Consider the following 56154-nt stretch of genomic DNA (forward strand, 5'->3'; position numbering starts at 1 on the left):
CCGGAGACGGGGGCCTCGGTGGTGGCCGGCACCGTCCCGGTCCGGGTCACCGGTGAACTGGGCCTGGTCGGGCTGGCCCTGGCCCCGGACTTCGACCGCACCGGGCACCTCTACCTGCACTTCTCCCGACCGGACTGGGACACCTCCTTCACCTCCCGGGTGTCCCGCTTCACGCTGACCGACGAGAACACGCTCGACCCGGCGACCGAGCGGCTGATCATCGACGTCCCGCACCCGGACGGCGTCCGGGGCGGTCACAGCGCGGGCGATCTCCTCATGACCGACGACGGGCAGCTGTTCATCGCCACCGGTGACAACACCAACTGCTGCGCCTCACAGGGCTTCGCCCCCACCGACGAGCGGCCGGGCCACGCCGACGGCGACGCCCAGCGGACCTCGGCCAACACCAACGACCTCAACGGCAAGATCCTCCGCATCGTGCCGAAGCGGAACGGCGGCTACCGCGTTCCCCAGGGGAACCTCTTCCCCGAGCGCCTCGACCGGCACGACAGGACCAGGCCCGAGATCTACGCCATGGGCTTCCGCAACCCGTTCACCCTCGGCGACTACGACGAGGAGACCGGCGCCCTCTGGATGGCCGACTACGGCCCCGACGCCATCCTTCCCGATCCGGAGCGCGGCCCCGCCGGGCACGTCAGGACGCTGCTGATCAACGGTCCTGGCAACTACGGCTGGCCGTACTGCACGATGGACAACCAGCCCTACAACGACTGGGACTACGAGGAGAACCGGCCGGGCGACTGGTTCGACTGCGAGCGCCCGGTCAACGACTCGCCCCACAACACGGGGCTGGTGAACCTGCCGCCGATCGAGCCAGCCACCATCTACTACACCTACGACCGGCAGGAGTACTTCCCCGAGCTGTACGGCGGCGGCGCGATGGCCGGGCCGATGTACCGCTACGACGAGGCGGCCGACGACTCGCCCACCAGGTTCCCCGAGTGGTTCGACGGGCGGCGCTTCCTCTACGACTGGACCACCGACTGGATCCAGACCACCCGGTTCGACCGGCGGCTGACCACCCCGCGCGACATGCGGGAGTTCCTGCCGGGGATGGACTTCGTCAAGCCGATGGACATGGAGTTCGGGCCGGACGGCTCGCTCTACGTGCTCGAGTACGGCAACGGCTGGGGATCGAGCAACGACGACGCCGGCCTGTACCGGATCGACTACGTCGAGGGCAACAGGACCCCGCTCGCCGTGGCGACCGCCAGCGCCGACTCGGGGACGCTGCCGCTCACCGTGGAGTTCGACGCCTCGGGTTCGAGCGACCCCGAAGGCGACGCCCTCGAGTACGCCTGGGACCTCGACGGCGACGGCACCACGGACGCCACGGGACCCACCGCGTCCCACACCTACACCACGGCCGGCGAGTTCCGGCCCGCGCTGACCGTCACCGACGCCGGCGGCCTCTCCACCACCACCCACCTCACCGTGACCGCCGGCAACGCCCGCCCCACGCTGACCATCGGGTCGCCGGCGGACGGCACCTTCTCCGACTTCGGCGAGGACATCCCCTTCACCGTCCGCGCCGAGGACCCGGACGGCGGCCCCGTCGACTGCACCGCGATCAGGGTGACCTACCAGCTCGGCCACAACCAGCACGGCCACCCGATGAGCGAGGCCACCCCAGGGCCCGACTGCCGCGGCGTCCTGAGCCCGGGCCGGGACGCCGAACACGGTCCCGGCGCCTACGTCTTCCACATCGTCCAGGCCACCTACACCGACGCCGGCGGGCCGGGCCGAGCGCCGCCGCTCACCGCCGAGGCCGACGCGGTGCTGCACCCGCCGACGTACAGCGCCAACACCTACCCGGCGGGCGAGGGCGTCGGGCTCTACAAGGGACAGCTGTTCGTCCCGGGGCCTGGCAACTGGTTCTCGTTCCCGCGGATCGACGTCCGGGACGTCGACCAGCTCACCATGGCGCTCGCCACCCGCGAGGCCGGCGTCACGCTGACCGTCCACGCCGGCTCCCCCGAGGGACCGGTGGTCGCCAGCTTCGCCGACCTCCCGGCCACCGGCTCCACCTCGCTCGACGACCGCGTCTACCGGGAGTTCACCGCACCCGTGACCGACCCGGGCGGAGTACACGACCTGTACTACGTCGCCACCTGGCCCGACGGCGCCCAACCCGAGTTGTTCGTCGGTGCCTTCACCTTCGAGACCGACCCGGGGCAGGCGGGCTGACGGTCGGCCGTCCGTGGTGCGGGGCGCGAGGCCCCGCACCACGACGGCTCACAGCACCCCGCGCGCCGCCAGGTTGCGCAGCAGGGCGCGCAGGCCGAAGGTCCAGGGGGGTGCCTGCTCGCTGGTGGTGACGGTGTTGACGAGGGCGCCGAGCCGCGGGCTGGAGATCCGCACGACGTCGCCGAGGTCGTGGGTGAAGCCGGCGCCCGTGGCGTGCCGGTCCTCGGTGGGTGCGAACAGGGTGCCGGTGAACAGCACGAAGCCGTCGGGGTGTTGGTGGTGCGCGCCGTGGGTGGCGGTGACGAGCTCCAGTACGTCGCGGCTGATCTCGCGCATCGAGCTGCGGCCGCGCAGCGTGTAGCCGTCTCGGCCCTCGACCAGCAGTTCGATGTCGAGGTCGCGGACGGCGTCCAGGTCGAAGTCCTGGTCGAGCAGTCGGACGAAGGGGCCGATGGCGCAGGAGGCGTTGTTGTCCTTGGCGCGGGGCAGCAGCAGGGCGCTGCGGCCCTCGACGTCCCTGAGGTTCACGTCGTTGCCGAGGGTGGCGCCCCGCACCCGGCCGCGCGAGTCCACGACGAGCACGGCCTCCGGTTCCGGGTTGTTCCAGCCGGAGGCGGCGAGCACCCCGATGTCGGCGCAGGTGCCGACGGCGGAGAGCACCGGGGCCTTGGTGAACACCTCGGGGTCGGGGCCGATGCCGACCTCCAGGTACTGCGACCAGAGCCCCTCGCCGACGAGGAGTTCCTTCGCCCTGGCGGCCTCCGCCGACCCCGGGCGTATCCGGTCGACGGCGCCGCCCACGGCCGCCACCACGCGTTCCCTGACGGCGGCGGCCCTGGCCGGGTCGCCGCCCGCGCGTTCCTCGATGACGCGTTCGAGCAGGCTGTTGGCGAAGGTGACGCCGGCGGCCTTGATCACCTGGAGGTCGACGGGGGCGAGCAGGTGCGGGACGTCCCGGCGGCCGGCGGCGGTCGCGGCGAGCAGCTCGGCGAGGGGCCAGGCGCGTCCGCCCGGGGCCCGGCGGACGATCTCGACGGCCTCCTCGGCGTTCTCGCGTTCCAGGAGGTCGGCGACGGTGGGCGCGTGGGCGGTCAGGTCGACGACGAGCCCGTCGCGGACGGCGGCCACGCAGGGGCCGCCCCACTCGGGTTCGTGGACGCGGGCGACGAGGGCGGCCTGGTCGGCGTCCTGCGGCAGGACGTCGTCGGGGGTGGGGGCCGTGGCCATGGTGCGGGGCTCTCCTTCTACGTTGACGGGCCGGTCGGGATGCGTCGGCGGTCAGTGGGAGTCGCGCGGCACGTCGTGGCCCCGGCAGCCGCGGAGGAAGCCGAAGTCGGCGCCCCGGTCGGCCTGTTCGACGTGCTCGGTGTAGAGCCAGGTGTAGCCGCCGTGGTGCCGGCGCGGGGGCGGGGTCCAGTCGGCGCGGCGCCGGTCGAGCTCGGCGTCGTCGACGTCGAGCCGCAGGGTGCGGCCCGGCACGTCGAGCACGACGGGGTCGCCGTCCCGCACCAGGGCGAGCGGGCCGCCGACGGCCGCCTCCGGGGTGACGTGCAGCACCACGGTGCCGTAGCCGGTGCCGCTCATCCGGCCGTCGCAGACCCGCACCATGTCGGTGACGCCGGCCTTGAGGAGCTTGGTGGGCAGCGGCACGTTGGAGACCTCGGGCATGCCGGGGTAGCCCTTGGGCCCGGCGTTCCTGATGACGAGCACGGTGTTCTCGTCGACGTCCAGGTCCGGGTCGTCGGCGACCGCGTGGTACTCCTCGGGCGAGTCGAAGACCCGGGCGGGGCCACGGTGGGTGAGCAGGTGCGGGGAGGCGGCGGACTGCTTGATGACGGCGCCGTCGGGGCACAGGTTGCCGCGCAGCACCGCGGTGCCGCTGCCGGCCGGCTGGAACGGGGCGTCGAGAGGGGTGATGACGTCCTGGTTCACGTTCTCGGCGTCCGCTGCGTTTTCGACGTTTTCGGCGACGGAGCGGCCGGTGACGGTGAGCCGGTCGCCGTGGAGCAGCCCGCCGCGGACGAGTTCGGCGAGGACGGCGGGCAGCCCGCCGGCGTAGCAGAAGTCCTCCATCAGGTACGTGCCGCTGGGCATCAGGTTGACCAGGGTGGGCACGGCGCGGGCGAGGGCGTCGAAGTCCTCGGGGGTGAGGTCGACGCCGACCCGGCCGGCGATGGCGGTGAGGTGGATGATGGCGTTGGTCGAGCCGCCGATGGCCGCGTTGACGCGGATCGCGTTCTCGAAGGCGTCGCGGGTGAGGATGTGCGAGGGGCGCAGCCCCTCCTCGACCATGGCGACGATCCGCCGCCCGGCGGCCCCCGCCGTCTCCATCCGGCGGGAGTCGACGGCGGGCCAGGTGGCGGATCCCGGGAGCTGCATGCCGAGGGCCTCGGCGAGGCAGGCCATGGTGGAGGCGGTGCCCATGGTCATGCAGTGGCCGTTGGAGCGGGCCATGCACCCTTCGGCGAAGAAGCACTCCTCCTGGGTCATCCGGCCGGTCTTCAGGTCCTCCTCGAACTTCCAGACGTGGGTGCCGGAGCCGACGTCCTCGCCCCGGTACTTGCCGTTGAGCATCGGGCCGCCCGTGACCATGAGGGCGGGCAGGTCGACGCTCGCGGCGCCCATGAGCATGGCGGGCGTCGTCTTGTCGCAGCCGGAGAGCAGCACCACGCCGTCGAGCGGGTTGGCGCGGATCAGCTCCTCGACCTCCATGGCCATGAGGTTGCGGTAGAGCATGGCGGTGGGGCGCATCAGCGTCTCGCCGGTGGCCATGGTGGGGAACTGGAGCGGGAAGCCGCCGGCCTGCCAGACGCCGCGCTTGACCGCCTCGGCGACGCGGGTCAGGTGGGCGTTGCACGGGGCGAGTTCGGAGGCGCTGGTGGCGATGCCGATCACCGGGCGCCCGTCGAACACCTCGGGGCCGAAGCCCTGGTTGCGCATCCAGGACCGGTACACCATGCCGCTGCGGCCGCTGGCGCCGAACCATGCCTGGCTGCGCCGGGCCGCCTGTTCGCCGTCCGTCATCTTCGAACTCTCCCGTGTGTCGTGTCGTGCGGTTCTCGGTGGGCCCGGGTCGGGATCAGAAGTGGAGGTCGATCTGCTGCCGAATGGTCAGGACGGAGAGCACGCCGAAGAGGCCCACCGCCCAGACCAGCACGACGGCCCGGAGGCCGCGCACCTTCAGCGGGTTCGGCAGCGCCTTGCGGTTGAGGTAGAGCAGCAGCCCGGAGTAGACGAACATCATCATTCCGGCGACGCAGGCGGAGACGATGAGCAACACGAGGGGCTGGTCGAGGCCGAGCGCCAGTATCGCGATGCCGATGACGACGAGTCCCCACACGAGCCAGAAGTAGAGCCGGCTCTCCGGGTAGTTCGAGTCCCGCAGGTAGGTGGACTTGAGGACGTCGGCGGCGAGCCTGCTGGTGTAGTCGACGATGCCGGCCGCGGCGCTGAACAGCGAGAAGCCGCCGATCAGCCAGAACAGCACGCCGAACCAGTTGCCCACCTGGGCCTTGAGCACCTCGCCCTCGGCCTCCACGAAGCCGACGTTGTTGGCGAGCCCCTCCGTGCCGAAGAGCGTGGAGTGGGCGAGCAGCGAGGCGAGCACGATGGTGACGATGGTCATGGCGCCGAAGGTGATGGCCTGCTCGATGTTGGCGAACCGCCACCAGCCCTTCCAGCGGGCCATGTTCTCGCCCTCGGGGACGAAGACGTAGCCGGTGGAGGTGCCGACCGCGGCGTCCTCCTTCTTGCCGGTGACCGGGCTGACCAGCCGGGGCGCGTAGTGGCCCATGCCGAAGCCCTTGTCGCGGATCCAGTTGCTCTGGCAGAGGTTCTGCCCGCCGCCGGCCCCGGCGTAGGCGAGCGCGCCCATCAGCACGGCGACGCCGAGTTCGCTGGGGAACTGCCCGATGTGGGTGACGGCGTCCGGGAGTTCGCGCCAGCTCGACGCCTTGATGGCGAGGATCACGGCGAGCACGAAGAAGCCGCCGATGAGGGCGACCTTGACGAAAAGCAGCCGTTCGAGGGCGGTGTAGACGACCGGGGCCAGCGTGAGGATGGCGCCGATGAGCAGCAGCAGGCCCACGGCGATGACGGTGGGGTCGCCGCCGAAGACGTAGGAGAGCATGGTGGCGGAGCTGGAGGTCCAGCCGGGCCAGAGGTTGGCGGCGTAGGTCAGGCCGACGAGGACCGCGCCCCAGTGCCGCCAGTAGCGGTTGAAGCCGGTGATGGCGGTCTCCCCGGTGGCGAGCGTGTAGCGCTCGATCTCCATGTTGATGAACCACTGGGTGACCACGCCGACGACCGCTCCCCAGAGGAAGACGAGCCCGGCCTGCGAGGCGATGTAGGGCCAGAGGATGAACTCGCCCGAGGACAGGCCCACTCCGGCCGCGACGATGCCGGGCCCGATGATCGGCCATATCCGGCGGGGCGGGGCGGGCAACGGCCTCACCGCGGGCGGCGGTAGGCGGCGGGTGCTCATGGGGAAGGGAGCGGCGGAGCGGTCGGGGGTGCTGACGTCGTCGTCGGCGTGGGTCATGGGGGAACGCCTCTCGGGGGCCGGTGGGGCTGGAGGTCGCGTTAACCTGAGAGCAATCATTAGATGATTCGATGAATCGCGTCCAGAGGGCGGACAAAGATCGTGATGCGCTACCGGACCATGCATCAACGGGTGGTCGACGAACTCGGCCTGCGGATCGTGGGCGGCGAGTGGGAGCCGGGGCGGGCGCTGCCGGTCGAGGACGTGCTGGCCGCCGAGATCGGCGTCAGCCGGGGCGCGCTGCGGGAGGCCGTCAAGGCGCTGGTGGCCAAGGGGATGTTGCTGGTGCGGCCGCGCACCGGAACGCGGGTGCTGCCTCCCGAGCAGTGGAACCACCTGGACCGCGACGTGCTGCGCTGGCAACAGGAGGGCGACTCGGCCGCGTTGCTGCGGGACACCGGCGAACTCCGGCGGATCGTCGAGCCCGAGGCGGCCAGGCTCGCGGCCGGCCGGGCTCGGCCGGCCGACGTGGCGGCGCTGTACGAGGCGCTGTCCGTCATGGAGACGACGGCGGCGCGCCCCGGGCGGCCCGGCTATGTCGAGGCCGACATCGCCTTCCACCGCGCCCTGCTGGACGCGAGCGGCAACCGGCTCCTCGGCTCGCTCGGCCGGGCGATCGACATCGCGCTGGAGCACAGCTTCGCCGTGAGCACCAGGACGCCGGGGGCCGTCGCCTCCGCGCTGCCGGCCCACCGCGCCGTGGTGGCGGCCGTCGAGGCGGGCGATCCGGCGGCGGCCGCGGCGGCGGTGCTTGGCATCATCGAGGCCACCGAGCGGGAGATCGCCGCCTCGCCCGGGCTGCCGCCGGCCTGAACGGGCGTTCGGTGCCACACCTTTCGGGGTGACATCGGCTCGGGTCCGGCCGGAACCGGGGTAGGAAGCGGCCGACCGACCCGAGACGACGCCGAGCCCCCGGGAGGCCGATGTCCACGCGCACCCGCCACCCACGCCGCGCGCTGGCGCCGCGCACCCGGCGCCCACGCCCCGCCGGTTCCGCGCTCGTGGCGGGCGCCGCCCTCCTCGCCTGGGCGCTGGTGGCCTGCCAGGCCCTGACGCCGGGCAGCGCGATCGAGGCACCGGGGCCGCGGGCCGCGCCGTCCGCGACGGCCGTGCCCGACCGGGACGTCACGCTGCGCCTGGAGTTCACCGACGCGCCGCCGATGGTCGACGCGCTGGTCGCCGCCTTCGAGGCGCGGTACCCGCGCGTCACCGTGGAGCCGCGGTACAAGACGTTCTCCGACTACGTCCGGAGCCTCGGGCTCACCATGACCTCGGACGCCGCCCCCGATCTGGCGCAGTACGCGGTCGGCATGGGCGACCTGGCCGCGGCCGGGCACGTCCTCGACCTCGCCGGCTACCGGGCGGCGTACGGCTGGGACGCTTCGGTGCCGCCGGTCAGCCTCGACCAGCTGACGGCCGGGCTCAGCAGCGGGGCCACCGGCGGGGACGCGCTGTTCGGCATGCCGGCCGGGCTGTCGATGACGGGCGTCTACGTCAACCGGGAGCTGGCGGCGCGGGCCGGGATCGAGGGGCCGCCGGCGACGCTCGGCGAGTTCGAGGAGCAGTTGGCCGCGGCGCGGGCGGCGGGCCTGACGCCGCTCGCCGTGGGCGCCCTGGACGCCGGCGGCCTGCACCTGTGGGCCGCGCTGCTGAACCAGACGGTGCGCGCGGACGACTACCGGGACTGGGTGGACGGGGTGGCCGGCGCCACCATCGAGACGCCGGGGGCGTTGGCCGCCACCGAGCGGCTGGCCGAGTGGGGGCGCCGCGGCTATCTCGACGAGGCCGCCAACGGCACCTCGCAGGTCGACTCCACCGCCCGGTTCGCCCGCGGCGACGGGGTCTTCCTGATCAACGGCAACTGGGCCGCGGGCCAGCTGGCCGGCGTCCTCGGCGAGGACCTCGGCTTCTTCCCGATGCCGGGGGCGCACGCCGCCGCCCCGACGGTGGCCTCCGGGTTCAGCTTCGCCCTCGCCGTCTCGTCCCGCACCGAACACCCGGCCGCGGCCGGGGCGTTCCTCGACTTCCTGGCCTCGCCGGAGGCGAACCTGATCATCGCGGAGCACGGTTTCCTGCCGGGCGACCCGGACGCCGTGCCGCCGCCCACCGGCGTGTTCGCCGACATCGCGGAGGGTCACCGACGTGCCGTCGCCGACGGCGGGATCACCGCCTTCCCGGACTTCGCCGCCCCGGCCATGTTGGACGCGCTGCGCTCCGGGGTGCAGAAGCTCATCGCGGACCAGGTGGCGCCGGCCGACTTCCTGGCCTCGGCGCAGGACGTGTGGCGTGCGGCGCACCCGGGATAGGCCCACGGCGGCCGGGCGGTGGCGCGGTCACCTGTACGTGCTGCCGGCGCTCGCCGTCTACCTCGCCTTCGCGGTGCTGCCCACGCTGCGGACGGCGTACCTGTCGCTGTTCGACTGGGACGGCGTGACGCTGGGCCGGTGGGTGGGGCTGGCCAACTACCGGGAGGTCGTCCTCGATCCGGTGCTGCGCCGCTCGGTGCTCAACTCGTTGGCGCTCCTGGGGTTCTTCTCCTTCCTCCCGGTCGTCCTCGGCCTGGCGGCGACGGGCCTGCTGGCCGGGCACCGGCGGCGCGGCATGGCGGGGTACCGCTTCGTGTTGCTGCTGCCGCAGGTCGTTCCGCTGGTGGCGGTCGGCGTCGCCTGGCGCTGGCTGTACGGGGAAGAGGGCCTGGTGAACCAGGCGCTGCGCGCGGTCGGCCTGGCCGGGGTGACGCGGGCGTGGCTGGGCGACTTCGACGCGGCGCTGGTCGCGGTGGGCCTGGTCGGCGCCTGGGTGCTGAGCGGGCTGTGCCTGATGCTCTTCCTGAGCGGGGTGGGGAGGATCGAGCCGAGCCTGTACGAGGCGGCTCGGCTCGACGGGGCCGGCCAGGTGCGGGAGTTCGTCTCGGTCACCCTGCCGCAGCTGCGCGGGGAGCTCGCCGTGGCGCTGACCGTGACCACGGTGGCCGCGCTGGCCGGCTTCGACCTGGTCTATGTGACGACCAACGGCGGCCCCGGCGAGCAGACGACGGTGCCGGGGCTGCTGATCTACCGGCTGGCGTTCTCCGAGGGCCGGGTGGGCCTGGCCTCGGCCCTCGGGGTGGTGCTCGGCTGCCTGGTCCTGGCGCTGGTCGCCGTCGTGAACCGGCTGGCGAGGGCGGAGCGTTGAGCCGGGTCTCGCCGGCGGAGCGGTGGTCGGGGCACGCGCTGCTGGCGGCGGGCGCGATCGTCGTCCTGGTGCCCCTGCTGAGCGTCGTCCTCGCCTCCGTGCAGCCGGCCGGCACGCCGGTGGTGGGTCTTGCCTGGCCCGAGCGGTGGAGCTGGGACAACTACCGGCAGGCGTGGTCGGTGGCCGGCTTCGCCGACCTGGTGCGCAACAGCCTGGTCATCGCGGCGGGCGTGGTCCCCGCCTCGCTCGCGCTGTCGGCGGCGGCCGGCTACGCGCTGGGCACGATGCGGCTGCCGGGCGGCGACGCGGTGGCGGGGTTCTTCGTCGCCGGCCTCACCATCCCGGTCGAGCTGGTCGTGGTGCCGCTCCACCACGACCTGCGGGGCCTCGGCCTGACGAACTCGTATCCGGCCCTGATCCTGGCGGAGATCGCGCTGTTCCTGCCGTTCGGCGTCTTCTGGATGCGCGCCCACTTCCGTGCCACTCCCCCGTCGCTGGTCGAGGCCGCCAGGGTGGACGGCGCCTCGTCCGGCACGATCCTGCTGCGGGTCCTGCTTCCGTTGGCCGGGCCGCCGCTGGTGACGCTGGGGCTGCTGCTGTTCCTGTGGTCCTGGAACCAGTTCCTGCTGGTGCTGGTCCTGATCCAGGACACCGGCCGGCACACCGCCCCGGCCGGCCTCGGTTTCTTCGTCGGCCAGCACAGCACGGACGTCCCCACGCTGGCGGCGGGCACGGTCATCGTGATGCTGCCGCTGCTGGTGCTGTTCGTCGTGTTCCAGCGGGGGTTCGTCGCCGGGCTGCTGCGCGGGGCGACGCGCGACTGACGACGTCAGCGGGTCACGGTGTCAGCTGGTCACGGTGAAGGGTCGGCTGGTGCCGGAGATGGGGCGGACGACGCCGGTGAGGGAGCGGGCGTCGCCTGAGTAGCGGATCCGGTACCCGCCGGGTTCGGCCGTCGGTGGGACGTCCCAGGTGACGGTGATCCGGGAGGCGGCGATGCCGTCGCGGGCCCAGTGGAAGCCGGTGGACCAGTCGGCGTCGTCGGCCACGGTCGCCCAGCTCCCGTCGTCGAGCCGCCGCTCGACGCGCAGGTAACTGTCGCCGCGCCGGGCGTTGTTGGACGGATGCGCGCCGGCGAACACGACGCTGACCCGCCGCCCCGCCGGGTAGGCGGCGTCCGGCTCGGTGAGCACGTCGCCGAACGCGCGGCCGAGCGGCGGCGCGTCGAGGACCACGCCGGGCTGGAAGGAGAGCGCGCTCGCGGAGTTGTCCGGGGTGCCGGGTCCTGGCGGCACGTCCCTGCCGTCGCGCAGGGCGGCCGCCAGCGAGGCGAAGGCCTGCTGGAGCGCCGGGAGTTGCCAGCGGCCGAAGAGGGTGCTGCCGCCCTCGTACTGCTGGGCGTCGTACTCCTCGGGCGTGGTCACGTAGTGGAAGTAGCCGCCCGCGTAGCCGGCCACCAGCACGTCCCGGAGGTCGGCGCCGACGAGCCCGGCGACGGTGCGGCGCAGCCGCAGCCCGGCCCCGATGGTGACCTCGCCCGGCACGCCGATCAGGTACAGCTGCCCGATGCGGACCAGTTGGAGGGGGAAGCGCTCGGGCACCCAGGGGAAGAGCCGGTTCATCGCGCCGATCGGCACGAACACGTCCTTCGGGGCCTGGGCGGCGCGGAGTTCGGGCGAGACGGTGTAGATCAGGGTGTCCGACACGAAGTCCCAGAACGGGTTCTCGCCCTCCACGAAGCCGGGGAAGGCGGGCCCGTCCTCGGTGCTGCCGGCCGCCATGGCGGCGCCGACGGCCGGCTTCGAGGTGCGGTGCGGCCGGCCGTCGCCGGTGAACTCGGCGTCGACGGCGACGTCCGAGAGGTCGAGGTGGACGAGCCGGGCGTCGACGGGGCCTGTGACCTGGGTGCCGCCGGTGGTCAGCGCGGCGGCGGCCCGGTACTGGGCCAGGCCGTTCTCCCTGGCGGCGGCGAAGTCGGCGGGCGTGGTGGGCGGTCGCAGGTCGAGGTTGGGCGACATGTCGCCGGCGTTGGTCTGGGCGAAGGCGGCGACGAAGCCGGGCCCGCCGGGCGCCAGGTAGTCGCCGCCGGCCACCTCGCGCTCCCAGTGGTAGGCCGCGTAGCCCTTGTTGTCGGTGCTGATCAGCCGGTTGTCGCCGGAGAGGCTGGTGCCGTGGGTGGCGAACCAGTTGACCGCGCCCACCGGGCGTCCGCCGCGCTCCACCCGCAGCAGGGTGGTCGCCGGGTCGACGGCGTCGGGGAAGTACCCGGTGACGTCGGCGGGGTTGCGCGCGAAGGCCGTCCGTGAGCGGTTGACGCTGGCCCCGCGCAACTCGCCGTGTCCGAGCACCAGTCGGGACGGGGCGAGGTCCTGGTGCGCGAGGTCGACGGCGGCCACGATGCCGTCCACCACGGCCGCGAAGGTGGCCGGGTGGAAGCCGAGGGTGGTCAGGTTGTAGAGGGCGTGGTGGGAGTGGCCGCCGGGGCCCGCGTGGCTGTGGGTGGCGGCGAGCAGCACGTTGCGGGCCGTGTAGAGCTCCCCGTGGCGCCGGCCGAGGCGGCGCAGCACCTCCTGGTGCACGCTGTCGAAGATCATCGCGAGCTCGGCGACGACCAGGGCGACCCGCTGCCCGCCCGCGCGGTCCACGACGACGAAGGCCCGGGCCCGCGGCCGGGAGTGCAACCCCTGGGCCTGCTGGTCGGTGCGCCCGTAGCCCATCATGCCGATCTCGGCGATCTCGCCGGTCACGTCGGCGATGCCGCGGCCGACGAGGTAGGGGCTCTCGGCGTCGGCGGCGCTCGCCCGGCCCGCGGTGACCGCGCCGAGGAGACCGGCCCCGGCCACCGCGGTCCCGGCGCGCAGGACGTCTCTTCTGCTGGCGTGACGCGGCATCGTGGGCTCCCGTCTGCCTCGGCCGACTCGTGGGGTATGGCCAGAGTGGCCGCGACGGACCCGGTTGTGAATATGTATCACGTTCATTTTTTGGCCTAGCATGCGAGCGAGCACGGTTTCGCCTCGTCGTCGGTGCAGGGGAAGGCAAGGGTGAGCAGTGATGCTGCTGGAACGGGAGCGTGAGGAACTGGCGGCCGCGGGCCGGCGGTTGGCAGCGAGTGGCCTGGTCATCGGGACGAGCGGGAATCTCTCGGTCCGGGTGGACGACCTGGTGGCCGTGACGCCGACCGGCGGGGTGATCAGCGAGCTGACCGCGGAGATGATGACGGTCCTCGACCTGGCGGGCGGGATCGTCGAGGGCGAGCTGGCGCCGACGTCCGAGGTGCCGATGCACCTGGCCGTCTACCGGGCCACCGGCACCGGGGCGATCACCCACACCCACGCGGTCACCTCCACCGCGCTGGCCTGCACCCTGGACGAGATCCCGGTGGTGCACTACGCGATGCTGTCGCTCGGCGGCACCGTCCGGGTCGCCCCCTACGCCACCTACGGCACCGACGAGTTGGCCGCGCACGTGGTCGCCGCGCTGGACGGCCGGCAGGCCGCGCTGCTGCGCAACCACGGCTCGCTCGCCATCGGCGGCACCGTGGAGAAGGCCGTCGCCAACCTCGAACTCACCGAGTGGATCTCCGAGTTGTACACCCGCTGCCTCGCCCTCGGCAGCCCGCACCTGCTGGACGAGAAGGCCCAGGAGGCCGTGATCATCCAGGCGCTCGCCGGCGACTACGGAACCACCAAGAAGCTTTGAATCCTCCCCCGGCCGAAGCAGGGGGATTCCTGGCTCACGCCGCCTGCGGGTCCGCGACCCAACAGGTCTTCCACGATCAACACCAGCCGGGTTGAAACCAGCCCGGGTCGCACAGCAAGACTTGGAGATGCACGTGCTGTCTTGGTTCTCGATCAGCACACCGTGCGCGCTTGGTTCTCGCTACGCACGGCGTCCAGCATATCCGACAAAGTGGGCGGTCTCTCACCCTGGGGGCGAAACCCCGCTCCCCGCACTCCTCCCCAGGAGTCCGATTCCTCCCCGACCTGAAGGCCGGGACATCCTCGGAGGAGTCAGGTGAAGAGACCGGCCATGGCCTCACCCGCGATCTCCCACTGGCCGGACGTGGACGAGCTCGAAAGCCGCCTCGCCCGGCTCGTCTCCACCCCCGTGCGGCGACCCGACGACGCGACGCTCGCCGACTACCGGGCCTGGTTCGAGAAGCACACGGCCGGCTCCCGGGCCTCGGCGGCCGAGGCGGCGGCGTACATACCGGGCGGCGTCCAGCACAACCTGGCGCTCAACGAGCCCTGGCCGCTGGACGTCGTCCGGGCCGACGGACCCTACCTGTGGGACGTGGACGGCAACCGCTACCTCGACTTCCTCCAGGCCGGCGGCCCGACCGTGCTGGGCAGCAACTACGGGCCGGTGCGCGAGAAGGTCGCGGAGCTGCTCGCCGAGTGCGGGCCGGTCACCGGGATGCTCCACTCCTCCGAGGTCCGACTGGCCAGGCTCATCCACGACTTCATGCCGGCCGTCAGCAGGTTCCGGATGCTGGGCAGTGGCACCGAGGGCGTGATGGCCGCCGTCCGGGTGGCCCGCGCCCACACCGGCAAGGCCCATGTGATCAAGGTGGGCGGCGCCTACCACGGCTGGTCCGACCAGGTGGTGTTCGGGCTGCGCATCCCCGGCACCGGCAGCCTGGAGGCGACCGGCATCCCGGCGGGCGCGCTGCGGCTCACCCAGGAGGTGCCGCCCGGCGACCTCGACGGGCTGCGCGAGCTGCTGGTGGCCAACGAGGAGATCGGCGGCACCGCGGCCGTGTTCGTCGAACCGGTGGGCCCCGAGAGCGGCACCCACCTGGTGCGCCACGACGACAACGCGCGGATCCGTGAACTCTGCGACGAGTTCGGCGCGCTGCTGGTCTTCGACGAGGTCGTCACCGCCTTCCGGCTCGGCATGGGCGGCGCCCAGGGCTACTTCGGCGTCCGGCCCGACCTGACCGTGTTCGGCAAGTGCGTCGCCGGCGGCTATCCGGCGGCCGGCGGCATCGGCGGCGGCGACGAGGTGATGGGGGTGCTGGAGGGTGGCCTCACCGCCGTCGGCAAGCGCGCCTTCGTCGGCGGCACCCTCTCCGCCAACCCGCTCTCCTGCGTCGCCGGTTACACCGCGCTGACCGAGATGGACCGCACCGGCGCCCCCGAGCTCGCCGGCCGGGCCGGCGACCGGCTGCGCGCCGGGCTCGCGGCGCTCATAGCGCGGTACGAACTCCCCTACGTCACCTACAACATCGGCTCGATCGTGCACCTGCACACCTCGGGCGTGCTCCATCTCTCGCTACAGGACCCGGACTTCTTCAACCAGCTCGGCCCGCGCACCGAGATGCTCGGCCAGATGTCGATGGCGTACTCGGCCGAGGGGCTGATCACCATCGCCGGCAGCCGCCTCTACACCAGCATGGCCCACACCGACGAGGTCGTCGACGACGCCCTCGCCCGCTTCGAGCGCGTCTTCGCCAGGATCTGACCGCCGTGGCGCGCCGCTACGTGATCGGCGTCGACCTCGGCACCAGCGGGTCGAGAACCGTGCTCGCCACCACGGACGGGCGGATACTCGGGCACGAGACCGCCCGCACGGCGCTCCACCTGCTGCCGGGCGGCGGCGCCGAGCAGGACCCGGACGACTGGTGGCGGGCCATCCGCGAGACGCTGCGCCGGCTGCTCGACCGGCGTCTTGTGCCGGTCCCGGAGATCGCCGCGATCTGCCTCTCCGCGCAGTGGGGCGGCACGGTCGCGGTCGACGCCGAGGGGCGGCACCTGCACCGCGCCCTGCTGTGGATGGACGGCCGCGGCGCGGAGCACACCCGCCGGCTGGCCGGCGGGGGCCTGCGGGTCCCCGGCACCGGCTACAACGCGCCACGGCTGCGCGCCTGGATCGCCAGATCGGGCGGGGCGCCGACCCTCACCGGCAAGGACCCGGTGGGGCAGAGCCAGTTCCTCCGGCACGCCAGGCCGGACGTCTTCGCGCGCACCGCCCACCTGCTCGACGTGCCCGAGTACCTGACGATGCGGCTGACCGGGCGGCCCGTGGCCGGTCACGACACGGTGGCGCTGCGCTGGTGCACCGACAACCGGACGCCTGGCGCGGTCCGTTACGACGAGCGGCTGGTCCGGCTGAGCGGGCTGCCGCGCGACCGGCTGCCCGCGCTGGTGGAGCCGGCCACCGTGGTCGGGCCGATCCTGCCGGCCGCGGCCGCCGAGTTGGGCCTCGGCGAGCACGTTCTGGTGGCCGCCGGCACCGGCGACACCACGGCCGCGGCCATCGGCGCCGGCGCGGTCCTGCCGTACCAGGGGCACCTGTGCGTCGGCACCTCGGCCTGGCTGTCCTGCCACGTGCCGCGCAAGAAGACCGACGTCCTCCACAACGTCGCCGCGCTGCCCTCGGTGGTGCCCGACTCGTACTGGGTGGCCACCATCCAGGACGTGGCCGGCAAGGGCATCGACTGGCTGATCGGCAACGTCCTGGGCCAGGAGGAGCCGGAAGGACCGGAGGCGGCGTCCCGCGAGGAGCTGCTCGCCCGGCTCAACCGGCTGGCCGGCGAGGCCCCGCCGGGCAGCAACGGGGTGGTGTTCACGCCCTGGTTGAACGGCGAGCGGACCCCGGTGGACGACCCGACGGTGCGCGGCGGCTGGTTCAACCTCTCCCTCACCACCACCCGGGCCGACCTGGCGCGCAGCACCTTCGAGGGGATCGCACTCAACGCCCGCTGGCTCAACGAGTCGGTGGAGCGGTTCACCGGCCGGCCGTTCCCGCACCTCAACTTCATCGGCGGCGGCGCCACCTCCCCGCTCTGGTGCCAGGCCATGGCCGACGTCCTCGGCCGCACCATCAGGCAGGTCGCCGAGCCCGCACTGGCCAACGCGCGTGGCGCCGCGCTGATCGCGGCGGTCGCGCTCGGCGAGCTGGGCTGGTCGGACATTCCGGAGAAGGTGGCGATCGCCGCCGAGTTCACCCCCAACCCCGCCAACCGGCCGGTCTACGACCGGGCTTACGCCACCTTCCGCTCGCTCTACCGGCGCAACCGGGGGATCTATGCCGCGATCAACGGCTGACCTTCGTCCCGGCCGCCTCGATAGAATGGCCCGCGTCGAACGGCGAACCCCATGACCAACGAGGCGATGTCCCAGCTGACCCCGGCCCACGGCCTGCGGAAGGCGCCGCAGCAGGCGCGCAGCCGCGCCCGCGTCGAGGCGATCCTGGCCGCCGCCGACCGCATCCTGGCCACCGAGGGCGTCGAGGCCCTGACCACCCGCCGGATCGCCGCCGACGCCGAGGTGCCGGTGGGCACGCTCTACCAGTTCTTCGACGACAAGGACGCGGTGCTGGCGGCGGTGGCACGCCACCACATGGAGGAACACTCGGCCGCGATGCGGGCCATCCTGCACGACGCCCGCGCCGCCCGCTGGTTCGACCTGGTGAATCTGATCTTCGACCGCTACGTCGAGCTGTACCGGCGCAACCCCGGCTATCTGGCCATCCGCGCCGGGCGCTATCTCAGCCGTGAGCTGCTCCAGCTCGACGAGGACAACAACGCCATGGTGGCCGACCAGCTGCGCCGGATCCTGGTCGCCCAGGAGCGGCTGGTGGACAGCCGGGAGCTGGCCGTGGCCTGCCGGGCGGGGGTCTGCGCGTCCGAGGCGCTGCTCCAGTTCGCGTTCCGTGACTCGGCGGAGGGCGATCCGGTCATCCTGGCCGAGGCGCGGCGTATCCAGCGCCTCTACCTGGCCGACATCGTGGCCGATCCTCGACACCACGGTTGACTTTATAGTGAATATTTTGCGCCAAAGATGAACCGGGGGTGACGCGTTCCCCATCTGCGGCTTCCTTCGTTCCATCCCCATAGAGCGCCATATTTCACCCGTCTGATGCGTACCGGTCAAGCACGGGTGGTCCCTCTCGCGTTTTCACTAAAGATTGACTCGCTTCGAGCGATGGCTCAATGATGCGCCTGCGTGACCAACCGTCACACCCGTAACCGGTGCACAACAGGCCACACCGAGCCAACAGGAGGACCACCCATGTCCACCACGTATGCCCTGAGCCGGGCACTGATCGTCGCGGCCGCCGCGACGCTGGTCGCCGGCGTCGTGACCACCACCCCGACCCTCGCCACGGAGAACGACGCCCCGCCGTCCGCCGTCACCGCCGCCACCGACGACGACGACAAGGGTGGCGCCGGCCAGGGGCCGTCCGTCGCGCTCCCGCTGGCCGCCGGGCCGCAGATCACCCGAAGCGAGGTGATCAACCGGGCGGCGTCCTGGGTCGGCATCGGGCTCGAGTACAGCTGGGACAGGACCTACCAGGGCTACCGCACGGACTGCTCGGGCTTCGCGTCGATGGCCTGGCGTCTCGGTACCCCGGGGCTCGACACCACCAGCTTCGTCCCCAGCGGTGTCGCCTCCTGGATCGGCAAGGACGAGCTGCGGGCCGGCGACGCCCTGCTCAACGACGCGGCGGGCGCCAACGGCCACATCGCCATCTTCGAGGAGTGGACCGACTCGTCGCGGACCTCGTACCGGGCCTTCGAGTTCACCGGCAGCGGCGTGCACCACCGGACGATCCCGTACCCGTACTTCTCCGGCCACGGCACCTTCCGGCCGGTCCGCAACAACAGCATCGTCGAGGACGTCGTCGATCCGGGCCCCGGCAACGTGGGCATCTACCGGCCAAGCACCCGCGAGTTCCACCTGCGCAAGGACGACGGCACCCTGATCACGATCGGTTGGGGCACCACCGGCGACCTGCCGGTCTCAGGCAACTGGGACGGCGGCCACGCGGACAACGTGGGCATCTACCGCCCAAGCACCCGCGAGTTCCATCTGCGCGGCGACCAGGGCAACACGATCAGAATCGGCTGGGGCACCACCGGAGACCTCCCCGTCTCGGGGAACTGGGACGGCGGCCACGCGGACAACGTCGGGATCTACCGGCCAAGTACCCACGAGTTCCACCTCCGTGGGGACGAGGGCAACACCATCAAGATCCAGTGGGGAGCCGACGGAGACCTCCCCATCTCCGGGAACTGGGACGGCGGCCACGCCGGCAACGTCGGGATCTACCGGCCCAGTACCCACGAGTTCCACCTCCGTGGGGACGAGGGCAACACCATCAAGATCCAGTGGGGAGCGGACGGGGACATTCCGATCTCCGGGAACTGGGACGGCGGCCACGCCGAGAACGTCGGGATCTACCGGCCGAGCACCAGCGAGTTCCACCTCCGGATGGACGACGGAAAGCTCGTCAGGATCAAGTGGGGCACCACCGGCGACCTCCCCGTCTCAGGCAACTGGGACGCCCGCGGCTGAGCCACCCCACCGTCCTCCGACCGGAAGTCGAGAATTCCCATGAACCGCACCATGCGCCACCGCCTGGCCGCCATCGCCGCCACCACGACCGTCGCCGCCACGCTCCTCGCCGCGGCCCCGGCCGTTCGAGCGGACGACGAGGTCGACCTCTCCGACCCGACCGCCATCACCGCCGAGCCCGACTACTCCTGCGGAACCATCCAGGACTCCGACCAGGCCACCGCGAACCAGCTCAACCGCGTGCTGACCGGAACGCTGAACGGCTACATGACGCCCTACCGGGTGTCCTGCGCCCGGGCGATCGTCCGGGCGGTCCAGGCCCGCGACCTGCCCCGGCGGGCCGCCGTCCTCGCCGTGACCACCTCGATAGTCGAGACCACCCTGCGCAACAACCCCAACATGCTGGACCACGACAGCGTGGGCCTGTTCCAGCAGCGGGCCAGCTGGGGTTCCTTCGCCCAGCGGATGGACCCGGCCTGGGCGACCAACGCGTTCCTCAACGCGATGCTCAACGTGTCGAACTGGCAGACCCGGCCGATCGGCGAGGTCTGCCAGGCCGTGCAGCGGTCGGCGTTCCCGGAGCGCTACCAGCCCCAGGCCGCCGACGGTGACCGCATCGTCGCGGCGGTCTTCGAGGAGACCGTGGATCCGGGCCCCGGCAACGTGGGCATCTACCGGCAGAGCACCCACGAGTTCCACCTGCGCAAGGACGACGGCACCCTGATCACGATCGGCTGGGGCACCACCGGCGACCTCCCCGTCTCCGCCAACTGGGACGGCGGCCACGCGGACAACGTGGGTATCTACCGCCCCAGCACCAGCGAATTCCACCTCCGTGGCGACGAGGGCAACACGATCAGAATCGGCTGGGGCACCACGGGCGACCTGCCCGTGGCCGCCAACTGGGACGGCGGGCACGCCGACAACGTCGGCATCTACCGCCCCAGCACCAGCGAATTCCACCTGCGCGGCGACGAGGGCAACACCATCAGAATCAAGTGGGGCGCCGACGGCGACCTCCCCATCTCCGGGAACTGGGACGGCGGCCACGCCGACAACGTCGGCATCTACCGCCCCAGCACCCACGAGTTCCACCTGCGCGGCGACGAGGGCAACACCATCAAGATCCAGTGGGGCGCCGACGGCGACCTCCCCATCTCCGGGAACTGGGACGGCGGCCACGCCGACAACGTCGGCATCTACCGGCCGAGCACCAGCGAGTTCCACCTCCGGATGGACGACGGAAAGCTCGTCAGGATCAAGTGGGGCACCACCGGCGACCTCCCCGTCTCAGGCAACTGGGACGCCCGCGGCTGAACCGCGCTTTCAGCTCGTGCCATGACCGCCGCCGTCGCCCGGCGCACCGCTCACCGGTGCGCCGGGCGCGGCGGCCAGTCGTTCGGCCGCGGCCACCACCGCGGGCAGTTCGAGCGCGGCGGCGACCCGTTCGAGCCAGCGGGTCTCGGCCGCCAGGTCCAGCGTCTCCCCGGCGGGCGGCCGACCGCCGTACTCCGGGGCGCGGCCGGCCAGTTGGGCCGCGACGGCGTAGCGCAGCAGCACCGCCTCGACCGCGGGGGCCAGTCCCGCGCCGTCGACCCCGGCCGCCCGTAACGCGGCCTCGGCGGCGGGCGGATGGCCGGCGCCGAGGTGCCGCTCGACGGCCAGCACGCCGTCGCGGATCTCGATCACATACCGGTAGAGACGCAACCGGGGGTTCCCACGGCGCAGTTCGGCCGGCAGCGGCAGGACCACCTCGGGCGCCGCGGTCCCCACCAGCCGCCAGAGCGGCGCGATCCGGTCGGCCCGCCGGGCGGTCGTCCGCTTCTCGCGGTAGTCGGTGAGCGCGGGCCAGACGACGGCGAGCGCGAACAGGATCAGCGTGAGCGCCAGCAGCACCTGGGTGGTTCCGGCGACCCTGGCCGACGTCGGCAGCGACCAGTCGGCGTAGTGGGCCGTCACATAGGTGAACCGGTGGCACAGGTAGCCGGTGCCGAGCAGGGTGGCGGCGCGCAACAGCCAGAGGAACGTCCGGGCCGGGCCCGGCGTGGCGTCCTTACCGTGCATCCAGCAGATCCGGGCGGCCGCCGCCAGGCCGAGGGCGGTGTAGCCGGTCAGCGTCGCCCAGTAGACGAAACCGGCCCAGGAGCTCCTGCCGAAGGTGAGCAGGTCGACGTCACCCGGCGGGCGTGGCATCACGGCGAAGGCGAAGGTCACGACGGCCGACGCGACCGCCAGCGTCGCCAGGTTCAACCGCGACACCCGCCCCCTGGTCCGCGCCCGCCCCGTCGCCTCCCTGACGAACTCCACCATGGTCGCCGTCCCGACCAGCCCCAGCAGATGGACCAGTAGGTTGGTGACGCTGGCGACGCCGAGCAGCGCGTCGACCAGACGCCGGACCGCCGGCGTCCCCAGCGTCACCGCGACGGCGAAGCACACCCACGCCACCGACAACACCCGACCGCGTCGCGACCGGGACCGCCGGCCGCCGAGACCGTACAGGGCGAGGGACCAGAGCACCGGCAGCACGACCATCTCATACGGCCTCAACCGGCCCCCTCCACTCGTAGGCGTCGGCGAAGCTGCACATCATCAGGGAGAGGTTGCCGGTCGATCCGCGCGCCACGCCGGCCCCGCTGGTCGGGAGGGCGTCGAAGTGCTGCCACATCAGGGAGGCCAGCAGCTCGGCCTCCTGTTCCTGGCCCGTGGTCGTCCGGGTGCGGTCGCGGGCCAGCAGCCGGGCCGCCATCGCCGGGTCGAGGTCGGGGAAGAGCCGACGCAGGCTCTCGCGGTCAGGCGCGCCGTCCTGCCGGTGGTCGAGCAGCATGTGGGCCAGCTCGTGCAGCACGATGTGGGCCTGGTGGACGGGGCTGGCGACCGGCGCGTAGTAGACGTGGTCGGCGCCGCCCAGCGCGATCCACACCCCGCAGATCCCCGATCCGCCGGTGTCGTTCCCGGGGAGCGGAATCAGCCGCAGTGGCCGCCCGCGTCGCCGGGCCACGGCCTCGGCGAGGTTCTCGATCGCGAACGGCTCGGGGACGGTCAACTCCCCGATCAGCTCGTCACAACGTGCCTTGAACCGCCGCCACTCGCGGTCCTCCATACGCGCCCCCGTGCCAGCAGCTCCCTGTCCGAGTGGTCGACGGTCGTGCGGTCGAGCGGTTCCTTCCGCGACCGAGCGGAGTCTAGACGAACGGTCCCTCGGCGTCCGGAGCCCCCGCCCGTGGGCCGTCCGACTCGGCCTCGAGGTCTCCGCTGCGTTCGACCAACGAGCGCACCGTGTCGAGGCCGTGGGCCGACATGGTGGCCACGGTGGCCGCCCGCAGCGCCACCGACCGGACGTCGTTGGCCCGCATCGCGGCGAGCAGCGCGAGCTGTGCGGCGACCCGGTCCGCCACCTCGTCGTCGATGAAGTACGCCTGCGGGACGCCGAAGAAGTCTCCCAGCGCGCGCAGGGTGCCGACGGTGGGGTTCCCGGCCCGCCCCTTGAGCAGCGTCCACAGCCGCCCGACCGAGACCTTGGAGTCCCCGGGCCGCGCGGACTCGCGGATCCCGTCCACCACTTCCTTCAACGTGTACCGCCGCCCCAACGGTTGCACGTACGCGAACAGGAACTCGATGCGCTGCCCCAGCCGCTCGCCCTCCGGGTCGGTCGGCCGCTCCTCCGCCACCTCCTCCGCCTCGTCCTCGCCGCTCCGCCCGCTCACGTCCATCGCCCCTCCGCCGCCTTGGCCGGACCCCAGTATCGTGCACCTTCCCGACCCGGGGGCACCTGCGGCCGCCGCCCCAGGACCCGCCGGCGGCCCTCATATGTCGGCTGCCGACAGGTGACCGGCCTACCTGTCGGCGGGCTAGACTGCCGGCCATGAAGGCGGACTCGGTACGCGGACATCTGGACGGCATGCTGCTGGCCGTGCTCGAGGCGGGCCCCCTGCACGGCTACGCGATCATCGCCGCGGTGCAGCGCCGCAGCGGCGGCACGGTGGAGCTGCGCACGGGCACGATCTATCCGGCGCTCAACCGGCTGGAGCGGATCGGGCTGTTGAGCAGCAGCTGGGAGTCGGTGGGCGAGCGGCGGCGGCGCTGCTACCAGCTCACCGACGCCGGGCAGGACGCGCTGGCCGGCGAGCGGCGCGCGTGGCAGGAGTTCACCAGCGCGATCGGCTCCGTCCTCAACCCCTCCCCCGCCACATGACGGCCCCCACCGCCGCCCGGGTCGATCCGCTCGACGCCTACGTCGCCGAGCTGTCGGCCGCGTTGCACGGGCCCACCAGGGCCAAGGCCCGGCTGCTGGCCGAGATCCGGGACGGCCTCGCGGACACCGTGGCGGCCCACGCCCGGGGCGGGGAGCCCAGGCGACCGGCCTTCGACGCCGCGCTCCACGAGTTCGGCACCCCGGAGGAGCTGGCGCCGAGCTGCCAGCGCGAGCTCACGGTCGCCCAGGTCAGGCACACGGCCGGGACGGTGGCGCTCACGGCGCCGCTGCTGCTCGCGGGCTGGCTGCTGAGCTGGCACGCCGGCGGCGCGGACGGCTGGCTGCCGCGCACCGCGCAGCTTCTCGCCGGCTGTCTGACCGTCGTCGCGGTCCTCGCCGCCCTGCCGGCCGTCGCCGCCCTCGCCGCCACCGGGCCGCTCGCCCGCCGGCTGCCGACGCCCGGCCGACTGCCCGCGGTGGCCGCGTGGACCCGCACCGTCACGGCCCTGGCCATGGGCGCGGCCGGCCTGGCGCTCGCCGTCACCGCCCCGCTCGCCACCGCGTGGCCGCTGCTCGCCCTCACCGCCGCGGTCACCGTCGCCTCCCATGCCCTGGTCGCCGGTTCCGCCCGCACCTGCCGCCGCTGCGTGCGCCTGCCGGCGGCGACCGAGGGCCGCTGAGCACCGGCGCGCGAGGCGCCGGCAGGGCGCGCGCTGTCGGCCACGCCACCATCCGTCGCCCGACTTCGCAGAAACTCCACATCATCACACCAGTACGCCTATAAGCTCCTCACCCTCATCACTCGTTCTGAGGGGGAACTCCCATGCGTACGCGCCCGTTTCTCGCCGCGGCCCTGGCCACCGGCGCCCTGGTCGCTCTCGCCGCGACGCCGGCGGAGGCCGCCGAGTACAGCTCGGATCTGAAGCTCCGCGGGGTCCAGTACGACGCGCCGGGCCGCGACTCCAACAACTGCACCACCGGGAACACGGACGAGGAGTACCTGACCATCACCAACTACTCGAGCAGCAGAACGGTCAACCTCCGGGGGTACGTCGTCAAGGACGCCGCGGGCAACCGCTTCGTGTTCACCGCCAACCACTACCTCCAGCCCGGCGACTACGTCCGGCTGCGGGGCGGCCGCGGTACCGACTCGGACGCCCGCAACGTGGTGTACCGCAACAACTGCAACTTCATCTGGAACAACGACCGCGACACCGTCTACCTGTACAAGCCCTCCGGCAGCCGGGCCGACGTCCACTCCTACACCCGGGCCGCGAACGACCGGGACGGCGACGGGTACGTCCGCTTCCACTGACGCGGCGAGGTCGGCGGCCGCCCGCTGACGGGCGGCCGCCAACGTCGTTCCCGGGGTCAGTCCTCCGCCGCGAGCAGGTTCTCGAACGCCCGGGCGGCGGCGGACACGTCGTCGGGCGGGGTCTTCCTGGCCATTCGGTGTGGCAGTTCGAGGGCGGGCGCGTCCAGGTGGCGGGCGGCGGCGCGGGACAGGTCCTCGGCGTCGGTGGCGAGGCCGTGCTTGGTGAGCGTGGCGACCGCCTCGCCCCACCTGGCGGGGTCGTCGATCAGGTCGCGGACGGTCCTGATCGGCCGGGTCCCGGGGACGGGTACCGGCACCGTCCAGCGGTGGCTGCCGTGGCCGACCTCCACCGGTTCGGCGCCCGGCAGGTGCACGGTCGCGGTGGTGCCGACCGGGACGGCGGCCTCCACGACGAGGTCGCCGTCCGCGCGCCGCCACGCCACGGACGCCTCGCCGTACGGCGTCAGATGGCGGGCCGAGGCGTGGTCGAACTCGGGGTAGGGCAGCGGCCGGACGGTGATCCGCCGGTAGCCGGGGGCGGCGGGCGCCAGGCCGGCGAGGGTGCGGTGCATCCAGTCGGCCACGGCGCCCAGCGCGTAGTGGTTGAAGGAGGTCATCTGGCCGGGGTTGATGGTGCCGTCGGGCAGCATCGAGTCCCAGCGCTCCCAGACGGTGGTGGCGCCCATGGTGACCGGGTAGAGCCAGGAGGGGCAGCCGCGCTCCAGGAGCAGCCGGTAGGCGAGGTCGGGCCGGCCGGTCGAGGTCAGGGCGTCGGTGATCAGCGGGGTGCCGACGAAGCCGGTGGCCACCCGGAACCCGCCGGCGCGCACCAGGTCGGCGAGCCGCCGCCCGGCGGCGGCGCGTTGCTCCGGGGTGGGCAGCAGGGCCCACTCGATGGCCAGGGCGTAGACGGTGGGGGCGTCGGAGAGCACCCGGCCGGCGCCGGTGACGTAGTGCCGCGCGAACGCCTCCCGGGTGCGGGCGGCGAGCTCCGCGTAGGGCGTGCCGTCCTCGCCGACGACGGTGGCGGCCTCGGCGAGGATCTCGGCGGACCTGGCGAGGTGCGCGGTGGCGACGACGTCGCTGTCGGCGCGGGCGGCGAACGGGTCGTCGGGTGGCGCGGCCGGGTCGAGCCAGTCGCCGAACTGGAAGCCGCCGGCCCAGACGCCGTCGGTGGTCAGCGAGGCGATCCGGTCGACCCAGCCGCGCATCGAGGGGAGTTGCCTGCGCAGCAGATCGGCGTCGCCGTAGCGCTGGTAGAGGACCCAGGGCACCACGCAGGCGGCGTCGCCCCAGGCTGCGGCGGTCGGGCGGGCGTCGCCCAGCACATCGGGCACGACGAACGGCACCGAGCCGTCGGGGAGTTGGTCGGCGGTCAGGTCGGCGAGCCAGGAGGAGAGGAAGCCGGCGCTGTCGAAGAGGAAGCTGGCGGTGGGCGAGAACACCTGGATGTCGCCGGTCCAGCCGAGTCGTTCGTCGCGCTGTGGGCAGTCGGTCGGCACGTCGAGGAAGTTGCCGCGCATGCCCCAGACGACGTTCTCGTGCAGCCGGTTGACCTCGGGGTCCGAGCAGTCGAACCAGCCGGTGCGGCGCAGGTCGGTGCCGACCACCACGGCCTCGGCGTCGAAGTCGTCGAGGCCGGTGACCTCGGCGTAGCGGAAGCCGTGGAAGGTGAGTTCGGGTTCGAGGACCAGTTCGTCGGCCGCGGGCAGCAGGTAGTCGTCGGTCGCCCTCGCGCTGCGCAGCGGGCGGACGCCGAGCTCGTCGTGTTCCAGGACCTCGGCGTGCCGGACGGTGACCTCGGCGCCGGCGCGGGTGGCGCGGGTGGTCAGCCGGACCCAGCCGACGACGTTCTGGCCGAAGTCGACGAGGGTGGCGCCCGAGGGCGAGGTCCAGACCCGGGTGGCCGGCAGGGTCTCGGTGATCCTGACCGGCGGCCCGTCGGGGGCGACGAGCCGGCCGAGGTCGGCGTCGACGACCTCGACGGCGTCGTCGGGGGCGGCGGCGCGCGGCCGCAGGTCGGTGCGCTGGCCGTCGTAGAGGTCGTCGGCGAGGATGCCGCTGGCGCGTGCCGACCACGTCTCGTCGGTGCCGACGACCTCGGTCGAGCCGTCGGCGTGGGTGATCTCCAGCTGGGCGAGCAGCGCGAGCCGGTCGCCGTAGAGGGCGCGGCGGCCGCCCCAGCCGAGGCGGCCGCGGTACCAGCCGTTGCCGAGCAGTACCTCGACGGTGTTCTCGCCCGCCCGCAGCAGGTCGGTGACGTCGTGGGTCTGGTGGCGCAGCCGGTCGTGGTAGGCGGTCCAGCCGGGGGCCAGCACCTCGTCGCCGACGCGGACGCCGTTGAGGTGGGCGGTGTAGACGCCGTGCGCGGTGATCCGGAGGCGGGCGGAGACGGCGTCGGGGCGCACGGTCAGGGTGCGGACCAGGACCGGCGCCGGGTCGCCGACCCGGCCGATGGTGGCGGGGCTGACGAACCTGGCCGTCCAGTCCTCGGGGTCGAGGAGCCCGACCTCGGCGGTGGCCGGCTCGCTCCACTCCGACCACCGGTCGCCGGCGGCGACCCGGACCCGGACGGTGGCGCTGGCGCGGGCGGCGAGCGGCTCGAACGGCCAGGCCACCAGGACCTGTTCGGCCGTCGTGAGGTGTTGGACCACGGTGCCGTCGAGTTCGAGTTCGCAGGCGGTCTGGGCCCAGTGGGGGTCGTCGGTGGTCACCTGCCACGAGAGGCGCGGCGTCGCGGTGCCGAGGCCGAGCGCGGTGTCGCGGTGCTCGAACCGGACGGGGCTGACGGTGACGAAGGGCATGCGGGTTCTCCCACCTCGGTCGGGGTTGTGGTGCGGTCGTCTGCGGTCGTCGGCGGTCGTCGGCGCGGGCGGTCAGCCCTTGATCGCCCCTGAGGTCATGCCGGCCACGATCTGCCGGTTGAAGAAGAGGAACATCACCAGCGGGGGGATCGTGATCAGCAGGATGTCCATGAAGAGGAGGTTGTACTGGGTCTCGAACTGGCTCTGGAAGTTGAACAGGGTCAGCTGGACGGTGGCGTTCTCCTCGCCGGGCAGGAAGTAGAGCGGGTTGACGAAGTCGTTGAAGACGCCGACGGACTGCACGACGATCACCGTGACGGTGACCGGCCGGAGCAGCGGGAGCACCACCCGGAAGAACAGCCGGAGCGGTCCCGCGCCGTCGATCACGGCCGATTCGTCGAGTTCGCGCGGCACGGTGGCCAGGAAGGCGCGGAAGAGCAGCACGCAGAAGGACAGGTGGAAGGCGACCTCGACCAGGATCAGGCCGAGCAGGGTCTTGAAGATGCCGAGCCCCTGGAGCACCCAGATGGTGGGGACCACGGCCGGCGGGATGATCAGCCCGGAGAGCACCAGCAGGTTGACGGGGCCGGTCAGCCGGCTCCGGCGGCGCTGGAGCACGAAGGCCGCCATCGAGGCGAGGATCACCATCAGGGTCACGCTGGCCACGGTCAGCACCGCGCTGTTGATGAACGCGATGACCAGCAGATAGTCGCGGGCCTCGATGACCGCGCGCAGGTTCTCGACGAGCCGCCACTCGGTGGGCGGCGAGAACTCCAGGAGCGCGGCCTCCTGTTGGCCCTTGGCCGCGGTGAACAGGATGAAGACGAAGGGCAGCACGAACACCACGGTGAAGGCGAGGATCGCCGCGCCGCTGAGCCAGGGGTTGGATCGCCGGGTTCTCACGCCTCCGCCTCCCTGCGGTTCAGGAACCAGAACAGCGGCACGACGATCGCCGAGACCAGCAGGAAGAGCACCACGTTGCCCGCCGTCGACAGGCCGTAGAACCCCGCCTGGTACTGCTTGTAGATCACCGAGGCGATGACGTCGGAGGTGAATCCCGGGCCGCCGCCGGTCATCGCCCAGATCAGGTCGAACGACCGCAGGCCGCCGATCAGGGAGAGGATGATCACCGTGACGGTGGCCGGCCTGGCCAGCGGCAGGGTGACGTGCCGGAACCGCTGGAAGGCGCTCGCGCCGTCCACCTCGGCCGCCTCGTGGTACTCGCGGGGGATGGAGACCACGCCGGCGATGTAGATCACGGTGGCGAGGCCGACGCCCTTCCAGACGTCGACGAACGCGACCGAGAGCAGGGCCCAGGACGGGTCGGTCAGCCAGGCCGGGCCGTCGACGCCGACGAGGGAGAGCGCCTGGTTGATGGCGCCCTCCGAGGGGTGCATCAGCACCGTGAAGGTGATGCCGACGCCGATGGTGGACACCAGCACCGGGAAGAACACCACCGAGCGGAGGAAGGCGCGCCCGATGATCCGCGAGGTCAGCAGCACCGCGAGCAGCAGGCCGATGACCACCTTGAGGCCGCAGGTGACCACGGCGTAGATCAGGGTGTTGGTCAGGCCCTTGACCAGCGCCGGCTCGCGGAAGAACTGGACGAAGTTGTCGAAGCCGATGAACTCGTAGTCGAACAGGGTCCAGCGGGTGAGGCTGAAGAAGAACGCCGCGAGCGTCGGCAGCAGGAAGAGGGCCGTGTAGACGGCGGCCGCCGGCAGGTAGAACCAGTAGGGGTAGCTGCTCCGGTTCCGGCGGCGGGCGCCCGGCGGCTCGGGGCGGGACGCCCGCTGCCCGGTGGGCGGGGTGTCGAGTGTGGTCGTCATGGGATCACCAGCCCTCGAGACCGAGCTGCTGGGCCTGCTTCTCCACGTCCTCGTCGTACAGTTCGGCGCCGGAGGCGGCCGTGCGGATGCCGGAGCCGACCTCGACCGTGATCTGTTCGAGCGCCGGGCCCTTGATCGGGGAGAGGAACTCCAACGCGGGGGACACGTCACCGGAGTCGAAGTACGCCTGGATGTCCGAGACGGCGGTGGGCGCGTCGGCCGGCAGCTCGCAGTCTGCCACCAGGTAGGGGCCGGAGGGGGTCTGGCCGGCGCTCTGGGAGGCGCAGCCCTCGGGGCTGGCGACGAAGGCCAGGAAGCGCAGCGCGGCCTCCCGCTTCTCCCCCTCGGTGGTGGTGGGGACGTAGACGCCGCCCGGTGTCCACATGGTCAGCCCGTTGCTGGCCCCGTCGTCCCCCGGCAGCGCGAAGAACCCGACGTCCTCGGCCGCCTCCGGGACGGCGTTCACCATCGGGGAGATGGCGTTGGTCAGCATCGGGTAGTGCGCCCCCGCCCCCTCGGCGACCATCCGCAGCCCGTCCTCGTAGCTGGCGGAGGCGAAGTCGTCGTTGAGGTAGCCGGCCTCGGCCACCTCCTGGAGGTGCTCGAAGCCCCGGATGGCGGCCGGCGAGGTGGCGTACTTCGCCCCGTTGTCGGTGTACGACTCGGCGAAGTCCGGCTCGGCGGCGGCGACGTTGTGGTAGTCGCCGAGTACGAACAGCTGCGAGGTCCAGGTGTCGGCGTAGGTCTGGATCACCGGCGCGGTGCCGGCCTCCGCGATCGCGGCGTTGTTGGCCATGAACGCGTCCCAGGTGCGGGGTACCTCGAGGCCGAGGTCGGCGTAGACGGTGCGGTTGTAGAGCACACCACCGCCCATCGCGGAGCCGACCGGCGCGCCGTACACGTCGTCGCCGGCGGTGACCGTGGGCAGGAAGGAGTCGTCGACGGCGTCGACCCACTCCTCGCCGGTCACCGGCACCAGGTTCCGGTCCGGGTTGATGGCCTGGAAGAGGGAGCCGGTGTTGTAGAGGAAGACGTCGGTCATCTCGCCGGTCGCCAGTCGGGTCTTGACCACGTTGTCACCGTCGCCGCCGCCGGGCCTGGTCTCCACCTCGATCGTGATGTCGGGGTTGGCGGCGGAGAAGTCCTCCGCCAGCTGCTCGGCGAGGGCGACGTCCTCGGCGCCGTTGGGGACGAGATAGCTGAGGGTGATGCCGTCCCCGTCGCCGCTGGAGCCCAGGGAACCGGGGCTGCACGCGGCCAGGCCGAGCGAGACGGTGGTCAGCGCGACGAGCGCGGTGACGGCGTGGGAGGAGCGCGGCGATATTCCGCGTACGGGGAACTCCATGTCGTCGTACCTCTCTGGAACGTGGACTGCGTTGGCCGCGATCCGGGCCGGGTGACGGCAGCGCGGAAGCACGCTGCTGACGCCACGGCGATGAGCGATGTGCCGGGAGCCGGTGAGGAGGTGTGGGTGCCTGGGGGAATCGGGCGGCGGGGAGAAGGGAGGTCACCGCAGGGGCGCGGTCGCGCCACGGGACCCGACCGAGGCGGGCGGCCTGTCGATTGAAACGACTCAATGGCCGAGTGCCTCACAGGCTCGCCCGGGAACGCACGCCCGTCAAGCAACGCGAAGGTAACGAAGCGGTAAACCGGTGACCGCGTATGGCCCCCGGTCAGGCGCGACGGGTGACCGGCGCGCGCCACAGACCGACCAGGGCGTCGATCAGGCCGGCGGCCACATCGTCCCAACCGGCCCTGGGTGTGGGCACGTTCTCCGCGAGCGCGCGCTCGTGCTCGGCGCAGGTGACCAGGATCAGCGAACGCGCCATGACACCCCGCTCAGCGCGCACCTCGGGGGGCAGCTCGGGTAGGCACCGCTCGAAACCGTCGATGATCCGCCGCAGCGCCGGGGCGGCCATCGCCTCGTCGGCCACGATCCGGTGGAGCGCCGGATCGGTCATCACCTGGGCGCGGAACCGCGCGTACCAGGTGGGACTGCCGAGCGCCGCCAGATGCTCGGTGACCGGCCTGACCAGGCAGGACACCCACACCGCCAGATCGTCGGAGTGACCCACCCCGGCCAGCGACCGGGCGCGGATCCGCTCGATCTCCCCGGAGTGCTTGCGGGCGATCGCGCGCACCAGGTCGGCCTTGGTGCCGAAGTGGTAGCCGACCGCCGTGTTGTTCCCCTGCCCGGCGGCCTCGCCGACCCGACGGTTGGACGCCGCGTACACCCCCTGCTCGGCGAACAGCCGCTCGGCCGCCGTCAGGATCAACTCGCGCGTCGCGTTGGAGCGTTCGGCCCGCGCCGTCCTCGCCGTCATGGTCACCATCCGATCCCGTCCCTGGGCACCGACTCTGCCACAGACCGGCCGATCAGGTCCGCTAAGGTAAGTCAGTCGACTGATTCAATTCTGGGGGTCCACGTGACCGAAGCTCCTGCCCGTGCCACGCGGACCGGGAATCCCGACGCGCCGCGGCCCCACAACGTGGTGCTGGTCCTGGCGTTCGCCGGGATCGTCGTCGCGACGATGCAGACCCTGGTCGTGCCGCTGATCCCGGAGCTGCCGGCGCTGCTCGACGCCTCGGCCGCGGACGCCACCTGGGTGATCACGGCGACGCTGCTGGCCGGCGCCGTCGCCACCCCGGTGGTGGGCCGGCTCGGCGACATGTACGGCAAGCGGCGGATGCTGCTGGCCAGCCTGGTGCTGCTGGTGGTCGGCTCGACGGTCGCCGCGCTCAGCGACTCCCTGGTGCCGATGCTGGTGGGCCGCACCCTGCAGGGCCTGGCGGCCGGGGTGATCGCCCTGGGCATCAGCATCATGAGGGACGAACTGCCGGCCGAGCGGCTGGCCGGCGCCACCGCGGTGATGAGCGCCTCGCTCGGCGTCGGCGGCGCGCTCGGCCTGCCGGCCGCCGCCTTCATCGCCGACCGCGCCGACTGGCACGTGCTGTTCTGGGCCTCGGCCGGCCTCGGCGTGGCCGCCTTCCTGCTGGTGCTGCGGTTGGTACCCGAATCCCGGGTACGCTCCGGCGGGCGGTTCGACGTCGTGGGCGCGGCCGGGCTCTCCACCGCGCTGGTGTGCCTGCTGCTCGCCATCTCCAAGGGCGCCGACTGGGGGTGGGGCGCCGGCACGACCACCGGCCTGTTCGCCGCCGCGGCGGCCGCGCTGATCCTGTGGGGCCGCTGGGAGCTGCGCACCCGGCAGCCGCTGGTGGACCTGCGGACCTCCGCGCGCCCGCAGGTGCTGCTGACCAACGTGACCTCGGCGGTGTTCGGCTACTCGATGTTCGGCATGTCGCTGGTACTGCCGCAGCTGCTCCAGCTGCCGGAGGCCACCGGGTACGGGCTGGGGCAGTCGATGCTGGCCGTCGGCCTGGTCATGGCGCCCAACGGCCTGGTGATGATGGCGATGGCGCCGGTCTCGGCCCGGATCTCGCGCTCGCGCGGGCCCAAGGTCACCCTGATGGCGGGCGCGGTGGTCGTCGCCGCCGGCTACCTGCTGCAGATGGTGATGATGTCGACGGTGTGGCAGCTGATGCTGGCCTCCAGCGTCATCGGCGCCGGCATCGGCCTGGCCTACGGCGCGATGCCGGCGCTCATCATGGGGGCCGTCCCGGTGTCCGAGACGGCGGCCGCCAACAGCCTCAACACCCTGATGCGGGCGATCGGCACCTCCGTCTCCAGCGCGGTGGCCGGCGTCGTGCTCGCCCAGATGACGACGGCCTTCGGCTCGACCGCCGTCCCCTCGCAGAACGGCTTCCGGGTCGTCATGGCGATCGGCGCCGCGGCGGCCCTGGTCGCCTTCGCCATCGCGGCCTTCCTCCCCCGTCACCAGCCGCCGCCGCACGAGCCGGCGGCCGCCGCGCCCCGCGGCCCACGGGCGGCCGACCAGTCGCCCCTGCCCGCGGAGGCCGGCCGGGACCCGGCCTGAGGCGGCGCGCCGGCCGGGCGCCAGGCGTCACTCCCTGACGGTGTCGAGGACGGCGGCGTGCGGTGTGGTCAGGTACGGCTCCCAGAACGCCGTGGGCCCGGCCGCCGCCGCGCCGGAGAGCCGGTGTTCGCGGTAGCGGGGCGCGGCGAACCCGGCCTCGGTCAGCGCCCTGGCCAGCGCCTCGGCGCTCCAGTAGCGGGCGATGATGTCGACGTCCTGGTCCCGGAACCGCAGGCGCACCCGCGCGCCGTCGTGGCGGTCGCCATCGGTCCACACCCGGAAGCCGTACGGCGCGTAGTAGTCGCGGTCCGGATGGAAGTCCGGGTGGACCGGGAGGGTCAGGAAGCGGCCGCCGGGGCGCAGCGCGTCGGCGGCCACCCGGCAGAGGTCGCGGAGTTCCTCGTGCGTCGTGGCGTACGGCAGCACGTAGACCGCGAGCACCAAGTCGAACGTGCCGTGGAGTTCGGCCGGCAGCTCACCGGTCAGGTAGCGGATGCCGAGGCCCTCGGCGCGCTCGCGCCGGCGGGCGTGGTCGATCATGCCGGTCGACTCGTCGAGCCCGGTCACCCGGTCGGCACCGCTCCCCCGTAACAGCCGGCTGTAGGCGCCGCTTCCGCAGCCGAGGTCGAGCACGTTCCCGAGGGGGCCCTCCTTCACCAGCCCCAGGACCGTCGGGAACTCCAGGTGTTGCCTGAAGGGCGTCGCCGAGAAGTCCTCGTACAGCGACGCCAGGTCGTCGAACTGGCTCATCCGGGCCTCCGGGAGGGAAGAGAGGGAAGTGCGCACCTCCCTTCGCCTCTATCAGGCGGGCGGCCGCCCGTCCAGCTCGTCGTCGCCGTGCGCGATGAAGTCGTCGACCATGCGCCCGAACAGGCCGGCGAGATGGTGCAGGTCCTCGGGCGACCAGTCGGTGAGCGCCATCCGCATCCCGCGGCAGCTCGCCAGCCGCAGCCGCTCGACGGTGGCCCGCCCGACGTCCGTCAGCTGGACGCGCTGCGCCCGGCGGTCGGTCGGGTCGGGCACCCGGGTGACGAAGCCGGCCCGCTCCAGGTGCTGGACCTGCCGGGTCACGTGGGACGCCTCGACCGACAGCCGGGCCGCCAGCTCCCCCGGGCGCAGCGACTCGCTCTCGGCGAGCTGGCGGAGCAGCGCGGCGCCGGCGCGGTCGAGGGAGATGCCGGCGAGCGCCATCAGGCGCTCGTGCTGCCTGGCCCGGTTGGTCAGGTAGGCGATGCGGTTGAGCGCGCTCTCGATCTCCGCCACGTCGGCTTCGACGGCGCGCTCGGCGGGTGATGGCGGCGAGGACATGCGGCGACTTTACCAGGTATTTGCCTAAGTCAAGCAAGACGAGACGGAGATCGAGCAGAACTTGCTTGACTCAAGCACTTCAGCATGGTTGCCTAAGTTAAGTAATGTGCAGTCCGCCGCGGACGGGACCGGACGGACCTTCTCGCCAAGCACTGGAGAACTCCCCCATGCCCCACACCGCCACCCTGGCCGAGCGGGACCGGTCCGCAGGACCCGCGGTGCCCCGCCCCGGCCTGACGCTGCTCGCCCTCGGCACCGCGGGGCTCGTCGTCTCGCTCCAGCAGACCCTGGTCCTGCCGCTGCTCCCCCAGCTGATGCGGGCGTTCGACACCTCGGTGTCCTCGGTCGCCTGGGTGTTCACCGCCACCCTGCTGGCCGGCGCGGTCGCCACCCCGCTGCTCTCGCGCTTCGGCGACATGTACGGCAAGAAGAAGATGATCACGCTGACGATGGCGCTGCTCGTCGTCGGCTCGGTGGTCTGCGCGCTCTCCGACTCGCTCGGCGTGCTCATCGCGGGCCGCGCGCTCCAGGGCGCGGCCGCTGCCGTGATCCCACTGGCCATCGGGATCATCCGCGACACCCTCCCCCGCGAGAAGGTCACCGCCGGCATCGGCATCGTCAGCGCCACCATGGGCGTCGGCGGCGCGCTCGGCATGCTGGTCACCGGCGTCATCGCCGACAACACCGACACCCACCACCCGGTCTTCTGGATCTCCGCCGCCATGGCCGCCGTCGGCCTCGGCTTCGTCGCGACGTGCACCACCGACTCGGGCCGCCGCGCCGGCGGCCGCCCGGACCTGCTCGGCGCGGGCCTGCTCGCCGGCCTCCTGGTCAGCCTGCTGCTCGGCATCAGCCAGGGCAACGCCTGGGGCTGGACCGACGGCCGGACGCTCGGCCTGTTCGCGGCGGCGGTCGTGCTGGGCGCGGCGTGGGTGCGGGTCGAGCGAACCGTGCGCGAGCCGCTGGTGCGGCTGCCGCTGCTGGTCGGGCCGCGGTCGCTCTCCGCCAACCTGGCCTCGCTGCTGCTGGGCTTCGCGATGTTCGCGTCGTTCACCCTGGTGTCCAACTTCATCCAGACCCCGGAGGACGCCGTCGGCTACGGCCTGTCCGGGTCGGTGCTCGACGTCGGTCTCTACATGCTGCCGAGCACCGTCACCATGCTGCTCTTCTCGGCCCTGGCCGGCCGCTTCGAGGCCAAGCTCGGCGCCGCGCGGACGCTGGCCATCGGCTCGGCGGTCGCCGCGCTCTCCTACCTCTGGCTGGCGGTGAGCCACGACAGCGCGGCCGACATCATGGTCTTCAGCGGCGTCCAGGGCGTGGGCATCGGCATCGCCTACGCGGCGCTCGGCACGCTGGCCGTCCAGCACGTGCCGATGGACCAGAGCGGCATCGCCAGCGGCGTCAACACGCTGGTGCGCACCGCGGGCGGCAGCGTCGCCAGCGCCGCGACGTCCGCGATCCTCGCGGCCCAGGTCATCGGGAGCACCGGCGTGCCGACCGTGGACGCCTACGTGACGTGCTTCCTGATCGCCGGCGTCGCCGCCGGAGTCACGGCGCTGCTCGCTGCGGCGCACGGCATGCGGTACCGCGCCGGCTGACGCCGGCGGCCCCCCGAACCGGGGCGGCGCCGAGCGGGCCGCCCCAGCGCGCCGAACCCTGTGGGGACGGGGTACGGCGCGGCTCCCGGACCCGAATGCACCCGGGTCCGGGAGCCCTTCCCCTCCTCCGTCCCCTCGTTGGCCCCTTCGTTGCCCCCTTCATTGGCCCCTTCATGGGAAAGGAACCCCGGCCATGACCACGATGAAGTCCGTACGGACCGGTGCGGCGAACGAGACAGCGGTGGTCGAGGTGGCCCGCCCGGCCCCCGGCCCCCGGGACGCCGTGGTGCGGATCCGCGCCTGCGGTGTCTGCGGCACCGACGTGACGTTCCTGCGGATGGGCGGGATGCCGGCCAGGGCGCACGCGGGCGGCGAGCTGGTCCCGGTGGCCCTCGGCCACGAGCCCGCCGGCGAGGTCGTCGCGGTGGGCGCCGAGGTGACGGGCCTGGCGGTCGGCGACCGGGTGGTGGTCAACCCGCAGGGCGCGCCCTCCGGCATCATCGGCTGCAGTGGCCCGCTGGGCGGGATGAGCGAGTACCTGCTGATCGAGGACGCGGTGGTCGGCGAGAGCGTGGCGGTGTTCTCGGACCGGGTGCCGTTCGACGTGGCCGCGCTCAACGAGCCGATGGCCGTGGCGCGGCACTGCGTCAACCGGTCCGAGGCGAAGCCCACGGACCGGGTGGTGATCTTCGGCGCGGGGCCGATCGGGCTGGGCGCCGCGATCTGGCTGAAGCTGCGCGGTGTGGCCCATGTGGTGGTCGCCGACGTCATCCCCGAGCGCCTGGAGACGGCGCTGGCCGTCGGCGCCGACGCGGTGATCGACTCGGCGAAGGAGGACGTGCCGGCCCGGCTGACCGAGCTCCACGGCCGGGCGGCCAACGCCCTCGGCCAGCCGCGTCCCGGCACCGACGTCTACATCGACGCGGCCGGTGCCCCCGCGGTCTTCAACACCGTGGTGGAGTCGGCGAAGTGGGGCGCGCGGCTGGTCATGGTCGCGGTGCAGAAGAAGTCCGACGCCGTCGACCTCGGCGGGATGCTGCGCAGCGAGCTCACGCTCATCGCCTCCCAGGGCTATCCGACGGAGATCTTCGAGGTCACGAGGGAGATCGAGGAGCACCACGAGCGGTTCGCGAAACTGATCAGCCACCGCGTCCCGTTCGCCGAGGTCGACCGCGCCTTCGAGTTGGCCCTGACGCCGGGCGCGGCGGAGAAGGTGGTCGTGACCTTCGACGGTCGGGACGAGTGGTGAGCCGGCCGTGACGTGGGGTGGTTCAGTCGGTGACGAGGTCGTCGGGGGCGGTGCGGGCGAGGTCGGCCAGGGTGGTCAGGGCCTGGACGAGGACGTCGTCCCCCGGTGAGGCGAGCCCCAGCCGGATCGCGTCGGGGGCGTCGCCGGGGCCGACGGTGAAGGAGGCGGCCGGTGCCAGCGCGATGCCGTGCCGCGCGGCGGCGGCGACGAAGGTGTCCGCGCGCCATGGGCGGGGCAGCCGCCACCAGGAGTGGTACGAGCAGGGGTCGCCCTGCACCGCGAATCCGGCGAGGTGACGGGCCGCCAGCTCCTGTCGCGCCGTGGCCTGCCGCTGTTTGGCCTGGACGAGCGCCTTGACGACGCCGTCCCGCTGCCAGCGGTGGGCGGCCTCCAGGGCGAAGCGGGCGGGGGCCCAGCCGCCGGCCCTGAGCGCCGATGAGATGTCGGTGGTCGTCGCGCTCGGCGCGACCACGAGGCCGAGGGTCAGGCCGGGCGCGATCCGCTTGGACAGGCTGTCGACGAGCACGGTGTGCTCGGGCGCGAGCGCGGCGAGCGGCGGCAGTTCATCGCGGAGGAAGGCCCAGATGGCGTCCTCGATGGCGGGGATGCCGAGCCGCGGCAGTACCTCGGCGAGCCGCGCCAGCCGCTCCCTCGGCATCGTGAGGGAGAGCGGGTTGTGCAGGGTCGGCTGCACGTAGACCGCGTGGAGCGGGGCCTCGCGGTGTGCCGCCGCGACGGCCTCGGGGACGAGTCCCGCGCCGTCCATGGCGAGGGGCACGAGGGTGATGCCGAGCCGGGTGGCGATCGTCTTGATCACCGGGTAGGTCAGTTCCTCGACCCCGAGCCGGCCGCCGGGCGGCACCAGGGCGGTGACGGCGGCCGCGATGGCCTGCCGGCCGTTCCCGGCGAACAGCACCCGGTGCGGGGAGGGGCGCCAGCCGCCGCGGGCGAGCAGGTCGGCGGCGGCCTCGCGGACGGCCGGGGCGCCCGCCATGCCCACCGGCCGCAGCGCGTGGCCGAGGACGTCGGGCCTGACGAGCTGGGTGAGGCCCTCGGCGAGCAGCGCGGCCTGCTCGGGCACCACCGGGTAGTTGAGCTCGAGATCGATCCGGGTGCCGGCCGGTTCGGCGAGCGCGACGGGCGGCCCGGACTCGGCGCGGACGAAGGTGCCGCGGCCCACCTCGCCGACCGTCAGGCCCCGGCGGGCCAGTTCGCGATAGACCCGGGCGGCGGTGGAGTTGGCGATGCCGTGCTGCCGGGCGAAGTCACGCTGCGGCGGCAGCCGGTCGCCCGCCCTGAGGGTGCCGGTCCTGATCTGCTCGGCCACCGCGTCCGCGACGCTCTGGTAGTCCTTCACCGCTCTCCCTGTCGTTCGCTCCCGCAGGCCCGGGAAGCCGAGGGCCATCCCATCACAGGATTGCACCGAGGGCAATGCTCCGCATATTGCCCCGATCAATCTCAGGGCATATGGTCGGCCCAATGCCTCGGCCAGGGGCAGGTGTCGGGCGCGCCGTCGAGGCGCGCGTGACCGCCGGAGAGGAGTCCGACGGCAGTGAGCGCGACCGCACGATCCCGATTCCCGCTCGACACGGAGTCCCCGCCGCCACCCGACTGCGCTCGCTGCGGGTTCTCTTCGGGCCCGAGCGACGGCCCCGCGATGGCCGCCCTGCTGCGCGAATGCGCGGCTGGCTGGCGGCGACTCCTGCACGACCGTGGGCTCGACGGCCGACGCGTGGGCACACCCCTGTGGTCCCCGCTCGAACACGGCTGCCACGTCCGGGACATGTGCCTCCTGTTCCACTCCGGACTCGATGCGATGCTCGGCGGCGGCCGCATTGCACCGAGCAAAAGCTCCGAGGCGCACGGCCCCCGGGTCCTCAGGCGGTACCGCGAGGAGGAGCCTCGACAGGTGGCGGCCGAGCTGGAGCGCGCCGCCGACGCCCTCGCCGCCCGGCTGGCCTCGCTCACCGAAGCCGATTTGCGCCACCGCGCCCCGGGCCCCGCCGACTCCCGGCTCACGGTCGACTTCTTCGCCCGCCACCTGCTCCACGACATCGCCCACGACCTCGCCGAGATACGGCGCGGCGATCGCTCCACCGCGACGCGGCGGAAGCGGCCATGACAGCACGACGCATCAGTGGATGAGGCTTTCCCATGATGGAACTCAGCGGGATCATCGGCGTGACGGTGGTGGCCCTCGGCATGGTCCTGACCCCCGGTCCGAACATGATCTATCTCGTCTCCCGCAGCATCACGCAGGGCAGGCGCGCCGGGGTGATCTCCCTGGGCGGGGTGGCCGTGGGGTTCCTGGTCTATCTGCTGACCACGAACCTGGGGCTCTCCGTCGTCTTCGTCGCCGTCCCCGAGCTGTACGTCGCGGTCAAGCTGGCCGGCGCCGCCTACCTCGCCTACCTCGCCTGGAACGCCCTCAGGCCGGGCGGCGCCTCCGTCTTCGCCCCGCAGGACGTGCCGCACGACTCGCCGCGCCGGCTGTTCACCATGGGCCTGATGACGAACCTGCTCAACCCGAAGATCGCCATCATGTACCTCTCGCTCATCCCCCAGTTCATCGACCTGGACCGGGGCCACGTCCTGCTGCAGGGGCTGCTGCTCGGCGCGGTCCAGATCGTGGTGGCCGTCACGGTCAACCTCGCCATCGTCCTGGCGGCGGGCGCCATCGCGGTCTTCCTGGCCCGCCGGCCCTCCTGGCCGCAGGTGCAGCGCTACGTGATGGGCGGCGTCCTGGGGGCACTCGCCGTCTCACTGGCCCTCGACACGTCGGGCCCGGCGAAGGCGAGTTGACAGGGGGCGGCTACGCGGTCGGGGCGGGGAGGGCGGCCCGCTCGGCCTCGGCCAGCAGGACGCAGAACTCGTTGCCCTCCGGGTCGGCGAGGACGGCCCACCCCCAGCCGTCGGGCCTGCGGCGGTCCGCGACCAGCGAGGCGCCGATGCCCAGCAGCCGTTCCACCTCCGCCTCCCGGGAGGCGTCGGGGCGCAGGCACAGGTGCAGCCGGTTCTTGACGGTCTTGGGCTCCGGCACCTCGTTGAAGTACAGGACCGGGCCACCGGCCAGCAGGACCTGGGTCTCCTCGTCGCCCTGCTGGTTCTCGGGATCCAACGGCTGCCCGGTCACCTCGCTCCAGAACCGCGCCAGCTCGTACGCGTTCCGGCAGTCGATCGCCACGTTCACCAGGGAGGAAGTCATGCGCGCGATCCTGTCCCAGCGGCACCACGGCGTGCAACCGGGATCTCGCCTGCCGCGCGGCGGGCGGCTCGGCGGGCATGGTGGAGGCATGAAGAACGAGGAGACCGAGCCGCCCCTGCTCTGGGAGCAGCACTGCTGTCTGCCGCTGGAACGGGACGCGGACGTCGGGGAGTTGGCGCGGTACCGCCGGCCGGGCGGCAGCTTCGTCTCGGTGAACGTGGGCTACGCCCCGCACAACGCCGAGGACGTCACCGGGTTGATCGGGAGTTGGCGGGCGCGGATCGCCGCAGACGACCGGCTGCGGCTGGCCGGGACGGTGGCGGACGTGGCGGCCGCCGGGCGCGAGGGCGGGGTGGCGGTGGCCTTCGACCTGGAGGACTCCGGGCCGCTCGGCGGGCGGCTTGAGCTGGTGCGGGAGTTCTACGAGCTCGGGGTCCGCACGTTGCTGCCCACCTACAACAGCCGCAACGCGGCAGGCGGGGGGTGTCTGGACGAGGTCGACGAGGGGCTCACCGCCTACGGTCGGGCGCTGGTCCGGGAGATGAACGCGGTCGGCATGGTGGTGGACGGCTCGCACTGCGGGGCCCGCACCGGTCTGGACCTGTGCGAGGTCTCCGAGCGGCCGGTGGTCTACAGCCACTCGTGCCTGCGCGCTCTGTGGGACCACCCGCGCAACATCACCGACGAGCAGGCCAGGGCCTGCGCCGCGACCGGCGGCGTCGTCGGCATCACCGGCGTCGGGATCTTCCTCGGCCCCAACGACGCCGGCGTCGACGCGCTCGTGCGGCACATCGACCGTGCCGTCGAACTCGTCGGGCCCGAGCACGTGGGGGTCTCCACCGACTACCCCTTCGACCACCGGGACTTCAACGCGATGCTCGAACAGAGCCCGGAGCTGTTCCCCGAGTGCTACACCCGGTGGGGCCCGATCGACTTCCTGCCGCCCGAGGGCCTGCTGACCGTCGAGGGCGCCCTCCGCGCCCGGGGCTACCCGGACGACGCGGTCGCCGCGATCCTCGGCGGCAACTTCCGCCGGGTCGCCGAACTCACGTGGCGGTAGCGGCGATTATCGGTTGCCGGCGTCGACGGGAGTTCCTAGCCTCCAGGCGTGGTCACCGACGGGTACGAGGAGTTGGTCGCCGCCGCCACGGCGGCGCCGGTCACCGGGTGGGACTTCGCCTGGGCTTCCGGGCGGGCGGTGGGTTCCGATCCCTCGTGGTCCTACCCCGAGCTGGCCCGCGCCCGCGTCGCCGCCGCGGAGCGGCTGCTGGACGTCGACACCGGCGGCGGTGAACTGCTGGCCTCGCTCGCGCCGCTGCCCCGGCACACCTGGGCGACCGAGACGTGGGCGCCGAACGTCGCCGTGGCCCGGGAGCGGCTTGGGCCGCTGGGGGTCACGGTGCTGCCGACCGACGCCACGGCTGAGCTGCCGCTCCCCGACGCGTCGGTCGACGTCGTGCTGAACCGCCACGGCCGGCTGGCCGCCGGGGAGGTCGCGCGGGTGCTGCGCCCCGGTGGCGAGTTGCTGACCCAGCAGGTGGGCAGCGACGACTGCGCCGAGCTGAACGAGGCGCTCGGTGCCCCACCGGCGCACCCGCCGGGGAGCTGGGACCTTCGGACGGCCGGCGCGGCGCTGACCGCGGCCGGTCTCGAGCTCACCGGGACGCGGGAGGAGCAACCGGTACTCGCGTTCCTCGACATCGGCGCCGTGGTCCACCACCTGCGGATGGTCGCCTGGCAGATCCCCGACTTCACCCCGGAGCGCTACGACGCCGCGCTGCGCCGGCTCCACCGGCGGATCCGCGCGGAGGGGCGCTTCGCCGTCCGCGCGCACCGCTTCCTGATCAGCGGTCGCCGCCCGGAAGCCGGTACACGGAGACGTGCGACGGCGACTCGGCGGTGAACTCGGCGCCCCGCCAGTCGGCGTGGCGGGATTCCAGTTCGAATCCGGCGAGTTGGGCCATGAGGTCGAGCTCGGCCGGCCAGACGTAGCGGTGCGGGCTGCGGAACAGCCGCGCCTGCCGCGTGTCGTCGAACCGGAAGTGGTGGGAGACGACGTGCTGGCGCAGGACGTCGTAGGTGTCGAGGAGGATGTAGCCCTCCTCCGCCTGCCCTACCAGGGCCGGCTGCCCGGGCGGCAGCCTCCGCAGCTCGGGGACCCACAGCTCGATGACGAACCGGCCGCCGGGCGCGAGGTGGCGGGCCGCGTTGCGGAAGCAGGCGACCTGCTCGGCCTGGTCGAGCAGGTTGGAGATGGTGTTGAAGACGAGGTAGACCAGCTGGTAAATGCCCGGCGCGCGGGCGGTCGCCATGTCGCCGACGACGACCGGGATCGTCGCCTCGTCCACCTTCGCGCGCAGCCGGTCGAGCATCGGCCGCGACAACTCGACGCCGGTGACCGGCACTCCGCGCTCCGCGAGGGGGACGGCCACCCGGCCGGTGCCGATCGCGAACTCCAACGCCCGCCCGTCGCCCGCCAGTTCGGCGAGGCGGTCCACCGTCGGCCCCAGCACCTCGGGCGCGAACATCCCGGTGCCCGGTGTGTCGTAGCTCAGGGCGGCCTCGGCGTCCCAGATCTCTTCCTGTCGCATGCCGCCCAGGATTCCCGAAGCCGGCCGCGACGGCGACGGATTAACGGTCGCGCTCCCGGCCGGCGGGCCACCGGCGCGTTCGGAGGGCCTGGACGAAGGCTCGGGCGTTGGCGGTGACGGTGGGCCAGTCGGCGGCGGCGACGGTGGCCGGGGGGACGACGTCGGAGCCGGCGCAGACGGCCAGCGCGCCGGCGGCCAGGAAGGACGCGGCGTTGCCGGCGTTGACGCCGCCGGATGCCACCAGGGGGGTGCCGGGGAAGGGGCCGGCGAGGTCCTTGAAGTGGCGGGCGCCGAAGGTGTGGGCGGGGAAGATCTTCACCGCGGCGGCGCCGAGGTCGAGGGCGTGGCCGACCTCGGTCGGGGTGAGCGCGCCCATGACGACCGGCACGCCTGCGCGGGCGGCGGCCTCGGCGACGGCGGGGCGGCAGCCGGGGGTGACCAGGTAGCGGGCGCCGGCGTCGATGGCGCGTTCGGCCTGTTCTGCGGTGAGCACCGTGCCGGCGCCGACGACGGCGTCCCCGGCCTCGGCGACCGCCCGCCGCAGGTGTCCATCGAGGCCCGGCGTGGTGTAGGTGAACTCGATCCAGCGGATGCCGCCGGCGAGCAGCGCGGCGGCGAGTGCCGCGGCGTCGGGGATCTCGGGGGCGCGGACGACGGCGATGACGCGGTCGGCGGCGAGGGGGGCGAGGGTGCCGGGCGGCTGGGTGGTCGTCATGGGCGGGTGCTCCAGGTGGCGGGGTCGAGGTCGAGCAGTCGGTCGAGTTCGGTCCTCGACGGCAGGGTGGGGACGTCGGCCCTGGTGCGCAGGGCGGCCGCGGCGGCCAGGTGGCCGAGCCGCAACCTGGCGGTGGCGTCGCGGCCTTCGAGGAGCGCGGCCAGGTAGCCGGCGGCGAACGCGTCGCCTGCGCCCACGGGTTCGACGACGTCGACGCGGCGGGCCGGGACGAACGTGGCCACGCCGTCCGCGAAGGAGGTGGCGCCGTGTTCGGCGTCCTTGACGACGATCAGCGGGGCGGGCGCCAGCAGTTCGCGGATCTCGCCTGCGGTGGCCGTGCCCCAGAGTGCCTCGGCCTCGTCCCGCCCGACGAAGACCACGTCGGCGGCCCTGGCCAGGGTGAGCAGCGCGGACGCCGCCGGCTCGGGGCGGCCGCGCCAGAGCGCCGGCCGGTGGTTGACGTCGAAGGAGACGACGGGCCCGCCGATGGCGCGGCGGGCCACCAGCGCGGTGGCGAGCCCGGCGCAGCCGTCGGAGAGCGCGGCGGTGACGCCGGTGACGTGCAGTGCCCTGGCGCCGCGCAGCGCGGGGAGTTCGGCGGTCTCGGGGCCCATCGCGGCGGCGGCCGAGCCGGCGCGGTAGTAGTGGGCGCGGGTCCCTTCGGGGCCCGGGTCCTTGAGGTAGAGGCCGGTGGGCCGGTCGGGGTCGGTGGTGACGGCGTCGACGTCGACGCCGCGGGCGCGGAGTTCGGCGAGGATCCGCCGGCCGAGCGGGTCGTCGCCGACCCGACCGACCCAGGCGGCGCGGTGGCCGAGGCCGACGAGGCCGCAGGCCACGTTGGACTCGGCGCCGCCGATGGCCAGGGCCAGGTCCCCGGCCTCGGCCAGCCGGCGGCCGTCGGCCGGGCCGAGCACCGCCATGGTCTCGCCGACGCAGACCACGTCGAGGGGACGGTCGATCACGGGGTGTCCCCCGCGCCGAGGCGCAGCAGCACCTTGCCGCCCACCGCGTGATCCCGGTCGGCGGCGACGGCCAGGGCGCGTGCGGCGTCCTCGATGGCGAACCGGTGGGTGATCACCGGGGAGACGTCGAGCCCGTCCCGCATGGCGCGCAGCGCGTCGTCGATCTCGTCGACGAAGCGGTAGGAGCCGATCCAGGTGATCTCCCTGGTGACCAGGTCACCGAGGGTGGCCGGCGCCGGGGTGCCCGGCAGGTTCCCGACCTGGACGAGGGTGCCGCCGCGGGCGGTGGCGCGCAGTACCGCGCCGAGGGCGCCGGGCGCGCCGGACGCCTCGAAGACGGTCTCGACGTCGTCGGGGAGCGGTTCGCCGCGGGAGAGGTCGCGGGTCTCGTCGGCGCCCATGGCGCGGGCGACGGCGAGTGGGGGGGCGGCGAGGTCGGCGGCGATGATCGTGCCGGCGCCCAGGTGGCGGGCGGCGGCGACGACCAGCGAGCCGATCGGTCCTGCGCCGTTGACCAGGACGGTCCGGCCGCGCAGCGCACCGGCGCGGCGCACGGCGTGCGTGGCGACGGCCAACGGCTCGGCGAGCGCGCCGTGTTCGGTGGAGACGCCGTCGGGCAGCGGCCGGATCTGGTGGGCGCGGACCACCCGGTACTCGCTGAACCCGCCATCGGTGTGCGGGTCGAAGGCGGCGGAGCCGAAGTACCGCACCCGGGCGTGCAGGTTGGTGCGCCCGGCGATCCGCTCGGGCAGCGGCTCGTCGCCGACCGGCTCGGCGGGGTGGACGGTGACCGGCTGCCCCTCGGCGAGCCCGGTGACGCCGGGGCCGAGGGCGGCGATCCGGCCGGCGACCTCGTGGCCGAGCACCAGCGGGTGGACGAGCCGGGCGGTGCCGGAGGCGCCGTGCCTGAAGTACGACACGTCCGAGCCGCAGAGGCCGCCCCACTCCATGGCCATCAGGACTTCGCCAGGCCCCGGCACCGGGTCGGGACGTTCGTCGATCCGCACGTCGCCCGGGCCGTGCACGACCACCGCTCTCATATGGCGTCCTCCAGTCGGACCAGGTCGCGGCCCCGCGTCTCGGGGGCCAGCAGGGCGGAGATCAGGGTGATCAGCGAGTAGATGATGAGCATGCCGGCGATGGGCCACCAGCTGTCGGTGACGGCGGTCAGCGTGGCCGCGAGGACCGGGCCGATGGCGGTGGCGAGCACGCCGCCGATCTCCTTGGCGACGGCGAGCTGGGTGAACCGGGTGCGGGAGCCGAAGAGTTCGGCCATGGTGACGCTCTCCAGGGAGAACAGGCCGAGCACGCCGACGTTGAGCGCCACGATCATGCCGAGCATCACCGCGGCGGCGCCGCCGTGGGCGATGAGCAGCATGGCGGGGAAGGCCGTGGCGATCGTGAGCAGGGTGAGCGCGATGTACATCGGGCGGCGGCCGAAGCGGTCGCCGAGTATGCCGACCAGCGGCACGGTGAGGAAGCCGAGCAGCGAGCCGTAGAGGATGGCGTCGGTGGGCACGGAGCGCTCGAAGTCCAGGTTGGTGGCGATGTAGCCGACCAGGAAGGTCTGCACGAGTCCTGAGTTGCCCGCCTGGCCGAAGCGGAGGCCGAGGGCGACGAAGAACGCCTTGCCCTTGCGCTGCTTGAGGCCGGCCTCCAGGCTGCCGGCGGGCTCCTGCCTGGCGGTGTCCTCGAGTTCGCCGCGGGTCATGGCCACGCCGTCCACGACGTCGGGCCGCTCCTCGAAGACCGGGCTCTCCTTGAGGCTGCGGCGCAGCCAGACGGCGAAGATCAGCAGCAGGAAGCTGAGCAGGAAGGGAAGTCGCCAGCCCCAGGAGAGGAGTTGGTCCTCGCTGAGGACGGCCAGCAGGATGGCCCAGAGTCCGGAGGCGGCGAGCGTGCCGGAGTTGGTGCCGAGGGAGACGAGCGAGGCGACCAGGCCGCGGCGGGGCGCGGGGGCGTACTCGGCGAGCATCACGGTGGCGCCCGCGATCTCGGCGCCGGCGCCGAAGCCCTGGACGAGGCGCAGGGCGACGAGCAGGATCGGGGCGAGGATGCCGATGGAGGCGTAGGTGGGCAGGGCGCCGATCAGCGTGGTGGAGACGCCCATCATGACGATGGTGATGACCAGGACCTTCTTGCGGCCGAGTCGGTCGCCCATCCGGCCGAAGTAGACGGCGCCGGCGAGGCGGGCCACGTAGCCGACGCCGTAGGTGGCCATGGCGGCGATGAGGCCGATGGCGGGGCTGACGTCGGGGAAGAAGATCTTGTTGAAGACGATCGCCGCGGCCAGCGAGTAGAGCTGGAAGTCCATGAACTCCATCGCGGTGCCGAGCCAGCCGGAGACGGCTGCTCTGGTGAGGTCTCTGGTGGTCCGCTCCACGGGGCCCGTGGGCTCCGTGGTCGTGGTGGCGTCGGTGGTCATCGTGAACTCCGTCGTTCTTGCGTGCTGGGGGGAGGGGGACGTGCGGTTTCTTTTTCGGAGGGGGACGTGCGGGCGGGCTCGGGGTCAGAGCTCGATCCGGCCGGCGGCCACGGCGGGCAGTCGGGCCGCGACGCCGGCGGTGAGCGCGGCGTCCTCGGCGAGGTCGGGCGCGCCGACGGCGTGCAGCAGGGCGGCCACCGTGTCGGCGGGGCCGGTTCCCGGCCGCCAGCAGTCGGCGAGCGTGGTGGCCGCCGGGTCGGCGGCCGGGGCCTCGGGGCGGGTGGCGTGGGCCCAGCCGGCGAGCGCCAGTTCGAGCACGGGGGTGGCGGCGCCGGTGGCGCGGAGTTCGCGCAGCGCGGGCAGCCAGCGTTCGCGGAGCTTGAGCGAGCCGTCCGAGCCGATCTGGCTTAGCCGGTGACCGACCGCCGGGTTGCGGAAGCGGGTGACCAGGTCGGCGGCGTAGCCGGCGGGTTCCGGGCCGGCGGGCGGCAGGGTCGGGGCGACCTCGGCGCAGAGCGCCCGAACCAGGGGTTCTCCCCAGTCGGTGGCGATGGCCTGGTCGATGGTGGCGTGTCCGGCGGCGATGCCGAGGTAGGCGAGCGCGGAGTGCGAGCCGTTGAGCAGCCGCAGCTTGGCGAGTTGGTAGGGGGCGGCGTCGGGGACGAGGAGGGCGCCGTCGAGTTCCCAGCGGGGCCGGGCGGCGGCGAAGGCGTCCTCGACGACCCACTGCCGGTACGGTTCGCCGGCCACCGGCACCGCGTCGCGCACGCCGAGCGCGGCCTCGGCCGCGGCGCGGTCGGCGTCGGTGGTGGCGGGCACGATGCGGTCGACGACGGTGGCGGGGAAGGTCACGGACTCGGCCAGGCCGGCGAGTACGGCGTCGCGGTCCGGCCAGCGGGTGGCGGCGACGAAGTCGCGGAGGACCGCGCCGAGCACCGCGCCGTTCGCCGCCATGTTGTCGCAGGAGACGACGGTGATCGGGCCGGCGTCGGCACGGATCCGGGCGGCGAGGCCGGCGGCGAGCCGGCCGACGACGGTGGTGAACGCGGCCGGGTCGTCGGCCGCGAGGTCGGCGGCGATCGCGGGCGCGGCGGTGTCGAGGGCCGGGCCCTGCCCGGGGCGCGCGTCGGCCCGCCGGTGGTAGCCCTTCTCGGTGACGGTCAGCGTGACGACGGTGACCTCGGGGTCGGCGAGCAGCGCGTCGAGCCTGGCGGCGTCCGGCACCATGGCCAGCGCCTCGGTGAGCGCGCCGACCACCCGGGGTCCGCTCCCCTCCGGGTGGAGCTCGGCGAGCGAGTAGAGGCCGTCCTGCTCGCGCAGGGCGCGCACGGTGTCGAGCGAGCGGGGCGCCACGGCCGCGATGCCCCAGGGTTCGCCGGTGGTGGCCGCGGCCCGCTCGGTGTAGAGGGCCTGGTGGGCGCGGTGGAAGGCGCCGAGTCCGAGGTGGACGAGGCGGGTGCGCAGCGCCGCCGGGTCCACGAGGGGGCGGCGCTCGGCCGGCAGCGCGCCCAGGGTGGCGCGGCCGAGCCCGGCGGTTCCGGTGGCGGTCACCAGTCGTGCACCGAGCCGTCGAGGCGGCGGGCGACGGGGAGGTAGCGCGCCTGGTAGGGGAAGCGTTCGGCGGCCTTCTCGTCGTACTCGACGCCGAGCCCCGGCTCCTCCGCGGGGTGCAGCATGCCGTCGGCGAAGGTGACGCCGCCGTGGAAGACCTCGGCGGTCTCCTCGGCGTGGCCCATGTACTCCTGGATGCCGAAGTTGGGCACGGCGAGGTCCAGGTGGACGTTGGCGGCGAGGCTGACCGGGGAGAGGTCGGTGGCGCCGTGCGAGCCGGTGCGCACCTGGTAGAGCGCGGCGAGGTCGAAGATCCGGCGCAGGTGGGTGAGGCCGCCGGCGTGCACGACGGTGGTGCGCACGTAGTCGACGAGCTGCTCGGTGATCAGGTGCTGGACGTCCCAGATCGAGGACAGGTTCTCGCCCACCGCGATGGGGGTGGTGGTGTGCTGCCTGATGAGGCGGAACGCCTCCTGGTTCTCGGCGGGGGTCGGGTCCTCCATCCAGAACAGCCGGCAGTCCTCGACGCGCTTGCCGAACTGGGCGGCCTCCAGCGGGGTGAGCCGGTGGTGGACGTCGTGCAGCAGGTGGAAGCCGAAGCCGAAGCGCTCGCGCACCGCCGCCAGGTAGCCGGGGGCGAAGTTCAGGTAGGACTCGGTGTCCCAGGGCTGCTCGTCGGGGAGCGCGGTGGCGGCCGGCTCGTAGACCTTGCCCTTGCGCACCCCGTAGGTGCCGCCGACGTCGGGGACGGCGGCCTGGGCGCGGACGGCGCGGTAGCCGAGGTCGAGGAAACGCTGGACGTCGTCGAGGAGTTCGGGCACGTCGGTGCCGCTGGCGTGCGCGTAGGCGAGGACGCCGTCGCGTGACCGGCCGCCGAGCAGCTGGTAGACGGGGAGTCCCGCGGTCTTGCCCTTGATGTCCCACAGGGCGGTGTCGACGGCGGAGATGGCGGTCATGGTGACCGGCCCGCGCCGCCAGTAGGCGCCCCGGTAGAGGTACTGCCAGATGTCCTCGATCCGGGCCGGGTCGCGGCCGACGAGCAGCGGCACCAGGTGGTCGCGGAGATAGCTGGCGACGGCGAGCTCGCGCCCGTTGAGGGTGGCGTCACCGAGCCCCGTGACTCCGTCCGAGGTGGTGATGCGCAGGGTCACGAAGGTGCGTCCCGGGGAGGCGACGAAGACCTCGGCCCGCTCGATGGTACTCACGGCGGCTCTCTCCTTGCCGGTCGAACAGTGCATGTATACAAGCACTAGTCGTGAAGAACGGCAATACTTGTCCGGGCGCGGATTCGCCCGGGTCAGTCGGGGTGCGGGCGGCCGCCGGAAAGGGGTGGGCGCCCGGATACGATGGGGCGCATGGCCCAAACGAACCGGCGACGGACTTCGCGGCGCACCATCTACACCAGGCTGCGCCAGATGGTCCTGACCCTGGAGCTCCCGCCGGGCGCCGCGCTCTCGGAGAACGAGCTGGCCGCCTCGCTCGGGGTGAGCAGGACCCCGGTGCGCGAGAGCCTGATCCTGCTGGCGCAGGAGGGGCTGGTGCAGGTCTTCCCGAAGATCGGGTCCTTCGTCTCCCGCGTCGACATGGCGCAGGTCGCGGACGCGCAGTTCCTGCGGGAGGCGGTCGAGCTCGCCTCGCTCGACGACCTGCCGGCCGAGCTGGACGCGGGGCTGGTCGCCGAGCTGCGCGAGAACCTGGAGCGGCAGCGGCGGGCCGGGCTCGGCCTGGCGGAGTTCTTCGACCTCGACGAGGCGTTCCACCAGGGGCTGCTCAGGCTCAGCGGGCACGGCAGCGCCTGGACCACGGTGGCGGCCGCCAAGGGCCACCTGGACCGCGCCAGGCGGCTCGGCCTCCACGAGACGGCGCCGGCCGTCTTCACCGACCAGCACGGCGAGATCATGGACGCGGTGCTGGCCGGCGACACGGCGTCGGCCCGCGCCGCGATGCGGACCCACCTGCGCGCGGTCTTCCACGACATCGAGAGCATCAGGGCGCACTCGCCCGAGCTGTTCGCCACCGACTCCACGTCGGTGCCGGTGCGGCGCAACGTCGTCGTCTGGGAGTGACGCCCTCCCGACGCACCGCGGCCCGGCGCCCCACGGGGCACCGGGCCGGTCGGTCGGCTCTCCCGGCCGGGGCCGGGGTCACTCCCCGGTGGGCACCAGGTTCAGGTACATCTGGGACTGGTCGGGGCGGCTCCAGGTCGCCGGGAAGGCGTAGAGGTCGTCCAGGCTCGGCCAGCCGCTGAACTTCGCCGAGTGGAACTCGGTGGTGGTGCCGCCCGTGAGGATCGGGATGTACGGCATGTCCTGCTCGATGTGCTGCTGGATCACGTCGTAGTGCGGCATCCGGGCGGCCATGTCGTCCGGGTTCAGCTGGGTCAGCGCCTCCAGGGCCGCGTCGACCTCGGGGTTCGAGTAGCGCGAGTAGTTGGTGTCCGCGGACTCCCCCACCTCGGCGGTGTTGTCGGAGCCGTAGAAGTAGCTGTAGAGGTAGAACGGGTCGGGCGCGGGCCCCGGGTAGAGCGAGTCGATCAGCAGCTGGAAGCCGCCGCGCGCCCGGGCGTCCGACATCTCGTTCCAGGACACCTGGGTGACCGTCAACTCGATCCCGGCCGGCAGCAGTTGCTCGCGGAGGGTCTCCAGCGCGGTGATGTAGTCGGTCCAGCCGCTGACCACGGTCACGGTCAGCGCCAGCCGCTCGCCGTCCCGCTCGTAGATCCCGTCGCCGCCCCTGGCGTAGCCGGCGTCGGTCAGGATCTCGTCCACGCGCGCCAGGTCCGGTTGCATCGGCACGGTCGGGTTCTCCAGCGTGTCCGAGACGTAGGCCGCGTCGCGCTCGGGCAGCGCGAAGCCGGGGGACATCTCGCTCGCCGTGTCCTGGAACGCGAGCTGGTTGACCTGGCCGCGGTCCATCGCGTAGTAGATCGCCTGCCGCACGGCCGGGTCGGTCTGCGGGCCCTCGCAGCCGAGCTCCGCGTTGGCGCAGGTGTCGAGGACCGCCTGGTTCATCGGCACCGTGATCGCCTGGTAACCCGGGTAGTCCTCCTCGACGTTGGCGATGTCGGGGACCGGGCCGCTGTAGACGTCGACCTGGCCGGCGGCCAGCGCGTCGGCGGACGCCTGGTTGCCGGAGAGCGAGCGATACATCACGTGGGTCAGCTCCGGCTCGCCGCCCCAGTAATCCGGGTTGGCGTCGAGGGTGAACGCCTGCCCCTTGAAGTCGCCCAGCGTGTAGGGGCCGGTGCCGACCGGCTCGGGCAGGGTCTCCGTGTTCGGGTCGTCGATGCCGCTCCAGATGTGCTCCGGCACGATCCAGGTCTTGCCGAGCAGCTGCGGCCCCTCCATGTAGGCGGGCCCGTCGAAGGTCACGACGACGTGGGTGGGGTCGACGACCTCGGTGGTGCCGTGGAAGCCCACCGTGTTGGGCACCCGGTCGGCGGCGATCATGTCGAAGGTGAACTTGACGTCGTCGGCGTCGAACGCCTCGCCGTCCGACCAGGTCACGCCCTCCCGCACGGTGATGGACAGCTCGGTGCCGTCCTCGTTCCAGGAGTACTCGGTGCCCAGGCGTTGCACCGGGTCACCGGGGCTGGCGAGGTTGAAGTAGAACAGCGGCTCGAAGATCGTCCCGGGTCCCTCGACCAGCGTCGGCGAGTACGGGTTGAAGTTGCGGATGTAGTCGCCGTTCTGCCCGGCGACCACCAGGGTGTCGGCCGGGGTCGAGCCCCCTCCCCCGCCGTTGTCACTCCCGCCGCCGCAGCCGGCCACCAGCAGCGCGAGCGCCGCGGCGCCGACCACCGCGGCGCGCGTACGGCGCCCACGGGGCGGTCGTGACTCGTTCGATCGGTTCGCTCTCATCGCCTGCCTCATCGTCGGGGCTTGGGCGGACTCGCCCAGGGATGTGAGTGTTAAGCCGGTGAATTAACAAAGTCAATCCCCTGAACGGAACGAACCCTTGCGCGGCGAATGACAGTTGACGATCGTGGTGCCCGATGCGCACCTACCAGAACCCGGTCATCGGCGGCTTCCACCCCGACCCGAGCGTCGTCCGCGTGGGCGAGGACTACTACCTCGCCTGTTCGAGCTTCGAGTACTTCCCCGGCGTCCCCCTCTTCCACAGCCGCGACCTGGTGCACTGGCGCCAGCTCGGCAACGTCCTCGACCGGCCGTCCCAACTGCGGCTGCCGCCCGGGACGCCGGCCTCCGCCGGGATCTACGCCCCCACCCTCCGCCACCACGAAGGGCGGTTCTGGCTGATCACCACGGTGGTCGGCGCCGGCGGTACCTTCCTCGTCCACGCCGAGCGGCCCGAGGGCCCCTGGTCGGATCCGGTCTGGATCGACCTGCCAGGCATCGACCCCGACCTGGCCTGGGACGAGGACGGCTCCTGCTGGTGCGCCTTCTCGGACGGCGGGATCCGGGTGGCCAGGATCGACCCGCGCTCGGGCGCCGTGCTCGAAGGCCCCCGGCCGCTCTGGTCGGGCACCGGGCTCAAGTACCCGGAGGCCCCGCACCTGTACCGGATAGACGACTGGTGGTACCTGCTGCTGGCCGAGGGCGGCACCGAGCGCGGGCACGCCGTCTCGATCGCCCGCGGCCGCTCGCCGCGCGGCCCGTTCGAGCCGGCGCCGGCCAACCCGATCCTGACCCACGGCGCCACCGACCGGCCGATCCAGTCCACCGGCCACGCCGACCTGGTCTCGGCGGCCGACGGCACGTGGTGGCTGGTGCTGTTGGCCACCCGCCCCCACGGGTACACCCCGAACTTCCACGTGCTGGGCCGGGAGACGTTCCTGACGCCGGTGCGCTGGGCGGACGGCTGGCCAGCCGTCGGCCCGGTCGAGGAGCGCCACCCGGCGCCGGCGGCCTGGCATCCACCGGCCCCGGAGCCCGTCCGCGACGACTTCGACACGCCGGCGCTCGCCCCGCGCTGGGTCTCGCCTCGCGAACGACCTGACGGGGCCTGGTCGTTGACCGCCCGTCCCGGCTGGCTCAGGCTCACCGCCACCGGGTCGGCGCTCGACCGCGCGAGGCACACCCTGGTCGGCCGGCGCCAGCAGCACCCGGACTGCCGGGTCCGCGTCAGGATGGACCCGGGCTCGGCCACCGCGGGGCTTGTCGTGCGGCTGGACGAGGCCCACCACTACGCGCTCGAGGTGGCCGAGGGCGAGGCCAGGGTGGTCGCCCGCGTCGGGCCGCTGAGCCAGTGCGTGGCCCGCCGGCCGGTGCCACCAGGGCCCCTCACCCTGCTGCTCGACATCCGCACCCGCGACGTGCTGCCGCCCTCGGTGACCGGCGCCTGGCAGGCGGCCGGCGAGCCGCTCGGGGTGCGGGCCACCGGCCCCGACACCCTCGGCTTCTCGGTGCTGCCGGCCGACGCCGAGACGCCGGTGCCGCTCGCGGAGTTGGACGGCCGCTACCTGTCGACCGAGGTGGCCACCGGCTTCACCGGGCGCGTCATCGGCATGTACGCCACCCACGGCAGCGCCGACTTCGACTGGTTCGACTACGAGCCGACGCCCGACGGCGAGGAGTGAGGCGTGCGTCGGGCCGGTCACCGAGGGCGGTGACCGGCCCGACGAGCCGACCGGGGACCGGTCAGAAGCGGGCGCCGACGCTCGCGCCGTTGGCCGGGCGGAGGAAGGTGGACGACGGGATGGCGCCGTTCGCCTGGCGCGGCCCGACGATCGACGCGGGGTTGGTGCTGACGAACGACCAACTACCCCCGATGTTCCACGAGTTGCCGCTGCCCCCGGAGCCGGAGCCGAGCGCCACGTCGGTGCCGTTGGCCGCCGCGAGGCTGGTGTTCACGGTGCTGCTCGACCGGCTCACGTTGAAACCGGTGCCGCCGTTCCGCCAGGCCGTCGAGCGCTCGATCACCAACCGTCCTGGATTGCCGTTGTCGATGAATCCGCCGACCGCGTTGTCCCAGGCCATGCTGTTGCGGGTGACATGGGCCACCGCCGGGTCGGTGTCCCCGCCGCCACCCAGCTTGAAGCCGTTGCCGTCGCCCGTGTAGTCGGGCAGGTTCCACCGGTTGAAGCCGTTGCCCCAGGCCAGGCTGGACTCGATGACGATCGGGTTGAGGAACTCCCAGGCGTCGAAGCCGTCGTCCGAGTTGTTCCAGAGCCGGGCGCCGCGCACCACGTTGCCGCTGCCCGAACCCTCCTTGATGGCCAGGCCGTCGGCGCTCTCGCCGTTCTTCCGCGGGTCGCGGTTGCCGTAACTGTCCAGGTTGATGATCTGGTTGTTGCTCGAGGCGCCCTGGAGGTGGAGGCCGCTCTCGTAGTTGTCCCGGGTGATCAGGCGCTCGAAGAGGTTGTTGTTGGTGTCGAGGCCGAAGATGCCGTAGGGGCCGTTGGCGATCTCCAGGCCGATCAACCGCCAGTAGTCGCCCTCGATGTGGATGGCGCCGCGCTCCGCGCGCGGGATGCTGCCGTCCACCGGCGCCGGGGTGTGCGGCATGTTCTCGCCGTCGATGACGGCCCGTTCGCCGTTGTAGGCGGTGAGGGTCAACGGCGCGCTCGCGGTGCCGTTCTTGTTCAGTTGGATGTTGGTGCTCGGTGCGTAGGTGCCGGCCCTCAGGTAGATCGTGTCGCCGGCGACGGCCAGGTCCACCGCGCGCTGCACCGTGCGCAGCGGGGCGGCGAGGGTGCCGGCGTTGCCGTCGTCGCCACTCGGCGACACGTGGATCGCGGTGGCCAGCGCGCCGACGTCGTCCGTCGCGGCGGCGGGCGCCGCGGTGCCCGGCAGGGCCGCCCCCGCGCCGGCGAGCAGGGCGAGGGACGCGAACAGAGCTCTCAGTCTCATGGTTCAACTCCATGGTCGACGTGGGGTGCCGTGCCTGTCGCGGTGCTGAAAGCGCTTTCCATCCGACGCCGGATGCTAGTGGCGGGCCATGCCCACGTCAACGGCCGTGGTCCTGGCGGCCGTTGACGCCCCCGGTCAGTCCTCGCCGTCCGTGTCCCAACGGAACAGGTAGGACATCGCGAAGGCGAGCAGTCCGGTCAGTCCCGCGGTGACGGTCATCGCCCGGCCCGCGCCGTCGAGCACGCCGGAGACCAGGTCGCCGTCGCGGAGCGCTATCCCCACCGCCTGGGCGCCGACCACGACGACGCCGAGCAGCAGGAAGGCGACCAGGCCGGTCTTGAACAGGGGCATGGCGACCCGCCTGGCGAGGCCGAGGGGTCCGGTCCTGGCGGGTGCGGGGGTGGCTTCGACGGTCATGGGGGTGCTCCTTCTGGGGAGG

Annotated in this window: 49 protein-coding genes (1 of these 49 cut by a window edge); 23 read left to right on the forward strand and 26 right to left on the reverse strand. The window is 73.0% G+C overall.

Annotated elements, in window-relative coordinates:
- Positions 1–2208, forward strand: the 3' portion of a protein-coding gene (locus tag ACYVPE_RS06695; protein WP_461032473.1) for a PQQ-dependent sugar dehydrogenase. The gene continues 261 nt to the left of window position 1, outside the view; only the last 2208 of its 2469 coding nucleotides appear in the window; its start codon lies off the left edge, out of view; its stop codon occupies positions 2206–2208.
- Positions 2209–2256: 48 nt separating this feature from the next.
- On the opposite strand, the gene ACYVPE_RS06700 is transcribed toward ACYVPE_RS06695, so the two are convergent.
- Genes ACYVPE_RS06700 through ACYVPE_RS06710 form a run of 3 tightly spaced genes read right to left on the reverse strand, consistent with a single transcriptional unit; the run spans position 2257 to position 6748 of the window.
- Complete coding sequence (locus ACYVPE_RS06700; protein ID WP_461032474.1) at positions 2257–3435, reverse strand: fumarylacetoacetate hydrolase family protein; 1179 nt, start codon at positions 3433–3435, stop codon at positions 2257–2259.
- A gap of 51 nt (positions 3436–3486) precedes the next feature.
- Positions 3487–5232 (reverse strand): IlvD/Edd family dehydratase, encoded by a 1746-nt coding sequence (locus tag ACYVPE_RS06705; protein WP_461032475.1) that lies wholly within the window; start codon positions 5230–5232, stop codon positions 3487–3489.
- A gap of 55 nt (positions 5233–5287) precedes the next feature.
- On the reverse strand, positions 5288–6748 hold the full coding sequence (locus ACYVPE_RS06710; RefSeq protein ID WP_461032476.1) for an Nramp family divalent metal transporter: 1461 nt from the start codon (positions 6746–6748) through the stop codon (positions 5288–5290).
- Between the two features lie 75 nt (positions 6749–6823).
- Here ACYVPE_RS06710 and ACYVPE_RS06715 point away from each other — a divergent pair, with 75 nt between their 5' ends.
- The 4 genes from ACYVPE_RS06715 to ACYVPE_RS06730 all read left to right on the forward strand — a co-directional run bounded on the left by ACYVPE_RS06715 (position 6824) and on the right by ACYVPE_RS06730 (position 10746).
- Positions 6824–7561: a FadR/GntR family transcriptional regulator gene (locus ACYVPE_RS06715; protein ID WP_461032532.1), complete on the forward strand. Its 738-nt coding sequence runs from the start codon at positions 6824–6826 to the stop codon at positions 7559–7561.
- 110 nt (positions 7562–7671) lie between these two features.
- The gene (locus ACYVPE_RS06720; RefSeq protein ID WP_461032477.1) at positions 7672–9054 is read left to right on the forward strand and encodes an ABC transporter substrate-binding protein; all 1383 of its coding nucleotides are present in this window, start codon (positions 7672–7674) and stop codon (positions 9052–9054) included.
- Positions 9035–9922 (forward strand): carbohydrate ABC transporter permease, encoded by an 888-nt coding sequence (locus tag ACYVPE_RS06725; protein WP_461032478.1) that lies wholly within the window; start codon positions 9035–9037, stop codon positions 9920–9922. The genes ACYVPE_RS06720 and ACYVPE_RS06725 overlap by 20 nt, the downstream gene beginning before the upstream one ends.
- Complete coding sequence (locus ACYVPE_RS06730) at positions 9919–10746, forward strand: carbohydrate ABC transporter permease (protein ID WP_461032479.1); 828 nt, start codon at positions 9919–9921, stop codon at positions 10744–10746. Before ACYVPE_RS06725 ends, ACYVPE_RS06730 begins: the two co-directional genes overlap by 4 nt.
- A 21-nt stretch (positions 10747–10767) precedes the next feature.
- Here the strand turns inward: ACYVPE_RS06730 and ACYVPE_RS06735 are convergent, their stop codons facing one another.
- Positions 10768–12813, reverse strand: coding sequence for a neutral/alkaline ceramidase (locus tag ACYVPE_RS06735; protein WP_461032480.1), 2046 nt, complete (start codon positions 12811–12813; stop codon positions 10768–10770).
- Positions 12814–12973: 160 nt separating this feature from the next.
- On the opposite strand from ACYVPE_RS06735, the gene ACYVPE_RS06740 reads away from it, so the two are divergent.
- From ACYVPE_RS06740 to ACYVPE_RS06765, 6 genes are all read left to right on the forward strand, one after another.
- A complete protein-coding gene (locus ACYVPE_RS06740) occupies positions 12974–13621 on the forward strand; it encodes a class II aldolase/adducin family protein (RefSeq protein WP_461032481.1) in 648 nt (215 codons plus the stop codon).
- A gap of 330 nt (positions 13622–13951) precedes the next feature.
- Positions 13952–15385 carry an aspartate aminotransferase family protein gene (locus ACYVPE_RS06745; RefSeq protein ID WP_461032482.1) on the forward strand — a complete coding sequence of 478 codons (1434 nt, stop codon included), beginning with the start codon at positions 13952–13954 and terminating at the stop codon, positions 15383–15385.
- Between the two features lie 5 nt (positions 15386–15390).
- Complete coding sequence (locus tag ACYVPE_RS06750) at positions 15391–16971, forward strand: xylulokinase (protein ID WP_461032483.1); 1581 nt, start codon at positions 15391–15393, stop codon at positions 16969–16971.
- Between the two features lie 51 nt (positions 16972–17022).
- Positions 17023–17679, forward strand: coding sequence for a TetR/AcrR family transcriptional regulator (locus ACYVPE_RS06755; RefSeq protein ID WP_461032484.1), 657 nt, complete (start codon positions 17023–17025; stop codon positions 17677–17679).
- Between the two features lie 258 nt (positions 17680–17937).
- Positions 17938–19224, forward strand: a complete 1287-nt coding sequence (locus ACYVPE_RS06760; RefSeq protein ID WP_461032485.1) for an NlpC/P60 family protein — start codon at positions 17938–17940, stop codon at positions 19222–19224.
- Positions 19225–19263: 39 nt separating this feature from the next.
- The gene (locus ACYVPE_RS06765; protein ID WP_461032486.1) at positions 19264–20541 is read left to right on the forward strand and encodes a hypothetical protein; all 1278 of its coding nucleotides are present in this window, start codon (positions 19264–19266) and stop codon (positions 20539–20541) included.
- A gap of 9 nt (positions 20542–20550) precedes the next feature.
- Here ACYVPE_RS06765 and ACYVPE_RS06770 read toward each other — a convergent pair whose 3' ends face one another.
- The 3 genes from ACYVPE_RS06770 to ACYVPE_RS06780 all read right to left on the reverse strand — a co-directional run bounded on the left by ACYVPE_RS06770 (position 20551) and on the right by ACYVPE_RS06780 (position 22934).
- Entirely contained in the window at positions 20551–21771 is a 1221-nt protein-coding gene (locus tag ACYVPE_RS06770; protein ID WP_461032487.1) for an MAB_1171c family putative transporter, read from the reverse strand.
- Positions 21758–22324 (reverse strand): hypothetical protein, encoded by a 567-nt coding sequence (locus ACYVPE_RS06775; protein WP_461032488.1) that lies wholly within the window; start codon positions 22322–22324, stop codon positions 21758–21760. Before ACYVPE_RS06775 ends, ACYVPE_RS06770 begins: the two co-directional genes overlap by 14 nt.
- A gap of 82 nt (positions 22325–22406) precedes the next feature.
- Positions 22407–22934: a hypothetical protein gene (locus ACYVPE_RS06780; protein ID WP_461032489.1), complete on the reverse strand. Its 528-nt coding sequence runs from the start codon at positions 22932–22934 to the stop codon at positions 22407–22409.
- A 152-nt stretch (positions 22935–23086) separates the two neighbouring features.
- Here ACYVPE_RS06780 and ACYVPE_RS06785 point away from each other — a divergent pair, with 152 nt between their 5' ends.
- The 3 genes from ACYVPE_RS06785 (at position 23087) to ACYVPE_RS06795 (ending at position 24731) form a co-directional block, all read left to right on the forward strand.
- Positions 23087–23416, forward strand: a complete 330-nt coding sequence (locus tag ACYVPE_RS06785) for a PadR family transcriptional regulator (protein ID WP_461032490.1) — start codon at positions 23087–23089, stop codon at positions 23414–23416.
- Positions 23413–24096: a permease prefix domain 1-containing protein gene (locus tag ACYVPE_RS06790; protein ID WP_461032491.1), complete on the forward strand. Its 684-nt coding sequence runs from the start codon at positions 23413–23415 to the stop codon at positions 24094–24096. Before ACYVPE_RS06785 ends, ACYVPE_RS06790 begins: the two co-directional genes overlap by 4 nt.
- Positions 24097–24239: 143 nt before the next feature.
- Positions 24240–24731, forward strand: a complete 492-nt coding sequence (locus ACYVPE_RS06795; RefSeq protein ID WP_461032492.1) for a lamin tail domain-containing protein — start codon at positions 24240–24242, stop codon at positions 24729–24731.
- A gap of 56 nt (positions 24732–24787) precedes the next feature.
- Here ACYVPE_RS06795 and ACYVPE_RS06800 read toward each other — a convergent pair whose 3' ends face one another.
- The 5 genes from ACYVPE_RS06800 to ACYVPE_RS06820 all read right to left on the reverse strand — a co-directional run bounded on the left by ACYVPE_RS06800 (position 24788) and on the right by ACYVPE_RS06820 (position 31688).
- Positions 24788–27535, reverse strand: a complete 2748-nt coding sequence (locus tag ACYVPE_RS06800; protein WP_461032493.1) for a family 78 glycoside hydrolase catalytic domain — start codon at positions 27533–27535, stop codon at positions 24788–24790.
- 72 nt (positions 27536–27607) lie between these two features.
- On the reverse strand, positions 27608–28438 hold the full coding sequence (locus ACYVPE_RS06805) for a carbohydrate ABC transporter permease (protein ID WP_461032494.1): 831 nt from the start codon (positions 28436–28438) through the stop codon (positions 27608–27610).
- Positions 28435–29364 carry a carbohydrate ABC transporter permease gene (locus tag ACYVPE_RS06810; protein WP_461032495.1) on the reverse strand — a complete coding sequence of 310 codons (930 nt, stop codon included), beginning with the start codon at positions 29362–29364 and terminating at the stop codon, positions 28435–28437. Before ACYVPE_RS06810 ends, ACYVPE_RS06805 begins: the two co-directional genes overlap by 4 nt.
- A gap of 4 nt (positions 29365–29368) precedes the next feature.
- Positions 29369–30709: an ABC transporter substrate-binding protein gene (locus ACYVPE_RS06815; RefSeq protein WP_461032496.1), complete on the reverse strand. Its 1341-nt coding sequence runs from the start codon at positions 30707–30709 to the stop codon at positions 29369–29371.
- Between the two features lie 328 nt (positions 30710–31037).
- The gene (locus ACYVPE_RS06820; protein WP_461032497.1) at positions 31038–31688 is read right to left on the reverse strand and encodes a TetR/AcrR family transcriptional regulator; all 651 of its coding nucleotides are present in this window, start codon (positions 31686–31688) and stop codon (positions 31038–31040) included.
- Between the two features lie 102 nt (positions 31689–31790).
- On the opposite strand from ACYVPE_RS06820, the gene ACYVPE_RS06825 reads away from it, so the two are divergent.
- Entirely contained in the window at positions 31791–33299 is a 1509-nt protein-coding gene (locus ACYVPE_RS06825; protein ID WP_461032498.1) for an MFS transporter, read from the forward strand.
- Between the two features lie 27 nt (positions 33300–33326).
- On the opposite strand, the gene ACYVPE_RS06830 is transcribed toward ACYVPE_RS06825, so the two are convergent.
- Together ACYVPE_RS06830 and ACYVPE_RS06835 are read right to left on the reverse strand one after the other, a co-directional pair.
- Positions 33327–34049 carry a class I SAM-dependent methyltransferase gene (locus ACYVPE_RS06830; RefSeq protein ID WP_461032499.1) on the reverse strand — a complete coding sequence of 241 codons (723 nt, stop codon included), beginning with the start codon at positions 34047–34049 and terminating at the stop codon, positions 33327–33329.
- Between the two features lie 51 nt (positions 34050–34100).
- Complete coding sequence (locus ACYVPE_RS06835; protein WP_461032500.1) at positions 34101–34607, reverse strand: MarR family winged helix-turn-helix transcriptional regulator; 507 nt, start codon at positions 34605–34607, stop codon at positions 34101–34103.
- 167 nt (positions 34608–34774) lie between these two features.
- On the opposite strand from ACYVPE_RS06835, the gene ACYVPE_RS06840 reads away from it, so the two are divergent.
- Together ACYVPE_RS06840 and ACYVPE_RS06845 are read left to right on the forward strand one after the other, a co-directional pair.
- Entirely contained in the window at positions 34775–36205 is a 1431-nt protein-coding gene (locus ACYVPE_RS06840; RefSeq protein WP_461032501.1) for an MFS transporter, read from the forward strand.
- 193 nt (positions 36206–36398) lie between these two features.
- The gene (locus tag ACYVPE_RS06845) at positions 36399–37454 is read left to right on the forward strand and encodes a zinc-dependent alcohol dehydrogenase (RefSeq protein ID WP_461032502.1); all 1056 of its coding nucleotides are present in this window, start codon (positions 36399–36401) and stop codon (positions 37452–37454) included.
- 22 nt (positions 37455–37476) lie between these two features.
- Here ACYVPE_RS06845 and ACYVPE_RS06850 read toward each other — a convergent pair whose 3' ends face one another.
- The gene (locus tag ACYVPE_RS06850; RefSeq protein ID WP_461032503.1) at positions 37477–38811 is read right to left on the reverse strand and encodes an aminotransferase-like domain-containing protein; all 1335 of its coding nucleotides are present in this window, start codon (positions 38809–38811) and stop codon (positions 37477–37479) included.
- A 375-nt stretch (positions 38812–39186) separates the two neighbouring features.
- Here ACYVPE_RS06850 and ACYVPE_RS06855 point away from each other — a divergent pair, with 375 nt between their 5' ends.
- A complete protein-coding gene (locus ACYVPE_RS06855; RefSeq protein WP_461032504.1) occupies positions 39187–39576 on the forward strand; it encodes a DinB family protein in 390 nt (129 codons plus the stop codon).
- Positions 39577–39608: 32 nt separating this feature from the next.
- The gene (locus ACYVPE_RS06860; protein WP_461032505.1) at positions 39609–40256 is read left to right on the forward strand and encodes a LysE family translocator; all 648 of its coding nucleotides are present in this window, start codon (positions 39609–39611) and stop codon (positions 40254–40256) included.
- 10 nt (positions 40257–40266) lie between these two features.
- Here ACYVPE_RS06860 and ACYVPE_RS06865 read toward each other — a convergent pair whose 3' ends face one another.
- Positions 40267–40659, reverse strand: a complete 393-nt coding sequence (locus ACYVPE_RS06865; RefSeq protein ID WP_461032506.1) for a VOC family protein — start codon at positions 40657–40659, stop codon at positions 40267–40269.
- On the opposite strand from ACYVPE_RS06865, the gene ACYVPE_RS06870 reads away from it, so the two are divergent.
- Positions 40658–41719 carry a dipeptidase gene (locus tag ACYVPE_RS06870; RefSeq protein ID WP_461032507.1) on the forward strand — a complete coding sequence of 354 codons (1062 nt, stop codon included), beginning with the start codon at positions 40658–40660 and terminating at the stop codon, positions 41717–41719. The genes ACYVPE_RS06865 and ACYVPE_RS06870 overlap by 2 nt on opposite strands.
- A 48-nt stretch (positions 41720–41767) precedes the next feature.
- Positions 41768–42562 (forward strand): class I SAM-dependent methyltransferase, encoded by a 795-nt coding sequence (locus tag ACYVPE_RS06875; RefSeq protein WP_461032508.1) that lies wholly within the window; start codon positions 41768–41770, stop codon positions 42560–42562.
- Here ACYVPE_RS06875 and ACYVPE_RS06880 read toward each other — a convergent pair.
- The 7 genes from ACYVPE_RS06880 to manD form a co-directional block, all read right to left on the reverse strand.
- Positions 42504–43250, reverse strand: a complete 747-nt coding sequence (locus ACYVPE_RS06880; RefSeq protein ID WP_461032509.1) for a class I SAM-dependent DNA methyltransferase — start codon at positions 43248–43250, stop codon at positions 42504–42506. The genes ACYVPE_RS06875 and ACYVPE_RS06880 overlap by 59 nt on opposite strands.
- A 40-nt stretch (positions 43251–43290) precedes the next feature.
- Positions 43291–43965, reverse strand: a complete 675-nt coding sequence (locus ACYVPE_RS06885; RefSeq protein WP_461032510.1) for a bifunctional 4-hydroxy-2-oxoglutarate aldolase/2-dehydro-3-deoxy-phosphogluconate aldolase — start codon at positions 43963–43965, stop codon at positions 43291–43293.
- The gene (locus ACYVPE_RS06890) at positions 43962–44927 is read right to left on the reverse strand and encodes a sugar kinase (protein ID WP_461032511.1); all 966 of its coding nucleotides are present in this window, start codon (positions 44925–44927) and stop codon (positions 43962–43964) included. Before ACYVPE_RS06890 ends, ACYVPE_RS06885 begins: the two co-directional genes overlap by 4 nt.
- Positions 44924–45967: an L-idonate 5-dehydrogenase gene (locus ACYVPE_RS06895; RefSeq protein WP_461032512.1), complete on the reverse strand. Its 1044-nt coding sequence runs from the start codon at positions 45965–45967 to the stop codon at positions 44924–44926. The genes ACYVPE_RS06890 and ACYVPE_RS06895 overlap by 4 nt, the downstream gene beginning before the upstream one ends.
- Entirely contained in the window at positions 45964–47352 is a 1389-nt protein-coding gene (locus ACYVPE_RS06900; protein ID WP_461032513.1) for an MFS transporter, read from the reverse strand. Before ACYVPE_RS06900 ends, ACYVPE_RS06895 begins: the two co-directional genes overlap by 4 nt.
- Positions 47353–47436: 84 nt before the next feature.
- A complete protein-coding gene (locus tag ACYVPE_RS06905; protein ID WP_461032514.1) occupies positions 47437–48903 on the reverse strand; it encodes a mannitol dehydrogenase family protein in 1467 nt (488 codons plus the stop codon).
- On the reverse strand, positions 48900–50108 hold the full coding sequence (gene manD / locus ACYVPE_RS06910) for a D-mannonate dehydratase ManD (RefSeq protein WP_461032515.1): 1209 nt from the start codon (positions 50106–50108) through the stop codon (positions 48900–48902). Before manD ends, ACYVPE_RS06905 begins: the two co-directional genes overlap by 4 nt.
- 150 nt (positions 50109–50258) lie before the next feature.
- Between manD and ACYVPE_RS06915 the strand changes: the two genes are divergently transcribed.
- Complete coding sequence (locus ACYVPE_RS06915; RefSeq protein ID WP_461032516.1) at positions 50259–50969, forward strand: GntR family transcriptional regulator; 711 nt, start codon at positions 50259–50261, stop codon at positions 50967–50969.
- Between the two features lie 78 nt (positions 50970–51047).
- On the opposite strand, the gene ACYVPE_RS06920 is transcribed toward ACYVPE_RS06915, so the two are convergent.
- Entirely contained in the window at positions 51048–52763 is a 1716-nt protein-coding gene (locus ACYVPE_RS06920) for an ABC transporter substrate-binding protein (RefSeq protein WP_461032517.1), read from the reverse strand.
- Between the two features lie 134 nt (positions 52764–52897).
- Here ACYVPE_RS06920 and ACYVPE_RS06925 point away from each other — a divergent pair, with 134 nt between their 5' ends.
- Complete coding sequence (locus ACYVPE_RS06925) at positions 52898–54442, forward strand: glycoside hydrolase family 43 protein (protein ID WP_461032518.1); 1545 nt, start codon at positions 52898–52900, stop codon at positions 54440–54442.
- Between the two features lie 61 nt (positions 54443–54503).
- Here the strand turns inward: ACYVPE_RS06925 and ACYVPE_RS06930 are convergent, their stop codons facing one another.
- Positions 54504–55715, reverse strand: coding sequence for a right-handed parallel beta-helix repeat-containing protein (locus tag ACYVPE_RS06930; RefSeq protein ID WP_461032519.1), 1212 nt, complete (start codon positions 55713–55715; stop codon positions 54504–54506).
- Positions 55716–55850: 135 nt separating this feature from the next.
- On the reverse strand, positions 55851–56132 hold the full coding sequence (locus tag ACYVPE_RS06935; protein WP_461032520.1) for a hypothetical protein: 282 nt from the start codon (positions 56130–56132) through the stop codon (positions 55851–55853).
- Positions 56133–56154 lie beyond the last annotated feature (22 nt).

The sequence above is a fragment of the Streptomyces mayteni genome (genome assembly GCF_054783955.1).

What these genes read in the sequence shown, in the direction of transcription:
- ACYVPE_RS06700 (WP_461032474.1), bottom strand. Translation starts at nt 3,435, where the DNA reads ATGGCCACGGCCCCCACCCCCGACGACGTCCTGCCGCAGGACGCCGAC.
- ACYVPE_RS06705 (WP_461032475.1), bottom strand. Translation starts at nt 5,232, where the DNA reads ATGACGGACGGCGAACAGGCGGCCCGGCGCAGCCAGGCATGGTTCGGC.
- ACYVPE_RS06710 (WP_461032476.1), bottom strand. Translation starts at nt 6,748, where the DNA reads ATGACCCACGCCGACGACGACGTCAGCACCCCCGACCGCTCCGCCGCT.
- ACYVPE_RS06720 (WP_461032477.1), top strand. Translation starts at nt 7,672, where the DNA reads ATGTCCACGCGCACCCGCCACCCACGCCGCGCGCTGGCGCCGCGCACC.
- ACYVPE_RS06735 (WP_461032480.1), bottom strand. Translation starts at nt 12,813, where the DNA reads ATGCCGCGTCACGCCAGCAGAAGAGACGTCCTGCGCGCCGGGACCGCG.
- ACYVPE_RS06740 (WP_461032481.1), top strand. Translation starts at nt 12,974, where the DNA reads ATGCTGCTGGAACGGGAGCGTGAGGAACTGGCGGCCGCGGGCCGGCGG.
- ACYVPE_RS06745 (WP_461032482.1), top strand. Translation starts at nt 13,952, where the DNA reads ATGGCCTCACCCGCGATCTCCCACTGGCCGGACGTGGACGAGCTCGAA.
- ACYVPE_RS06755 (WP_461032484.1), top strand. Translation starts at nt 17,023, where the DNA reads ATGACCAACGAGGCGATGTCCCAGCTGACCCCGGCCCACGGCCTGCGG.
- ACYVPE_RS06760 (WP_461032485.1), top strand. Translation starts at nt 17,938, where the DNA reads ATGTCCACCACGTATGCCCTGAGCCGGGCACTGATCGTCGCGGCCGCC.
- ACYVPE_RS06765 (WP_461032486.1), top strand. Translation starts at nt 19,264, where the DNA reads ATGAACCGCACCATGCGCCACCGCCTGGCCGCCATCGCCGCCACCACG.
- ACYVPE_RS06775 (WP_461032488.1), bottom strand. Translation starts at nt 22,324, where the DNA reads ATGGAGGACCGCGAGTGGCGGCGGTTCAAGGCACGTTGTGACGAGCTG.
- ACYVPE_RS06780 (WP_461032489.1), bottom strand. Translation starts at nt 22,934, where the DNA reads ATGGACGTGAGCGGGCGGAGCGGCGAGGACGAGGCGGAGGAGGTGGCG.
- ACYVPE_RS06785 (WP_461032490.1), top strand. Translation starts at nt 23,087, where the DNA reads ATGAAGGCGGACTCGGTACGCGGACATCTGGACGGCATGCTGCTGGCC.
- ACYVPE_RS06790 (WP_461032491.1), top strand. Translation starts at nt 23,413, where the DNA reads ATGACGGCCCCCACCGCCGCCCGGGTCGATCCGCTCGACGCCTACGTC.
- ACYVPE_RS06795 (WP_461032492.1), top strand. Translation starts at nt 24,240, where the DNA reads ATGCGTACGCGCCCGTTTCTCGCCGCGGCCCTGGCCACCGGCGCCCTG.
- ACYVPE_RS06800 (WP_461032493.1), bottom strand. Translation starts at nt 27,535, where the DNA reads ATGCCCTTCGTCACCGTCAGCCCCGTCCGGTTCGAGCACCGCGACACC.
- ACYVPE_RS06810 (WP_461032495.1), bottom strand. Translation starts at nt 29,364, where the DNA reads ATGACGACCACACTCGACACCCCGCCCACCGGGCAGCGGGCGTCCCGC.
- ACYVPE_RS06815 (WP_461032496.1), bottom strand. Translation starts at nt 30,709, where the DNA reads ATGGAGTTCCCCGTACGCGGAATATCGCCGCGCTCCTCCCACGCCGTC.
- ACYVPE_RS06820 (WP_461032497.1), bottom strand. Translation starts at nt 31,688, where the DNA reads ATGACGGCGAGGACGGCGCGGGCCGAACGCTCCAACGCGACGCGCGAG.
- ACYVPE_RS06830 (WP_461032499.1), bottom strand. Translation starts at nt 34,049, where the DNA reads ATGAGCCAGTTCGACGACCTGGCGTCGCTGTACGAGGACTTCTCGGCG.
- ACYVPE_RS06835 (WP_461032500.1), bottom strand. Translation starts at nt 34,607, where the DNA reads ATGTCCTCGCCGCCATCACCCGCCGAGCGCGCCGTCGAAGCCGACGTG.
- ACYVPE_RS06840 (WP_461032501.1), top strand. Translation starts at nt 34,775, where the DNA reads ATGCCCCACACCGCCACCCTGGCCGAGCGGGACCGGTCCGCAGGACCC.
- ACYVPE_RS06845 (WP_461032502.1), top strand. Translation starts at nt 36,399, where the DNA reads ATGACCACGATGAAGTCCGTACGGACCGGTGCGGCGAACGAGACAGCG.
- ACYVPE_RS06860 (WP_461032505.1), top strand. Translation starts at nt 39,609, where the DNA reads ATGATGGAACTCAGCGGGATCATCGGCGTGACGGTGGTGGCCCTCGGC.
- ACYVPE_RS06870 (WP_461032507.1), top strand. Translation starts at nt 40,658, where the DNA reads ATGCGCGCGATCCTGTCCCAGCGGCACCACGGCGTGCAACCGGGATCT.
- ACYVPE_RS06865 (WP_461032506.1), bottom strand. Translation starts at nt 40,659, where the DNA reads ATGACTTCCTCCCTGGTGAACGTGGCGATCGACTGCCGGAACGCGTAC.
- ACYVPE_RS06880 (WP_461032509.1), bottom strand. Translation starts at nt 43,250, where the DNA reads ATGCGACAGGAAGAGATCTGGGACGCCGAGGCCGCCCTGAGCTACGAC.
- ACYVPE_RS06885 (WP_461032510.1), bottom strand. Translation starts at nt 43,965, where the DNA reads ATGACGACCACCCAGCCGCCCGGCACCCTCGCCCCCCTCGCCGCCGAC.
- ACYVPE_RS06895 (WP_461032512.1), bottom strand. Translation starts at nt 45,967, where the DNA reads ATGAGAGCGGTGGTCGTGCACGGCCCGGGCGACGTGCGGATCGACGAA.
- ACYVPE_RS06900 (WP_461032513.1), bottom strand. Translation starts at nt 47,352, where the DNA reads ATGACCACCGACGCCACCACGACCACGGAGCCCACGGGCCCCGTGGAG.
- ACYVPE_RS06915 (WP_461032516.1), top strand. Translation starts at nt 50,259, where the DNA reads ATGGCCCAAACGAACCGGCGACGGACTTCGCGGCGCACCATCTACACC.
- ACYVPE_RS06920 (WP_461032517.1), bottom strand. Translation starts at nt 52,763, where the DNA reads ATGAGAGCGAACCGATCGAACGAGTCACGACCGCCCCGTGGGCGCCGT.
- ACYVPE_RS06925 (WP_461032518.1), top strand. Translation starts at nt 52,898, where the DNA reads ATGCGCACCTACCAGAACCCGGTCATCGGCGGCTTCCACCCCGACCCG.
- ACYVPE_RS06930 (WP_461032519.1), bottom strand. Translation starts at nt 55,715, where the DNA reads ATGAGACTGAGAGCTCTGTTCGCGTCCCTCGCCCTGCTCGCCGGCGCG.
- ACYVPE_RS06935 (WP_461032520.1), bottom strand. Translation starts at nt 56,132, where the DNA reads ATGACCGTCGAAGCCACCCCCGCACCCGCCAGGACCGGACCCCTCGGC.